Origin of the sequence: Solwaraspora sp. WMMD1047 (assembly GCF_029626155.1) — a bacterium.
In the GTDB taxonomy this organism is placed as follows: domain Bacteria; phylum Actinomycetota; class Actinomycetes; order Mycobacteriales; family Micromonosporaceae; genus WMMD1047.
This window is the reverse complement of the sequence record NZ_JARUBL010000001.1, coordinates 4,516,853-4,572,213: the sequence shown is the minus strand read 5'-3', so window position 1 is coordinate 4,572,213 and position 55,361 is coordinate 4,516,853. Positions and strand designations below refer to the sequence as shown.

Sequence of the window (55,361 nt, the reverse complement as noted above, 5' to 3'; positions counted from 1 at the left end):
GCCGCCACCAGGTCGTCCTTGGTGGGGAACAACCGGTAGACCGTCGCCTTGCCCAGGCCGGTCTCGCGTACCAGTTCGTCCATCCCGACCTCGTGGACTCCGCGGGCGTAGAACAGCCTCGCCGCGGTGTCCAGGACGATCCGTTGCCGCTCGGCCCGCTCCCGTCGAGGCGCGCGCTGCGCCTGCTGATGCGCCATCATGCTGACATGATACGGACCGGTCCGTTACGCTGCCTCCACAACCCCGACCGAAGGAGCGCACGGTGGACAAGACGGTGGTACTGGTGACCGGAGCCGCGCGCGGTCTCGGTCGCGAGGTCGCACGGCAGTTGGCCGATACGGGCCGCCACGTCGTCATCGGCGCGCGTGACCCTGAGCAGGCCAAGCGGGCCGCGGCCGAACTCGGCGAGAACGTGACCGCGCTGCCCGTCGGACTCGACATCGGCAGCGACGACAGTGTCCGGACCGCCGCCGCGGCACTGTCCGCCGAACCGGGCCGGTTGGACGCCCTGGTGAACAACGCGGCGGCCTTCGTCGACTGGACCGAGGTCGTCAGCCGGGCCGACCTCGCGGCAGCCAACGAGGTGATGCAGACAAACCTGTTCGGCACCTGGCGTCTCATTCAGGCGCTGCTGCCGCTGCTGCGACAGAGCCCCGCGCCGCGCATCGTCAACGTCAGCAGCGGCGCCGGCAGCCACGACGATCAGGCCTTCGGCCTCCGCGTACGCGGCGGAGCGGCCGCCAGCTACGGCATCAGCAAGGCGGCTCTCAACGCCCTCACCAGCACTCTCGCCGCCGAACTGGCCGGCACCCCCGTCCTGGTGAACTCGGTCTGCCCCGGCCTGACCGCCACCTGGCCCGGCGCCGAGACCATGGGCGCGCGACCGATCCCCGACGGCGCCCGCGGCATCGTCTGGGCCGCCACCCTGCCCGACGACGGACCCACCGGCGGCTTCTTCCGGGACACCAAGCCGCTGCCCTGGTAGACGCAGCCCGGAACCTAGTGACCCCGGCCCTGGCGGAGGTGGCACGACAGCAGGTGCCGGAACTCGTGCGGGTGCTCGAGGGCCGGTACGTGCCCGCACCGGCCGAGCACGTGCAGCCGGACGTCGGCCAGGTGTCCGAGCAGGGGCAGGGCCGCCGTCCCGAGTGGGGTGACCCGGTCCTGGGCGCCGTGGACGAGCAGCACGGGCGCGCGCACCGCCGCCAGCGTCCGCGCCGAGAGGGTGAGGTCGTCGGCCCACCGTGCCCTGGGTGGTGGGAACACCGATGCGAAGGTGGCCGCGCCCGCGCGCATCGCGGTCGCCCGGGCGTCGACGGCCGAATCGGTCACGAGCGTCTGGTCGTGGACGAGGCGGCTCAGCATGTCCCGGGCCCCGAGCGGATCGGCGGGGGCGGCCCAGATCGCGTCGAGATCGGGGGACAGCGGCGCTCCGGGGGCGCCCATCGTCGAGACCGCGACGACCCGGGTGACCTGCTGGGGGCGGGCGGCGGCCAACGCCAGCGCCACGGCGCCGCCCATGGAGTGACCAACCACGGCATAGTCCTCGATGCCGAGAGCGTCCATCAGGCCCGCGGCCTGCTCCGTCCACAGCCGGAGCCCACCCCTGGTGCCGGCCGGGAGCGGCGTGCCGCCGAACCCCGCCTGATCAGGCGCCACCAGGTGCCAGGACCCGCCGAGCGCCCGCGCCGTCGTCGCCCAGGCGCCGGACCCGGTCGTGCCGGGTCCGGAGCCGTGCAGCATGAGCACCGTTGGCCCGGTGCCGCTCTCCAGCACCTGGACGGGGGAGTTGCCGACCGTGACGGTCCGCAGCGCCGTCACCCGGGCAGGCCAGGGGCGCTCATGCCGGGTCGACGGACTTCGAGAAGAGCTCCATCATCGCCCGGCCGAACTGTGGCATGTCGGGCCAGCCCCGGCAGGAGACGAGGTTGCCGTCCACGACGTCGGGTGCGTCGATGACCGTGGCGCCCGCGTTCTCCATGTCGCCGGTGATGGGGGGGAAGCACGCCGTCTTGCGGCCCTTCAGCAGCCCGTACACCGCTGGCACCTGCGCGCCGTGGCACACCAGCGCGATGGGGAGGTTGCGCGCGAAGAAGTGCTCGGTGATGCGCCTGACGTCGCTGTCGACCCGGATCCATTCCGGGGCGCGTCCGCCGGGGATGATGAGGGCGTCATAGCGCTCGACGTCGACCTCGGCCCAGGGCACGTCGACCGGCAGCTTCCGGCCGTTCTTCTCCACGTAGGCGTCGGAGTTGGGGTCGAACTCGTGGATCACCAGTTGCACGTCACGCGTCGTCCGCGACGAGACGTCGACGTCCCAGCCGCCCTCCTGCACGCGGTAGTAGGGATACATGGTGTCGAGTTCCTCGGCGGCGTCGCCGGTCAGGAGCAGCGCTCTGGGCACCTGCTTCTCCTCGCATCTGGGGACGGGTGAGGTAGATCCAATCCGATCCGATCCGGTTTGAGCTAGCATTCCCTGGGCCCGCCCGCCCGTCAAGCCTCCACCGCCGTTGCGCCCGCGTCCTTGACCTCGTCGAACAATCGTCGGAACCGCTCGCCGGAGCGCAGGATGTGCCGGCGCATCGCGTAGGCGGCGGCGTCGGGGTCACGGGCGGCGATCGCGGCCACGATGTCCTCGTGCTCGGCCATGGCCAGGTGCGTGACCTGCGTGTCGTGGTGCAGCCGGAAGAGGTGCACGTGGCTGTGCAGGCGCGCGAGCGCTTCCCGGATGACCTGGTTCTCGGCGCTCAGCGCGACGAGATCGTGGAAGGCGGCGTCGCGTAGCCCGAAGGCGCCGTAGGCCATCGGCCCGTTGCCACCCTCCAGTTCGGCCATCTCCGCCAGCATCTGCCGCAGCCCGGCCACCTGCTGCAAGGAGGCCCGTTCGGCGGATCTGCGGGCCGCTGCCGGCTCGAGGAGCAGGCGGACCTCAAGCATGTCCTCGAAGCGATGCCGGGTGATTTGGGGGGGAATGCGGTAGCCGGCATGCGGTACCCGCACGACCAGGCCCTCGGCCTCCATTCGGTTCAGCGCGTCCCGGATCGGCGTCTGCGAGACCCCCAGCTCTCGCGCCAGGACGTCGATCGTGACGCGGGAGCCAGGCTCGATCCGTAGCGACATCAGCTGTCCGAGCAGGGTGTCGTAGACCTCGTCGGCAAGCCGGCCGCCGGATCTCCCCGGCGGCACGCCGCCCGGGACGGCCCGGCGGCCCCGCGCGATCATCGCTTCGTCGTCCATCGTGACGTGAGGTCCCTTCTTGCGCCTTCGTCAATCTGTTGACAGCAGTCACGGCGCTGCGGCATGCTGACGCCCCAAGCGGATCGTATAGGAAAAGTTTCCGGCCACTCGCCAACCTGCGCCATCGCCGGACCGCCACCCATCGCTCTACTTCGATCATCGGCAGCTCCCGTGGGTATCCGCGACGTCCCGCGAGACCCCGGCACCACGCCTGAACAACCCAGCAACTGTTCGACGAAGCGCATAGCGAGGTTCTAGAAGTCCCTACCCAGAAAGCAGGCACTAGATGCGGCATACAAAGCAAATGAGACAAACCTCCCTTCCTTGGCGAAAGATGCAGCTGGCGACGGCGGCCATGCTGCTGCTGGCCACCACCGTGACGGCGTGCGGCGACGACCAGACCGACGGCGGCAGTGCGGGCGCCCCTAAGGCGCCGGCGACCATCCCGGAGCTCACCACGGACCCGCTGACCCTCAGCTTCATCTGGTTCGAGTGGCCCCCCGCCCAGGCGCTGGAGGCCTTCGCCAACGCGGAGTACACCAAGGAGCGACCGAACGCGACCATCAAGGTCAACACCGTGCCGAACGCGAACTGGCACGACGCGATGTTCACCCAGTTCGCGGCCCGCAAGACCGACTTCGACATCGCGATCCTGGACTCGCAACACATCGGCGAGGCCGTGACGAACGGCAACATCCTCGACATCACCGACTTCGTCAAGAACAACATCGACGTCAACGCCTACAACCCCTACCTGCTGGCGGCCTACGGCCAGTTCCCGCAGGCCGAGACCGGCAAGCGCGACGAGAACGCCAGCCTGTACGGACTGCCGCTGCTCGGCGACACCTGGACGATGATCTACCGTAAGGACCTGATCGGCGATCAGCCACCGCAGACCTGGGACGAGATGATCTCAGCCGCCGAGAAGTGCCAGGCGGACAACCCCGGGGTCAGCGGGCTTGCGTTCCACCAGGCCAACGGCTCGGACGCCGCGGCCGTCACCTACAACACGGTGAACGGCGTCTACGGCGGCAACCTCTGGGACCCCAAGTCGCGCAAGATCGAGGGCGTCCTCAACGACGCGGCGGGCCAGGAGGCGATGGACGTCCTGGTCAACAGGATGAAGCCGCTGACCGCCAAGGGCTCCGGCAACTGGTTCATCGACGAGGTGAACGCGGCGGTCGCCCAGGGCAAGGCATGCATCGCGTTCAACTGGATCGCCGCCAGCGGCGGCCTGCTCGACCCGAAGCAGTCCACGCTCGGCGGCACCCGGGAGCAGATTCTCGACAAGCTGGGTTTCGCCACCCTGCCGAGCCAGAAGACCAACCTGGTCCCGCTCGGCGGGATGGGGATGCACGTGTCGGCCTACTCCGCCGAGGCGAACCAGGCGGAGGCGCTGAACTTCATGAAGTGGTTCCAGCGGGCTGACATCCAGAAGAAGTGGGCCGCCGCCGGTGGCGTGCCGTCGCGTACGGACGCCCTGCAGTCACCCGAGTTCCTCAACGCCGGGCCGTTCAACCAGGTGTACGCCGACTCGGTTCCGCGGATGCGGGACATGTGGAACGTGCCCGAGTACGCGCGCCTCGTCGACATCGAGAACACGAACGTGAACGCGGCTCTCAACGGTGCGAAGAGCCCGACGGACGCGCTCAACGACATCGCCAGGGAGCAGCAGAGCGTGCTCGACTCGAGCGGCCGCAAGGGCGGCGGCGGACTGTGAGCGATCCCGCCCCGCTGGCGACGGACCACCCCGGGCAGGTGGCGTCCCCGGCGCCACCCGCCCCGGGTCGGTCCGGCCGGCTGAGCGACCGCGGGCTCGCGGTGGCCTTCATCTCGCCCGCGCTGCTGTTGTTGCTGGCGATGTCGGTGTTCCCGTTGCTCTGGGCGTTGTACCTGTCCTTCACCGACTACCAGGCCACCCGCGGGGGACCCGCCAACTTCGTCGGGTTCGGCAACTACACCGCCATCCTGACGTCCGCGCAGGTCCACCAGCGGGCCCTGACAACGTTGATCTACGTGGTCGGCGCGGTCGGCCTGCAGACCGTGCTCGGGTTCGCCATCGCCTACCTGATCTCCCGGCGCACGCACGGGCGCGGGCTGCTCACCACGCTGTTCCTGGTGCCGATGATGCTGTCACCGGTCGTGGTCGGGCTGTTCTGGCGGTTCATGCTGGACGCGCAGTTCGGCGTGATCAACAGCATGCTCGGCTCAGTCGGTCTGGGGCAGGTGGAGTGGCTCACCCGGCAGCGCACGGCGTTGATCTCCCTGATCGTGGTCGACACCTGGCAGTGGACGCCGTTCATCATGCTCATCGCGCTCGCGGGCCTCACCGCGGTTCCCAAGTACCTGTACGAGGCCGCCGCGATCGACCGGGCGTCCGAGTGGTTCCGGTTCCGCACCATCACTCTTCCGCTGGTCTGGCCGCTGCTCCTCATCGCCGTGCTGTTCCGGTCCATCGAGGCGTTCCGGCTGTTCGACCTCGTCTACATCCTCACCAGCGGAGGCCCGGGGGTCTCCACCGAGACGTTGTCGTTCCACGTCTACAAGGTCGCGTTCCTGGGCTTCAACACCGGAACCGCCTCGGCGTACGGAATCCTCATGGTCCTCGTCGTCATCGTCCTCACCCAGCTGTACCTGCGCTACCTGAACAAGCTGAAGGAGGACTGATGGCCGTCTCCGTCAATGATGCCGTCTCCACCGGTCCGGTCCAGGACCACCCGCCCCCTGCGCGGCGCCCCAGCGGCCGGGGCCGCGCCGTGCTGGAGGTCGCGCTGCTGACCGTACTGGCCGTGGTGATGCTCTTTCCGGTGCTGTGGATGATCGAGACCTCGATCAAGGAGAACCGCGACGTCTACGCGATCCCGGCCAAGTTCCTCGACTTCCAGGTCACCCTGGACCATTACCGGGACGTCTTCGTCGCCTCCGATGGTGGTCGTTCCGCCCTCTCCGTCGCCTTCCTCAACTCCGTCGTGGTCGCCGGCGTCTCCACGGTGCTGGCGACCGTGCTGGGGGTACCGGCGGCCTGGGCCTACTCCCGCTTCGCCGTGAAAGCCAAGAAGGACCAGCTGTTCTTCATCCTGTCCACCCGCTTCATGCCGCCCGTGGTGGTCGTGGTCCCGATCTTTCTCATGTACCGGCAGGTCGGACTCATCGACAGCAAGCTCGGCCTGATCCTCATCTACACCGCGTTCAACGTGCCGTTCACGATCTGGATGATGAAGGGCTTCGTCGACGAGGTGCCCGCGGAGTACGAGGAAGCCGCCATGCTCGACGGCTACACCCGGCTACAGGCGTTCTGGCGCTACACCCTGCCGCTGCTCGTGCCCGGCATCGCCGCGACGGCGGTCTTCGCACTCATCTTCTCGTGGAACGAGTTCGTCTTCGCCATCTTCCTCACCTCCAGCGACGAGGTGCGGACGGCCCCACCCGCCATCGCCGGTCTGATCGGCGGCACCACTGTGGACTGGGGTCTGGTGGCCGCCGCCTCCGTGGTGTTCGCCCTCCCGGTGCTCGTCTTCGCCTACCTGGTACGCAAGCATCTCGTCGCCGGTGTGACGCTCGGGGCGGTGCGCCGCTGATGGCGGGCATCGAGGTGACAGCGCTGCACAAGCGCTACCCGGACGGGACGGTCGCGGTCGATCATGTGGACCTGTCGATCGGCGACGGCGAACTGTTCGTGATGCTCGGCCCGTCGGGCTGCGGCAAGACGACCACCCTGCGGGCCATCGCCGGCCTGGAGAGGCAGACCACGGGCGACATCCGGATCGGCAACACGCTTGTCAACGACCTGTCGCCGGCCGACCGCGACATCGCCATGGTGTTCCAGTTCTACGCCCTCTACCCGCATCTGAGAACCCGTGACAACCTGGCGTTCCCCCTGCGGGCCGAGGGACTGCCCAAGGCCGAGGTGCGCCAGCGGGTCGACGAGGCCGCCCGGCTGATGCGGCTCGGCCCGCTCCTGGACCGGCGACCGCGCCGGCTCTCCGGCGGGGAGCAGCAGCGCGTCGCGCTCGCCCGGGCCCTGGTGCGACGACCGCGCGCATTTCTCATGGACGAGCCGCTCACCAACCTGGACGCGGAGCTGCGGGCGGACATGCGTACGGAGATCAAGCACCTGCAGGGCGAGCTGGGGACGACGATGGTCTACGTCACCCACGACCAGGTCGAGGCGATGTCGCTCGGTCACCGGATCGCCATCCTCAACCAGGGCCGGGTCGAGCAGATCGGCACGCCGCTGGAGGTCTACGAACGTCCGGCGAGTCTCTTCTGCGCCGCGTTCATCGGCTCCCCGCCGATGAACCTGATCGAGGTCGAGGTGGCCGACGGGAAGCTGCGTGGTCGGGGCGGGTTGGCCCTGCCGCCACCGCCGGGCCTGCTGCGCGACCGTTCCCTGGTCGCGGGCGTCCGACCGGAGGCGCTGGAAGTCACCGCACCAGGGGCGGAACGCTCGGTCCCGGCCCGCGTGGTCTCGGTGGAGTGGTTGGGCGACGAGATCATCTACGTGGTCGACCACGGTGGCGAGCGCGAGGTGCGGGTCCGGATGCCACCGACCGGCCGGTTCGCCGCTGACGCGCCGGTCGGACTGCGGCACACCGGTGGGACCCCGGCGGTCTACGACCTGCGCACGGAGGAGTTGGTGGCCTGATGGGAACCGTGTCAGTGCAGGGGCTGCGCAAGTCCTTCGGCAAGGTCCAGGCCCTCGACGGGGTGACCCTGGACGTGCCGGACGGCTCGTTCTTCGTCGTGCTCGGACCTTCCGGCGCGGGCAAGACGACGACGCTGCGGGCGATCGCCGGCCTGGAGAAGCTCGACGCCGGGTCGGTGCGGTTGGACGGCAGGGACGCGACCGGTGCCGCCCCGGCCGCGCGTGACCTGGCCATGGTCTTCCAGAACTACGCCCTCTACCCGCGACGCACGGCGTACGAGAACATCGCCTCGCCGCTGCGGGCCCGCCGCTGTTCCCCGAGCGAGATCGCCGCCGCCGTCGAGCAGATGTCGAGCCTGCTGCACATCGAACGGCTGCTGCAGCGCCGTCCCGCGCAGCTGTCCGGCGGTGAGATGCAGCGGGTCGCCCTGGCCCGGGCGCTGGTCCGTCGCCCGCGCGCATTCCTCATGGACGAGCCGCTGACGAACCTCGACCTCAAGCTCCGCGTCGAGATGCGCACCGAGCTCACCCGCATCCACCGCAGCCTCGGCGCGACCTTCGTGTACGTGACGAACGACCAGGTCGAGGCCCTCTCCATGGCCGACCAGGTGGCCGTCCTCAAGGAGGGGAAGGTGCAGCAGGTCGGAACGCCGACCGAGGTGTACGAGCGGCCGGCCAACCGGTGGGTGGCGGGATTCGTCGGCAGCCCGCCGATCAGCGTCCTCGCCTGCCGCGCCGAGGGGGATCGTCTGGTCGGTGCGGAAGGCTGGACGCTGCCGCGCCCCCGCTGGGCCACCGCGCCGGAGGGTCGTCCGCTGCTGCTGGGTCTGCGGGCGGAGGACCTCTCCGTCGAGCAGCGGGGGAACGCGTCGTTGTCGGGAGAGTTGTACGGGCTTGAGCCGCTCGGTGACCGCACGGTGGTCGACGTCCGGGTGGGGACGGAGATCCTCAAGGTCAAGGCCCGACCCACCGTCACCGGTACCCCGGGTGAACGGCTGCTTGTCACGGTCAACCTGGACCGTGCGCACCTGTTCGACGCGGAGACCGGGGTGTCGCTGTCCGAGGCCGGGCGGTAACCGCGCCGGGCGGCGACGGCACCATGCGACCACACGTGACGATCGAGGCCAGCACAGCACAGGAGCCGACGCAATGAGTGACCCGATGAACGTCCTGGCCCCGGAGCACCGGCGGCTCCGGATCGGTGCCGACTGGCGTGATGCCGCGAGCGGGGCCACCTTCGCCGTCGAGGACCCGGCCACCGGCAGGACCATCGCGGAGGTGGCGGACGCCGACGTCGCGGACGGGCTCGCCGCGCTGGACGCCGCGAGCGAGGCAATGGCGCAGTGGGCGGCGACCCCGCCGCGGAGACGGTCGGAGTTGTTGACCGCGACGTACCGGGAACTTACCGCGCGATCCGAGGGACTCGCCCGGCTGATCACGCTGGAGATGGGCAAGCCGCTCGCCGAGGCTCGGGCGGAGGTGGCCTACGGCGCCGAGTTCTTCCGTTGGTTCGCCGAGGAGGCGGTGCGGATCGAGGGGCGCTACAGCACCGCTCCCGCAGGTGGATACCGCATCCTCACCGTGCCGAAGCCGGTCGGGCCGTGCGTCTTCGTGACGCCCTGGAACTTCCCGCTGGCCATGGGCGCCCGCAAGATCGCTCCCGCGCTGGCGGCGGGCTGCACGACGATCACCAAGCCAGCCGCGCAGACACCGCTCAGCATGCTGTTCCTGGCCCGCACCATGGCGGAGGTCGGCGTTCCCCCGGGCGTGGTCAACGTGGTGACCACCAGACGGGCCGGCAAGGTGGTCTCAGCGCTGCTGGCCGACAGCCGGACCCGCAAGCTCTCGTTCACCGGGTCCACCGAGGTCGGGCGGGTGCTGCTCCGACAGGCTGCGGACAACGTGCTGCGCACCTCCATGGAGCTGGGCGGCAACGCGGCCCTGATCGTGTGTGCCGACGCCGACCTGGACGTCGCGCTCGACGGCGCCATGGTGGCCAAGATGCGCAACATCGGCGAGTCCTGCATCGCCGCCAACCGGATCTATGTCGAGGAGCCGGTACGCGAGGAGTTCACGGCGCGCTTCGCCGAGCGGATGGGCGCGCTCTCGGTGGGCCACGGTCTCGACGACGGCGTGGACGTCGGGGCATTGATCGACGAGGCCTCGGTCGCCAAGCTCGACGAGCTGGTCACCGACGCGGTCGGTCGCGGCGCCCGGGTCCTGGTGGGCGGGGAGCGTCCGGACCGGCCGGGCCACTTCTACCCGCCCACCGTCCTCGTCGACGTACCCGACGACGCCCGGATGCTGGCGGCGGAGATCTTCGGCCCGGTGGCGCCGATCATCCCGTTCACCTCCGACGACGAGGTGATCGCGCAGGCCAACGACACCGAGCACGGCCTGGTCGGGTACGTCTTCACCCGAGACCTGCAGCGGGCGCTCCGATTCGTCGAAGGGCTGGATACCGGCATGGTCGGCATCAACCGTGGGCTGATCTCGGACCCGTCAGCTCCGTTCGGTGGCGTGAAGCAGTCCGGGATCGGCCGGGAGGGGTCGCACGAGGGCATCCTCGAGTACCTCGACCTCACCTACGCGGCGATCGACCTACCGTGACCGGCCTGCTGCCCCGGGCGCCCGCCGAGGGCGCTCCCGCCGACGTTTCGGAGAGGCACGGAGATGCTTGAGACCGTTCGCGGACCACGCCAGCTGATAGTGGGCGAAGGGGTGGCGCAGAACATTCCACGAGTGGTGGCCGAAAGTGGCTCGCGGGTCCTCGTGGTGACCGACCAGGTGCTGCTGGGGCAGCCGGGCGTGGCCGGGATCGTGGCTGCCGTGCGGGAGCGGACCGAGGTCGTCCAGGTGTTCGCCGACGCGACCCCGGACGTGCCGCTTTCCGATGTCGCCCTGGCCGTCTCGGCCGCCGCGGAGGTGGACGCCGACGTGATCCTCGCCATCGGGGGCGGCACGGTGATCGACCTCGCCAAGATCGTCGGCGTCATCCGGCGCCACGGTGGGACGCCGCGCGACTTCTACGGCGAGTCGAGAGTGCCCGGACCGACGATTCCCCTCGTCGCGGTCCCGACCACCTCCGGCACCGGCTCCGAGCTCACCCCCGTCTCGGTGTTGACCGACCCGGACCGGGCGCTGAAGGTGGGGGTTTCCAGCGTCCACATCGTGCCCGACTTCGCGATCGTCGATCCCGAACTCACCTACACCTGCCCGGCGACCGTCACCGCGCACTCCGGCATCGACGCGTTCTGCCACGCGGTGGAGAGCTACACCGCGCGACCCCGGCCGCACGGACCGCGCGACCCGGTGGAGCAGGTCTTCCTCGGCCGTAACCCGATCACCGACCGGTACGCGCTCCTGGCCGCCGAACGGATCGCCGGTAGCCTGCGTCGTGCGGTCACCGACGGCGGCGACACCGACGCGCGGGCGGACATGTCCTACGGGTCCATGCTCGCCGGGCTCGCGTTCTCCCACGCGGGCAACGCGGCCCCGCACGCTCTCCAGTACCCCATCGGCGCGGCCACCCACACGCCGCACGGCCTGGGCGTCGGGCTGCTGCTGCCCTACGCGCTGGACGCGGCCAGGGATGCCATCGGGGACCGGTTGGCCATCCTCGCCCGGGTGTGTGGGCTGGACGTGGCCGATGCCTCCGACGCCGAGGCCGCGGAGACGTTCCTCACCTGGCTCGACGGGCTCCTTGCCGACATCGGCATTCCGCCCACCCTGGCGGACATCGGCGTGGTGCGCGCCGACCTCCCGCGCTTCGCTGAGCTGGCCAGTGGCGTCACCCGCCTGATCCAGAACCATCCGGGCCCGACCGACACCGCCAGCCTGACCGCGATCCTCGAAGCCGCCTGGGCCGGGGACCGCACCCGAAGCTGACAGCCGTTCATGTACAGGGTGGTCGAGCGGGGCGGGCATCGATCTCCCGCTACCACCGGCATGATCGACGTGCGCTGACCTACCGGAGGCACTGCGCGTGACACTAGCCTGTGGCCAAGGCGGCCACACCGTCCGGCTGCCGATACTGTCGAACGCCAGGGAGGCTCCATGGTCAACGCCGACGGCACGCCCGACCTCGTCGGCGCGGTGAACGTCCATACTGCGCTGTTCAACGCGTGTGTCCGCAGCGGAGACTGGACACCGTTCGTCGCCACGTTCACGCAGGACGCCCGCATGCTCGTGACGAACGCGCCGGGTGGGCCGCTGGTGGGCCGCGAGGCGATCGCCGGCGTGTACGCGGCCCGGCCGCCGCGGGAAGCCATGCGGTTGGTCGAGATCGAACCGGTCGACACCGATACGGTGCGGGTGCGATTCGACTGGGAGTCGGGACGGGCCGGGAGCATGGTGGTCCGTTGGCGCGGCGACCTGGTCCAGGACGTGGAGCTGACGCTGTGACGGGCGACGGCGCTGGCGCCGAGGGGTCGGATCGCCCGGCGCGGCCGGTGGCGATCGTGACCGGCGGGTCCCGTGGGATCGGCCGCGCCGTCGTGCTCCGGCTCGCCGCCGACGGGTACGACGTGAGCTTCGCCTATCAGGCCAACGCCGCCGCCGCCGAGCAGGTGTGCCGGGAGGCGATGTCATTCGGCGGGCGAGTCGTGCACCATCAGGTGGACGTCCGTGACTTCGATGGGGTGAAGAAGTTCTTCGCCGTCTCGGAGGAGCAGTTGGGTCCGGTCGACGCCGTGGTCACCTGCGCCGGGATAGTGCGGGACAATCCGTTGGTCCTGATGACCCTGGATCAGTGGCGGGAGGTACGCGACGTCAATCTGGACGGCACGTACCATGCCTGCCGGGCGGCGGTCTTCTCGATGATGAAGCGCCGGGCGGGCAGCGTCGTGGTGATGTCGTCCGTGGTCGGGGTGCGCGGCAACGCCACTCAGGCGAACTACGCCGCCACCAAGGCCGGGATCATCGGTCTGGCGAAATCGCTGGCCAAGGAGGTCGGGGGGTACGGCATCCGGGTCAACGCGGTGGCGCCGGGCATGATCGACACCGACATGACCGGCGGGCTGTCCGAGGCGGTGCGGGACCGGATGTTGACTCAGATCCCGCTGCGTCGGATGGGAACCCCGGAGGATGTCGGCGACGTCGTGGCGTTCCTCCTCTCCGACCGGGCTCGATACATCACCGGGCAGGTGCTCGGCGTGGACGGCGGGATGGTGCTGTGAGCGCCGCCGTTCCGGCGAGCGGCTACCCGCAGCCGCCGGCGTGGCCCTGGTCGGCCGCTGGGCCGAGGCCCGCCCCGTCGAGCGGCGCGGGTGGCCGGTCCGGTGTGGTGGCTCGACCGGTCTGATGGGCTTGGCCGGGCGGCTCGCCGCGCACCTCCGCCACGAAGTCGGGCAACCGGTCGACGCCCCAGTATTTCTGTCGGCCCTTGATGAAGAAGGGCACGCCGAAGACACCGTCGTTGTCGATTGCCTGCAGGGCGCGCAGCCCCTCCTGGCGTACCCGGGGATCGTCGACGGCGGTGGAGAGCGCGACCGGGTCGAGGCCGAGGTCCGCGGCGATGTCGGCGACGACGGCGGGGTCGGTGATGTCGCGACCCCGCTCCCAGCGGGCCGCGTACGCGCTGGCGATGAAGCGTTGGCCGGCACCGTGTCGGTGAGCCTCCAAATAGGCGAGGTGGCAGACCTCCCAGCATGGCTTGCGGTCCACCGGCCAGACGATGGTCAGCCCTCGGGCACGAGCGAGCCGGCGCACGTCCGCGAGTATGTAGCGGGCCTTGGCTCGCGACATGTCCACGTAGGGAAACGACCCGTCCGCCTCGGCGAGCAGCCGCTGGGACTCCTCGTCGGGCTCCCAGAACGGTCGCCACTCGACCCGGCGGACCACGTCCGGGTAGTGGGTCATCAGGTCCTGGTAGGCCAGCCACGAGTAGGGGCTGCGTAGGGAGAAGTAGAACCGTGCGTCGCTCATCCTGGCTCCCGTCCGGCGGTCGGCCCCAGCTCGCTCGCTGGGCGCAGGGCGATGATGATCCGGCCCACCCGCAGGACCTGCCGGCCGTCGACCGTCGACTCGCCCTCCAACACCGCGGCGTCGGACACGATCTTCTGGGCCAGCACCCGGTGCCGCAGGACGTCACCCGGCCACACGGGCGCCACCAGTTCTAGATCGGCGATGGCGGCGAACAGGGTGACCTGACCGGTGAGCACGTCGGGATTGGGACGACCGAGGACGGTCAGCACGCCGGCCGCCTGACACCAGGACTCGATAAGCAGGGACGCCGGGTACGCGTGGTCGGTGGCGCCCTCGGGCAGGCCGGCGTAGCAGGGCTCGTTGGCGGTGACGGCCTTGCTGGCGACAAGCCACTCGCCGGGTTGGACGTCGTGCACCTGGTCGACGAGCAGCATCGGGTACCGGTGCGGCAGCAGCGCCCGGATGTCAGCGATGTTCACGGTCGTCCCGCTCCCGATAGCGCAGGCGGATGTCGGCGGCGTTCAGCGGCTGGTCGACGCCGGGCCGTCGGACCGTCAGTCGCGCCGTGCCGGTCCGGTCGGCGATGGTCAGACGGACGGTGATCTCGTCGCCGGGGAAGACCGGGGAGTGGAATCGCACCCGCTCGACCGACGCGAGTGTCATGCCGGGCGGTAGGGCGAGTAGCGCGGCCTGGTGGGCGCACTCGATGAGACAGACGCCCGGGAAGATGGCGAATCCGGGAAAGTGTCCAGATAGTACTAGCTCGTTGTCATCGACCAGATACGTCGCGGTCAGTCCGTCGGAATGTCGTTCGCGAACCTGAACCCGTTTGCCAAGTGGAGTGGCGAGGGCGGTGAGGTCTGTCATCACGTCGCCTTCGGCCACCGGTAATCGCCTCCTCGATCGGGGGCCACTCTACCGCAGCGGAAGCCAAATATCGAAGCTCACCGTGTTAGCATGACGCGGATCCAGGATTCGAGATGTCGTGCTCCACACTGGTGCGATAATCCCTGTTAGGTGGGTGGGCGGATGGGGAACCAGGCGGCGGCGCCGCGGGCATCGCGGTTGTTGGATGTGCTTTCCGTGGTCACGGTGGTTCCGGTGGCGCTGACGGTGGCGCAGATGGTACGTGCCGCCTGGCGGACCTATCACCCGAAACGACGGCCGGTGCGGCAGACGCCCGAGAAGTTCGGGATGTCCGCCGAACGATTCACCGTCGCGGGCGCCGACGACGTGCGGCTGGCATGCGTGTTCATTCCGGCACCGGCGGGCGGCGACGTGGTCGTGGTGCTGGGTCACGGTCTGGGCGCGAACAGCGGAATGGTCATGCCGCTGGCGAAGGTCCTGCACGACGCCGGCTACCACATCCTGGCCTTCGACATGCGCAACCATGGCGAAAGCGCGGACGACGGGCTGCTGCGTGGCCAGTCGCCGCGGTACGCCATCGACCACCACCGGGTGGTGGCCGCGGTCCGGGACCGGCCGGGTCTCGGCGATGTCAAAGTCGCCTGCCTGGGCTTCTCCATGTCGGCCTGGACCTCGCTGGAGGCCGCCCGGCTGGAGCCGGACCTGGTCCGCGCGGTGATCTGCGACAGCGGGCCGACGCTGGAGATCGAGGGCACTCTTCGGCGGATGTTCGACGCCACCGCCGCGCGGCTGCCGCGCTTCATGCGGGGGCCGATGATGTCGGCGATAGCCCGAGCCAGTTTCGTCCGCGCCGCGGTGTTCTTCCTCAAGCCCGCACCGTGGCCGCAGGAACTCGGAGACCACTCGATCCGACTGCTCTTCATCGCCGGCGAGGCCGATCCGGTCGCTCGGCCCGCGGACATCAAGGCGCAACTGGCCTGCTACCCGAAGGCCGAGGTGTGGTTCGTGCCCGCTGCCGGGCACACCCAGTCGTACGTCCGGGCCGCCGACGAGTACGGTTCGCGGGTTCTCGCGCTGCTGGCCGAGACGTTCCGTCCGGCGGCTCGGTGACCCGACGGCCATGCGTTCGTACCTCTTCATCGAAACCCGGGGCGCGCACGAGAGCCCGGACGTGTTGAACCTGTTCGAACTCGGTGGAACGCTACGCGAGTCCGGCCATGAGGTGACGATCTTCCTGACCCAGAACGCGGTGCTGGCGCTCGGCCGATCCGATCCGCTGGCGGACCTGATCGCCCGCGGGGTCGGGGTGTGGGCCGACGACTATTCGATCGCGGCCCGCGGTCTGGATCCCGATCGGCGTCCACCCGGGGTCCGACTCGGTGGGGCGGCGGATCTGGTGCGCCTGCTGATGGCCCCGGACGCCGTGCCGGTCTGGCACTGAGATGGGCCGGTCGCTGTTCCTCGGGCTGATCGGCGCCCCGTACGAGTCTGACCTGCTGACCACCACGGTGCGGGTCGCCGAGGAGGCGGTTCGGCAGGATCATCGGGTGACCATGTGGACGTGTGGTTTCGCGACCTCACTCACCATGTCGAGCGTCGGTCCCGACAAGCCGCGCAACGCGCTGGCCTGGGACGGTGACTTCCCCTCCCCGGCCGCACTCGCCACCCACCTGATCACCTGGGCTGACGGCAGGCTCTCCTGGTTGGTGTGCCGCTACTGCGCCGAGGAGCGCGGCGCGATGGACCAGATCCCCGTCGTGCGAATCAGACCGCCGTACGAGTTCTCGCAGCGGGCCAACGCCGCCGATGTCTGCCTGGTTCTGGGTACGAAGTGAACGGGTCCGCCAGGACAACCCTGGCCATCGTCGAGCGGTCCCACCGGGGCACTGTGGAGCAACAGTACGCGCATGTGCTCTGGTTGATTCACGGCCTGCACCGGCAGTCGCCGATGACGCTCCTCCTGCGTTCCGGCGCCGCGGTGTACGCCCTGGCCGCACCGGAGGTCGAGCCGGTCGTCCTCGGCGGACGAGCCTGGGGCGTCTTTCCCGACTACCGGGCGGCGCTGACTCGGCTGCGCAGCGACGGCGGTGAGATCTTCGTGTCGGAGTCCTCGTTGGACGCCCTCGGCCTGACCGGCAATCCGCTGTTGCCAGACATTGCCGTCGTCCCGGACAATCAGATCGCCGACCTCGTCGTGCGCTCTGACCGGATATGGTTTCTTTGAGGGTTGATGGTGGTCTCGAACGCGACGTGCGACGGCTAGTACGGCGCTACCGCGTCCGGTAAAGTCAAGGCCGTATATGTGCCGGCCCTCCTATTCGTGCCGGCCCAGGAGGTCATCCCTTTCCGCAACCTGACGGAGGAGTCGGAGTATGTCGACGAGCGTAAAGACCCTCGATCCCGAAGAGCTGCGCCGATTTGTCGCTGACGTGCTTGACGTGGACACCGAAAGCGTTACCGACGACGCGCACTTCGTCGCGGAGCTGGGCGTGGATTCGCTGAAGGCGCTCGAGGTGCTGGTCGCGCTGGAGCGCAAGTACGAGATCAAGATCTCCGAGGAAGAGGTCAAGGACATGACCACGTTCTCCGAGGTCCGGGAACTGGTCGAGGGCAAGCTCGCGGCCTAGCGGGCGGAGACAGCGGCGGTCGAGCGGGGGCGACCGTATCCGGTGCCCCCGCGCGACGTTCGATGCCCGACCCATGTCCTTGGCGGGCGCGCGGTGCCGGCGCAGGTCAGAATTCGACCGGCAGCGCGATCAGCCCCCGGTTGCTGGCCGACGGCATGAACCGGAGCTTGGCGTCGGTCAACCGCAGGTTGGGCGCACTGTCGAGTAGCGCTCCGAACGCCGCCTGCGACTGCATGCGCCCCACCGCGGCGGCGACGCAGTAGTGCAGCCCGTGCCCGAAGCCGAAGTGCCTCGGGTTCGGGCGCGTGACATCGAGCCGCTCGGCGTCCGGGTGCCATGCCGGGTCGCGGTTGGCCGAGGCGAGACAGAGCCGGACGAGTTGGCCCCGGCGCAGCGGCACCCCGAACAGTTCCATGTCCTCGGTGGCAACCCTGTCGTTCATCTGTGCCGGGGCGTCGTAGCGGTGCAGTTCCTCCACCGCTCCCGCCAGGAGCGTCGGGTCGGCCCGCAGCAGGGCGAGCTGGTCGGGATTGCGCAGCAGGGCGAGGGCACCGAGCGCGATGAGACCGGTGCCGGTCGGGTGGGCGGCCTGGTAGAGGAAGACCACGCTGTCCAGCAGCTCCTCCTCGCTGAGCCGGACGCCGTTCGCCTCGGCGGTGGCCAGCCCGCTGAGCACGTCGTCCCCGGGCGCCTGTGCCCGCTGCGCGGCCAGCGGCCGCAGATAATCCGACATGCCCTGCACGGCCTCCTGGCCGGCCCGCAGAACCTTGCTGGTCAGCAGCGGCTCGGTGGTCGCCGCGAGGGCCCGCGACCAGGCCACGAACTGGTCCCAGTCGGCGCGGGGCAGGCCGAGCAGGTGATTGATCACGTAGACGGGCAGCTTGTCGGCGAACTGACCGACCAGGTCCATCCCACCCGCGGCGACCCCGTCGGCCAGCAGTTCGGCGATCAGCTTTTCGCTGACGGGCCGGGCCGATGCCATCAGGTCGGCGGTGAACACCTGATCGTGCACCTCACGCAGCGCGGTGTGCCTGGGCGGATCGATCATGACCAGCCAGTTCGCCATCATGCGTTCCAACGGGCCATCCGCACTGCCCCGCCGCCAGTCGGTGAAACCGTCCCATTGTCGGGTATCGCGAGAAAGGGCGGGATGTTCGTATGCGGCGAGTACCTCCCGGTATCCGGTAAGCAGTAGAAAGCCGAACTTCGTCAGGTGTACCGGATTTTCCGCCCGTAGCTCTGCGTAGTGCGGATAGGGATCAGCAAAGTACCCTGGCGTCAGCGGGTTGTACGTGATCGACCCCATTTCGTGGGTTCCTCCTCAGCTCGCTTTCCAGCGCGGGTCACCCAATCTATACTTGCCGATCAGGCGTACGGAATCCAGCGCTCGCGGCGGGGGGACCATGGATCGGATACTGGTGACCGGCGTCGGTGTCGTCTCGTGCCTGGGCGGCACTGTGGACAGTTACTGGTCCGGCCTGCTCGGCGCCGACAGCACCCCGGCCCCGGTTGCCGACCCGCTGGCCAACATGGACAATCGACTGCTCTACGGGATCGACGGATTCCCCGAGCCGATGACGCCCTCCGTTGCCGGTCGTCCCGGGCGTACCTCGACCTTCGCCCTGGCCGCGGCCAGGGCGGCGATGTCCGACGCCGGGTTCGAGGGAGCCGGCCCGATCGAGGCGGGCGTCAGCGTGGGCACCGGCGTCGGCGACGTGAGTCTGTTCGAGTCCGTGCCGGCCGGCGCCGCCGTGCCGACGGGCGTGGACGCGTTTCCGTTCAAGGTCTCCTCGGTGCTCGCCGCCGAACTGGGACTCACCGGGCCGGTGACGAGTGTGAGCACCGCCTGCTCGGCCTCCGGATACAGCGTCAGCCTGGCCGCAGACATGATTCGCGACGGCGAGGCCGACGTGGTGCTCACCGGCGGCGCCGACGGATACACCCGGGTCGGCGTCGCCTGCTTCAACCGGATGGGTGCCCTGGACCCCGTCCGTTGTCGACCCTTCGACGCCAGCCGGCAGGGCACGGTGTTCGGCGAGGGCGCCGCCATCCTGGTGCTGGAGTCCGAGGCGCACGCCCGTCGCCGTGGCCACACCCGGGCCTACGCCACCGTCGAGGGAGCCGGTTGGAGCTGCGACGCCCACCACCCGACCGCGCCGGACGGCAGGGCCGTGCAGATCGTCCGCGCCATGCGGGACGCGCTCGACGAGGCCGGCATCGACCCCGACGAGATCGGCTGCGTGATCCCGCACGGCACCGGCACCCCGCTCAACGACGTGGTGGAGAGCCGGGCGCTGGAAACGGTGCTCGGCCCGGCCCGGCAAACCGTGCCGATCTACAGCCTCAAGGCACTGCTCGGGCACACCGGCGGCGCGGCCGCCGGGTTCGCGTTGCTCACGGCGGCGTTGATCGTCGAGCGCGGGGTGGTGCCGCCCAACATCCCGCTCGACCGGCCCGATCCGGACTGCGCCCTGTCGCTGCCGGCCGGTGCGCCGCTTCCGGCGCGCGTCGAGCACGCTCTGGTCAACGCGTACGCGTTCGGCGGAAACAACATCTCGGTCCTGCTGGGACGACCGTGATGACCGGCGTGGTGATCACCGGCACCGGACTGGTCTGTCCCGCCGCGTCCGGAGTGCGCGAACTGCTCGCCGCCGGGCCGACCGGGCCAGAGTCGGACCCGAACTGGTTCGATCCGGTGCCGCACCTGGGCCGCCGTGGCTGGAAGTACCTGACCCCCGCCACCCGGTTCCTGCTCGCCGCGGCCGGACTCACGCTCGCCGACGCGATCTGGGATCCGGCCCTGCTGCCCGGCGAATCGATGGGCGTCGTGGTGGGCACCAACTTCGCGGCGAACCCGGTCGTCGGACGGCTGGACGACGTGGTCCGGACGGATGGCGCGCAGTGGCTCAGCCCGGCGGAGGCGCCGAACTTCTCGGTGAACATCCCCGCGAGTCACATCTCGATGAAGTACGGGATGCGGGCGTTCAACCTCACCCTCACCGACCCGATGGTGGCCGGACTCGCCGCCGTCCTCACCCTGGCCGCGGCCATCCGTCGCGGCCGGGCCAGGCTCGGTCTGGCCGGTGCCACCGAGGAACGCCCGGCCGCCGGCCCGACCGGCGAGGGCGCGTGCTGCCTGGCCGTCGAGTCGGCCGACCACGCCCGGGACCGAGGCGCGCCGGCCCGGGCTGAGGTGACCGGCGGGTTCTGCCGGTTCCTGCCGCCCGGGGCGGACCCGCAGCTCCTCGGCGGCCCGGTCGACGCGCTGCTCGCCGACGCGGCCGACCCGCTGCCGTACGCGGTCACCGGCGACGACGAGGTGAGCCGGCGGGTTGGCGACTTCGTCGCGGCGAGGTCCGGCGTCCCGCTGGTCCAGCGGCGCTACCTCGGCGCGGCCGGGCAGTACGCCACCGCCTCGCCGCTGCTGCAGACCGTCGGCCTGCTCGCCGAGTACGGCCAGGGCCTGGTGGTGGCGGCCAGCCCACACGGACATGTCGCCGCCCTGCGGCTCGCACCGCCCGACCCGCAACCGACAAGCTGAGGGGTGACGTAGGTGGAGAACAGCCTCGCCGGAACCTGGAGCCTGATCCTGGGCGCGTCCGCCGGCATGGGCCGAAGTTGTGCTCTCGCCCTGGCGGAGGCCGGATCCAACATCGTGGGTGTCCATTTCGACACCGCCTCCCGGCAGTCGGCGGTCGACGAGTTGATCGACCAGATCAGGGCGCACGGGGTGCAGGCACACTTCTTCAACGACAACGCCGCCAGTGACACCGTGCGCGCCCGGGTCGTCGAGGAGATGGTCAAGCTGGTCGGCCCGGACGGCGTCCGGGTGATGCTGCACTCGCTGGCATTCGGTTCCCTCGTGCGGTTCCTGCCTGAGCCCGGTGGCTCCGGCCCGGTCGTCAGCCGGAAACAGATGACCATGACCCTCGATGTGATGGCACACAGCCTCGTGTACTGGTTCCAGGATCTGCTCACGGCTGGTCTGTTGCCCAGCGGCTCGAAGGTGTTCGCGATGACCAGCGCGGGGACCGCCCGCATCTCGGCGACCTACGGGCCGGTGTCGGCGGCGAAGAGCGCCCTGGAATCCCACGTCCGCCAGCTCGCCGTCGAGGCGGCACCGTACGGCATCGCGGTGAACGCGATCCGGGCCGGCATCACCCTCACGGAGTCGTTCCTGCGCATCCCAGAGAGCACCGAGCTGGGCGAACGGGCCCGGCAGGGCAACCCACATGGCCGACTCACCACCCCCGACGATGTGGCCGAGGCGCTGGTCCTGCTGGCACGGGCACGCCCGTCCTGGCTGACCGGCAACGTGATCGGGGTCGACGGCGGAGAGATCCTGACCGTGTGACGCGACGGGCCGGTCAGGAGTGGCGGCTGGCCGGCATCAGTCCGGTTCGCACGAGCAGACCGGCGACGTTGGTCAGGGACGAGAACTCCTCCGGATGGACGCTGCCGGCCAGCACGCCGAAGAACCGGCTCCGGGCCTCCTCATCGGCCTCCAGAGCCCGCAGGACCAGGGTCTTGAGCCGGTCCAACGGCTCGTACCTGGCCTGCTCGATGGTGTACCGGAACAGCGGCTCGGCCAACTCGTTGCGTCGACGTTCGTAGGAGCCGAGCGCGTCCTGCTCCGCTCGCTCGCCGGCGAGCACCTGGTCCAGCGCGTCGGTCAGCAGCTCCACATCCCGGAACGCGTCGGAGATGCCGAGCGCGGTCACCGGATCCTTGTGATAGCCGGCGTCACCCACCAACGCCCACCCCGGGCCGTAGGGCTTGCGGAAGAAGTTCGGTGCGTGATGGGAGCCGATGATGCGGGCCACCCGACGCGCACCGCGGACCCGTTCGGCGAACTCCGGCGAGGCGTGTCGGTAGATGGTGTCGAAGTAGTTGCCCTCGACGTCGCTCCGATAGGTCCGCCACTCGTCGTGCGACCACCCGCAGAGCACGACGGTGAGCCCGTCATGGGTCGGGATCGCCGGCACGCACCTTCCCGGCCGCCAGTGGATCAGCAGCCGATCCATCGGCAGGTTCTCGAAGTAGGTCAGGAACGTCGTCGTCAACGACGGGATGGTGTGGTATTCGGCCGCCCCGACGGTGCGCGCCACGAACGAGCGCATCCCGTCGGCACCCACCACGTACCGGGCGGTGACGGGCACCGGGCGGCCCCCTTCGCGGCGGAGTCGGACGCCCGTCACCCGGTCACCGTCGACGAGTAGGTCGGTGACGCCGACGGCCTCCTCGAACTCCACTCCCGCCTCGATCGCCGCGGTGAGCAGCAACTGGTCGAGTACGATGCGGCGCGGGCAGACGCCGAACTGGATCCCCTCGTACGGCGGGGGGGTACCGGTCAGTCTGATCTCGCCCCAGTCGGAGGCGAGCAGGCTGACCGGCGGACATCCCGTGGCGAGCAGCCGCGGCAACAGGCCCCACCGGGCCAGCCGGGCCACCCCGTACGCGTGGATGAAGTGCGACGACATCACGTCGCTGGGGAACCGCATCCGGTCGACGAGCAGTACCCGGTATCCCCGGCGGGCGAGCAGCATCGCGGTGGGGGAGCCGGCCACCCGAGCGCCGACCACGACGACGTCGTAGTCGGTCGGGCGGCCGGCCGCCGGAGCCCCGGCCATCTCAACCGCCGCTGATCGCGGGGAGGATCAGCACCTCGTCCGCCTCGGACACGGGCGTGTCCAGGCCGGCGCCGTGTCGGACGTCCTCGCCGTTGACGTACAGGTTGACGTATCCCCGGAGCCGGCCATCGACACCGACGATGCGGTCGGTGGCGCCCGGGATCTGCTTCTCGATCTCGCCGAGCACCACCCGCATGGTCGCCGATGGAGGTATGTCGAGATCGACCATCCCGGACCTGCCGCGTTGGCTCAGTGACGCCGGCACACGCACCTTCATGGCTACTCCCTCGACCGGTCGAGACGTCAGTCGGACCAGAACTTGTTGACGAAGATGTCGTCGTACACCCAGATCCGCGATTCGATGACCTTGTTGTTCTCCGGGTTGAACTTGAAGACCTGCACGCCGGGCATCTCGAGGACCATGCCCTTGCGCTCACCGCGCCAGGTGGCCAGGACCACGGCGGTGTCGCCGTCTGCCATGATCTTGTGAGTGTCCGCCCGGAAGGTGCCGTTGGTGACTTCGGCGCTCCGGCGCATCCACTCCTTCACTCCTTCCAGCCCGACGATCCGGCCGGAAAGTGGGTGGTCACCGGGCGTGTACCACTCAACGTTCTCGTCGATGCCCTCGTCGAGTCGCTCCAGGTGGGCCGCGTAGAACCGTGCGTGGCCAAGTCGGAGCAGTCTGACCATCGGGCTGGCTTCGGCGTTCATGCTGGCTACCCCTTTCGAATCTGCACCACTGACATGGGCCATCAGAAGGCCCAGAACTCGTCCGACGCGGGCTGGTCCTCCATGAACAGCTCGCGTTCGACGACCTTCCCGTCCTCCGGACGGAGCTTCCACACGTTGATCACCTTCTGGTCGAGGCGCCGGTCGTGTCGCCGCGCCTGAACCCGCATCATGCAGAACACCGCCCGTTCGGTGGCGGCGATCTCCAGGACCTCGGCGCTGAAGGTGCCACCCGTCTCGACCTGCACCCGCCGGAAGAACTCCAGCACGTTGTCGATACCGACGATGTCGGCCGCCAGTGGGTTCTTGTGCGGCACCTTCCACACCACATCCTCGGCCAGCATGTGTCGCATCAGCTCGACCTTGCCGGCGTGGAACAATTCGATCGCCAGCTTGGCGGCGTCCAGATTCATCGTCGTACCCGCCATGACTAGCCCTTTCCCCGCAGGGCGGCGAGCGTCCTGCTGTCGAACGACACCAGCTTCCAGTCCCGGCGGTCGAGAACCTCCGCGTAGCCGTGGGTGATCCGACCGGTCGCGGTCTGCACGAGTCGGCCGTCCCGGCGCACGTAGCAGTCCATCCGGGCGGTGTAGGTGAAATCCTTGAATATCTCCTCGACGGTGAAGACCGTGTGGATCTCCTCCTCCATCAGCGCGTCCGCGAGGATCGTCACCCGGGCGTGCGGCACCACCGGAATCCACCGCTGCCCGTCGAGCATGGTGCGGATCGAGATTCCCCGCTCGGCGAGGAACACGTCCACGACCTCCTCCATCAGGCGCAGGTAGCCCGAGTGCTGCAGGGTCCGGGAGAAGTGGCAGTAGAAGTAGGGCACCCGCCACCGCCAGACGATGGCGTTGTCGTCGCCGACGAGAGCCGCGACGTCGTCGTCGACCACGTCCACGCCGCCGCGGCCGTCGGTGGCGCCGACGACGAAGGCCCGCCCGTCCGGGGAGTCCTGGTCGGCTGGGCGCACCTGGACCCGGACCGTGGCGCTGACCGCCTTGATCCGGCCGGTGGGGCGCTGGACATGGCTGGTGGTGCGGAACACCAGGGTGTCGCCCTCGCTCGGCCGGCTGACCACCTCGGTGTGCACCTCGTCGTCCATGTGCAGGGCGCTGGCGATCCGGGCGTCGCTGTCCACGATCTCCACCCCGAGACCGTGCTCCTCGTACAACTGCCGCGGCACCAGGCCGCTCTGCCGGAGGTGGTCGAGCACCGCCTCCTCGACCAGGTACATGACGTGTTTGAAACCGATCCAGGTACAGATGTTGGACCCCTCGTAGCGGGGCCGTCCCACCACCTCGGATCGCTCCCGAAGGGACAAAGGCGTCGTCATATGGCTGCTCCCTCCGCCGCCGGATCCCGCCCGGCGGGACAACCGAGCTGGTGTAGAAAGTCCACCACCAACTCGGCCACCCGGGCGGTCTCGTCGATCATCGTGAAGTGCCCGCAGTCGGGCAGGATCTCCAGCCGGGCGTTCGGCAGGGCGGTCGCCAGGCTTTCGCAGTCGTGCGGATAGGACGCCGTGTCCCGGCCGCCGCCGATCACCAGGCAGGGCACATCCACCGCCCGCAGGTCGAGGAAAGGGGTCCGGGTGAAGAGGTCGAAGAACCGCATCCATCCGTACGGCCCGATCCGCTCGCGGACCTTCGCCACCATCGCCTCGAGTAATTCGTCAGGCGGACCGCCTCGGCGGGCCCTGATACCCGAGCGGACGAGGTCGTCGAAGTCGTTGAGGTAGTGGGTGATCGTCGCCCAGTCGAACGCCAGTGGCGAGGGCCGGTAGAACGGCGACATCAGGACCAGCCCGCGACAGTTCGCGGTGCCCGCGGCGACCAGCCGATCCAGCAGCACGTTCGCGCCGAACGAGTGGGCCAGGTAGACGTCCGGTTGGGGGGCCAGGCGCAGGGCCCGGTCCAGCCAGACCTGGCTGTCCCGCTCGGTCGCCCAGCCCGAGCCGTCCGTGGCGTCCCACGGCAACCGGTAGGCCCACACCCGCACCGGGGACGGCAGCGCCTCGGCGAGCCGGGTCCAGACGCTGGTGCTGGAGCCCAGCCCGTGGATCAGGCCGACGGTGATGGCAGCCGGGCCGACCGCCTCCCGGATCACGTCGACGCTGACGGTGCCGGTCACGGTGTCCCTCGCAGGCGGAGGGTGGCGTAGTCCGCACCCCAACAGCCGCCGGCGCCGATGATGGCGTTGCCGCCGGTGTCGGCCGCGCGGGCCGCCTCGACGACGCACTGGACCACCCCGTACGCCCCGGACGCCTCGCCGATGGCGCTCCTGAGTCCGGATGTCGGCCGATCGGCCGCCGAGGAGTCGCCGTGGCCCGCGCACGGGGGTGCCCACCGCCAGCCAGCGGGTACGGACAGCGCATCCAGGTCGCGGTGCCGGGCGTATCCGTCGAGCCGGGCCAGGATCGGCGCACCACGGTCCCGAGCGGCACCGGCGCCTTCGAGAACCACCGCGGCAGCCCCGTCGAAGGCCGGCGGCGGTTCGGCGGCACCGTGCCGGCGCGCCGTCTCGGTCAGCAGCCGGACCGCCGCCTCGTCGGCCGGTTCCACCCCGATGACGAGCATCCGGTCGGCCCGACCGGCGCGGATGGCCGTCGCCGCGTGGTGCAGCGCGTCGATGCCGGAGGTGGGACCGGCCGACAGGGTGAGGTTGAGACCGCCGAGCCGGAACCAGATCGCGACCTGTGCGGACGCCACGTTGCCGGACGCGTTGGGCAGGTCCATCGGGCTGGACTCGGCGACGCCGCCGGCGTGGATCGCGCCGGCCACCCGACAGACCGTCTCGACGAGGCCCAGTTCGGTGCTCACCACCACTCCGAACCGGTCGTGCACGGGGCCGCGGACCGGCCGGCAGATCCCGTCGGCCGGCGTCACCATGCCGGCCGAGGTGAGGGCGCGGGCGGCCGCGCACAGCGCGAGCAGGGTTGCGCGATCCTTGTAACGCAGGCCACGACGCCCGAGCGTGGCGGCGGGATCGAAGGGTCCGCGCGGGACCGGAGCGCCCGCCTCCACAGCGGCGAGCAGCGCATCGACCGTGGCCCCGCCGGGGATCTCCAGACCGATGGCGGTGATCGCCACGTCGCCCTCGGGCGGCGCCGGGCGGTCGGCGGGGTCGTCGGGGGCCGCCCGGTCGACCAGCGCCACCGCGTTGACACCGCCGAAGCCGAACGCGTTCACCTGCGCAATGTTCAGCGGTGCCCGCCTGGCGGATCCGGTCACCACCGGAAAGTCTCTGATCGGCGGAATCGGTGTGGTGTGGCCCCGCGTCGGGGGCACCTGGCCGGCCCGTAGCGAGTGCACCGCGGTCACCAGGCTCATCAGCCCCGAGCCGCCGGAGGTGTGACCGATCAGCGACTTGAGCGCGGTCACCAGCGGGCGGTGGCCGCCGAAGACGTCGCGCAGCACCTCCGCCTCGGTCTGGTCGTTTAGCAGCGTTCCGGTGCCGTGCGCCAGGACCAGGTCGACGTCGACCGGGTCGACGCCGGCCCGTCGGTACCCGTCGTGAAAGGCCCGCCGCACGCCACCGGCCAGCGGCGCGGTGAGATGATGGGCGTCGCAACTGGTGCCGACGCCGCGCAGCCCGGCGAGGGCGCTCGCGCCCCGGGCCCGGGCCCGGCTCGCCGGCTCGATCACCACGGCCGCGGCGCCCTCGCCGAGGATCACCCCCTTGCGGTCGGCGTCGAACGGCCGCACCTCCGTCGGCGGTTCCCCGTTCACCCGGTCGAGCAGGCCGAACATGCTCTCGCTGAGCGCGTCGGTGCCGGCCACGACGACCGCGTCCGCCTCCTCGACGAGCAGTAGGTCGGTGCCGACCGCCAGGGCGTAGAGGCTGGCCGCGCAGGCGTTCACCAGGGTCACCGTGGGTGTCAATCCGGTGGTCGTCTCGACGGCGCCGGCAAAGTGCAACTGGCTCATCGACGCGTCGGCCTGGCCGCTGGCCCACAGCTCGACCGACCGTTGCTCGGCCAGGCCGGTCCCGATCAGGACCGGAATGCGCAGCCTGCCACGCCGGGCCGGAGTGTCCAGGCCGGCCTGGACGACGGCCTGGCGGATCGCCTCGCACAACCATCGGGTGGCCCGGCCGGGCACGTCGGTCCCGCCGTTGCGGTCGTCGCGTTCGTAGGCGTGCTGGACGCGGTACCGGGTCGGGTCGAACGCCCGCAGCGGGTGCCGGCTGGTGGCGCCCGCGCAGAACGCCGCGAACGACGACTCGGCGTCCTCGCCCAGACTGCTGACCAGGCCCATCCCGGTGATGGTCCAGGTCACGCCGGCCCGCCAGGGCTGGCGAGGACGAGGATCGCGTTGTTACCACCGAAGGCGAAGGCGTTGTTCTGCACGATCTGCAGGTCGGCGGGGCGGGCCCGGTTCGGCACGCAGTCCAGCCCGATCAGTGGATCGGTGCGTCGGTGGTTGATCGTCGGTGGAATGAACTTCCGGTCGATCGCGAGCGCGCAGCCGATGGCCGCGAGCGCGCTGGCCGCGCCCATGGTGTGTCCGATCATCGACTTGATCGACACGGTGGGCGGGGCCGACTCGCCGAACACCTCGCGGATCGCCGCAGCCTCGGTCAGGTCGTTGGCCTTGGTCCCGGTGCCGTGCGCGGAGACCAGGTCGATGTCGGCCGGCCGGACGCCCGCGTTCTGGTGCGCCCGCCGGATGCACTCGGCGATCCGCGTCTGGTCCGGCGCGACCGGATGCTTGGCGTCACAGGTCATGCCGTAGCCGAGGATCTCGGCATAGATGCGTGCGCCGCGCTCCCGCGCGTGGTCGAGCGTCTCCAGGAACAGCATCCCGGCGCCCTCACCGGTGAGGATGCCGCAGCGGTCGGCGTCGAACGGTTGACAGACCTCCGGCGCGATCGTGCCCAGCCGGTAGAAGCCGGCGAACGTCTTGCGGCACATCGCGTCGGCGCCGCCGCAGAGTGCGTACTCGGCCTCGCCCAGTCGCAGCACGTCGTAGGCGTACCCGATGGCGTAGTTCCCGGCCGCACAGGCGGTCGGCAGGGTGACCGCCTCCGCGGCGCGCAACCCGTACTCGTGGGCCACCGAGACGGACAGCCAACTTGCCGGCACCCGGGCCATCACCTGCGCGGGCAGGGTGTCCGGCCCATCTCGCACGGCCATCTCGGTCAGCAGGTCGAGATCCTGTGACTCGCCGTCGGTGGTGCCGACCGAAACCACCCCGGGCCGGTGCGCCAGGTCGGTGGGATCCACGCCGGCGTCGGCGAGGGCGAGACCAGCGGCGGCGACCGAGAACTGCGCGGCCCGGCCGATCCGGTCTGGATCGACCCGGGTGAAGCTCGGTGAGAACCCGGTGACCGGACATCCGTTGGCATGGGCGAAGCCGGTGGTGTCGAAGGCCGAGATCGGCATGACTCCACTGCGGCCGACGGCCAGGCCGGCGGCGAAGTCATCGACGCCGATGCCGATGCTGGAGACTGGACCGACCCCGGTGACCACCACCCGGACGGTCGAGGACTCGCTGCCAGTCCGTCGCGTGGTGGCCATCACGACTTCCGCGCGACCGCCTCGGCCACCACCTCGTAGATGCCCTGGAGATTCACCATTCGGGCGAGTTCCGCCTGGTCGATCTCCACTTTGAAGGTGCGTTCCAGCGCGGCGAGAATCTCGATGGCGCGCAGCGAATCGGCCTCGTGGTCCTCTTTGAAGAGGCTGGTATCGGACATCTCGGAAGGTTCGATCTCAAGGATTTCAGACACGATTTGGACGATTCGTTCTTTGTCGATGTCGGTGAGGACCGGCACGGAGCAGCACCCCCGTAGATTCATGTGCAAACAGGACATTGTCACGGTGACTCGGGTGGTCGGTCGCAGCCAAAGCGATGCAAGCGAATGTATTATGCGCAAGGCTGGCCGGCATTCTCAAGTCGACTGTTCAGCCGAGTTGACGACTTATCTCTTGTATGCGCGCACGCCGGCCGCGTGCTCCGAAGGAGGCAGATGATGACGCGACCGGGAAACGGGGCGCGGACGATCAACGGGCCGTGTGTCGTCGGCTGGTCGGTGGTCTCCCCACTGGGTATGGGTCGCGAGTCCTTTGTGGCCGGTTGGCGCTCCGGGCGGACCGGCCAATACCCACCGGACGGCGCCGCTGCGACGGTCGGGTACCCGTTGGCCGACTTCGACCCGACCCGGCTCATCGGCACGAAGGGCACCCGGACGCTGGATCGGATGACCCTGATGGTCATCGCGACGACCGCGATGGTACTCGCGGAGCACGGCCCGGCTGCGGGTGACGAGCGGAACCAGGTCGGACTGGTGCTCGGGACCAGCACCGGCAGCCTGGCCAGCATCACCAACTTCCTGCGGGACACCTTCGTGCAGGACAAGCCGTTTCATGTGGACCCGGCGGCGTTCCCCAACACGGTGATGAACGGCGCAGCCGGCCGTACCGCGATCTGGCACGGGCTTCGCGGTCCGAACAGTACGGTCTCCGGGGGACACGTCACCGGGCTGTCCGCCCTCCGGTACGCCTCCCGGATGATTCGCCGTGGCTACGCAGACACGTTGCTGGTCGGCGCGGTGGAGGAGTTGTCCGAGCCGGTGGCCTGGGCGGCTGCCCAGCTGCGCGGCGATGCGGCCGGACGCGACCCGGCGGAGTTCACCCCGATGGGGGAGGGGTGTGTCGCGTTTCTTCTGGACGACGCCACCGCCGCCGAGCGCAGCGGCCGCCGGCCGCTCGCCGAGCTCGTCGACTTCGAGTTCGGCGTGACCGATGTGGACCGCGACCGGCGGGCGCAGTCGAGGCGGCTGGCCGCTGCCATCGAGACTCTGCTGACTCGGACCGGGACCGATCCGGTGGACCTGTGGCTGGTCAGCCTGGCGGGCAGCGGCGACGGTGGGTTGGACGAGGCCGAGCGGTCCGCCGTCGACCAGGTGCTGGTTGGATCCGACCGGCCACGCCGGGTGGCCGTATCGGGGCAGGTCGGCAACACCTTCAGCGCGCTCGGCGCGTTCCAACTGGCGGCGGTCCTGGCCGAGGCTCAGCGCGCCGGAGGTGAGCCGCTCGGCCGGCCGGCACTGATCACCTCGCTCGGCGTGGACGGCGCGGTCGCCTGCGCGTTGGTGCGGGTCTGACAAGGCATCCGCGCCCAGGCCCGGCACCTCGGCGGATGGCCCGCGCCAGAAGCAACGACCCCCACCCGAACCGCTCGAAACATGAACGGTTGTGGTAGGGGTTGACGTGTCCGAGGGGGGACTTGAACCCCCACGCCCTATACGGGCACTAGCACCTCAAGCTAGCGCGTCTGCCATTCCGCCACCCGGACCTGTGCGACCACTGTACCGAACGACCGCAGCCGGGCATTCGCCCAACGGCCTCGCACGGGGCCTCACTGTACACGGCGCCGCCGGGCGACGCACATCGCCTTCCCGCCGACGGCATCCGAGTGGAGTCGGCGTCGGGCCGGCGTCTGCCATCCTTGGATGGGTGACGGTCAGCCCGCGTTCCCGGCAGGTTCGAAACCGCGTCCTCCTGGCGGCTCTCGCATTCGCTGTCGTCGGGGCGGTGACCGCCGCCACGCTGGTGCTGGCGCCGCTGCTGCGGCCGCCCGGTCCGCGCCCGCTGTTCCAGCTGCCGGTGGCGTGCGGCGAGACCTGGCAGCTGGGCACCTACCCGGGGCACGGTGACTACGACGTCGACCTGTTCCCGACCGAGGGGGAGGCGTGGGGACGGCCGGTGCTCGCCTCCTACGCCGGCACCGTCACCGTGGCGGGGATCAACGGCTCGCTGGGCGGCCGTACGCCGGCAAACCCGAACGGTCCGCGGGGTCGGGGCGGTGGTTACTGGGTGAAGATCGATCATGGTGGCCGCTGGGAGACGCAGTACCTTCATCTGCTCGAACCGCCACTGGTGCAGGCGGGTCAGCGGGTCGCCCAGGGTGACCAGCTCGGGTTGGTCGGCAGCACCGGCAACTCCGGCGCCCCGCACCTGCACTACGAGCAGCGGCGCGGCTGGGAGAAGGTCGAAGCCCACTTCGACGGTACGCCGTCGGGAATCACGGACGACGATACGGAATACATCCGGCACCGGACCAGCAACAACTGCCTGGCGGCGCGGTAGCGGTCAGTCGCCGGCTGATGCGGCGGCGTCGTCCGGGGCCAGCTCCGGAATCGGCAGCTCGACGGCGGTGGCCGCGGCGACGGTCGAGCCGCCGGCGACCGTCGAGTGGGCCGGCGCGGGGCGGTCGCCCGATGCCGGTGTCCGCGAGTACCGCCGGCCCGCTCCACCCGGACCCGGCCGGCGGCTCACCGCGCAGGTCACCAGGTGCACCGGGGGCGGCGGGGCGGCGAAGGGGCCGGTGCCCCACCGGACCCAGATCGCGATCCGGCCGGCAGCCGCCTCCGCCGAGAGCTTCTCGACGGTCCGGGCGCGGTCGGTGCGGTCGACCTCGATGACAAGCGGCGGCCCGTCGGGGCGGGCGCAGGCCACATCCACGACCGAGTGCCGTCCGGACAGCGGCGGCGGCAGCGGCAGCACACTTGCCGCCCGGCGGTAGACCCGCCAGCCCTGACCGGTTGCCCAGTCGACCGCTGACCCGATGATCAGCGCCGTCACCTCATCGGCGGAGAGGTTCGTGAAGGTCACCCGGTCGAGCTGTTCGGCGAGGGAGGCGGTCACCCGCTGCCCGTCCTCGACATCCACAACCGGCAGGGTAGCCGGGTCCGGGAGCGGTAGGCGCGGTCAGTCCGCGAACGGCAGCTCGATGGTGTGTGCGGTGTGCGCGGCCTTCGCCGTGAGGTACCGGACGTTGGCGGTGGAGACGTGCACCCCGGTGGGGACCCGCTCGGCGACCTCCACCCCGAGGTGGCTGAGCTGTTCGGCCTTGTCCGGGTTGTTGCTCAGCAGCGCCACCCGGTCGGCGCCCAGTGCCCGCAGCATCTGGGCCGCGGGGGTGTAGTCCCGTTCGTCCTCGGCGTGCCCGAGTGCGACGTTGGCCTGATAGGTGTCGAGCCCGGCGTCCTGCAGCGCGTACGCGTCCAGCTTGGCGTACAGGCCGATGCCGCGGCCCTCCTGCCGCAGGTAGAGCAGCAGCCCACCGGCGTCGGCGATCCGTTCGACCGCCTCCCGCAGCTGCGGTCCGCAGTCGCAGCGCTGGCTGCCGAAGACGTCCCCGGTCATGCACTCGCTGTGCGGCCGGACCAGCGGCGCCGCGCCACCGCGGGTGCTGCGGTCCAGCGACGCCCGCCAGTCGCCGAGCCCGAGCGCCAGATGCTCCCTGCCGTCGGTGAGGCCGTCGAAGGTGAAGACCCGGGCCGTGGCGCGGTAGCCGTCGGGAAAGCGCAGCGGCACGGTGACCTGCTGCCGGATCCTCGCCGGCGGGGCGACGCCCCGGTGTCCGTTCGTCGACGGCGCCGGTTCGTCGATTCGTGCCGCGATGACGGCCGGCGCGGTCCATGGGCGGGCGACCGACTCGGTGGCGACGGAAACTTCAGGTGACGGTTGCGACATCGACACTCCCTGTGCTTGGACGCGGTTGACCCCGACGGTGGTCGGGACCGGGCCGGTGAGCCGGGACGGGCTCGACGGCCATCGGGCGGGGATCCGGGTCACGGGCCCCGCCCGGGGCGGACCGGGTCGGTGGATGCTGGTACCGGTTCGGTGCTTCATGATGATCTAGAGTGCCTCTGTCGGGTGACGGAACGGGCGACGGAGAGCCGGGAGCGTCCGTCCCGATCGGCTTACCCGGGAATTGAGCCGATTGAACGGATCCGGGTTCCATACCGGCAGGGAGGTTCCAGCGGTGGTCGAGCGACCGTACGTCCTGCTCAGCTGCGGCATGTCGATCGACGGCTACCTGGACAACGCGACCGGGAACCGGCTGCTGCTATCCAACGACGCCGACTTCGACCGGGTCGACGCGGTCCGGGCGGACTGCGACGCGATCCTGGTCGGCGCCGAGACGGTCCGCCAGGACAATCCCCGGCTGCTGGTGCGCTCGGCTGCCCGCCGACAGGCCCGGGTGGCGCGTGGCCTGCCCCCGACGCCGGTCAAGGTGACGGTGACCGGTCGCGGAGAGCTGGACCCGGCCGCCCGGTTCTTCGTCACCGGCGAGATCGACAAGCTCGTCTACTGCGCGCGGCCCGCCCTGGCCACCACCCGGCAGCGGCTGGACCAGGTGGCCACCGTGGTCGACAGCGGCGACCCGGTGGATCTGCACCGGGTGGTGGCGGACCTGCACGAGCGGGGCGTGCGGCGGCTGATGGTCGAAGGCGGCGGGACGATCCACACGCAGTTCCTCACCGCCGGTCTCGTCGACGAGTTGCACCTGGTGATCGCTCCGTTCTTCGTTGGTGACTCCCGGGCGCCGCGCTTCGTGCGGGACGGCAGCTTCCCGTGGGGTCCGGACCGTCGCGCCCACCTGGCCGAGGTCCGGCAGATCGGCGACGTGGTCCTGCTGCGCTACGCGCTCTCCGACCGGTTCGACGACGAGGCCTGACGGACCGGGCGGTGGCCCCGGCGCCAGATCCGCAGGCTGCGTGGCGCGGCCCGGCCGCCCGCCGACGGCCCGCCGGGTGTCGGTCCGCCGAGCACCGAACCGGGACGGCGGCGCCGGACCAGGCCCGCCAGCCGCCGCCGGTCAGCCGGCCGGCGGGCGGCGCCGACCGGGGCCGCGGGCGCCGGTTCCGGTGCTGACGGCGGCGAGTCGGGCTCGCCGGCCCGCACCCCGACCCGGGCCGGCCGGCCGGTCCGGGACCGGCTGAGCCACCGGTACGCCAACACCCCGGCACCCGGCAGGCTCGCCACGAGGGCGAGCAGCCCGTACACCACCGCGACGGTCAGTCCGAGATCGGCGCTGAGTCCGGCCGCGCCGAACGACCACGCGAGCACGCCCTCCCGGGGACCCCAGCCGCCCACGTTCAGCGGCAGCGCCATCGCCAGCAGCGCCAGCAGCAACAGCGGAGCCAGCAGGGCGACCGGCGCCGCCGAACCGGCTGCGCGCGCCGCGACCAGGAAGGTCGCCAGGTGCCCCGCGAGCACCACCGCGGAGGAGAGCACGATGCCCGGCCAGTTGCCGCGCGACAGCAGCCCCTGCCGCACGTCGGTGGCGACGGTACGCAGCCCTCGGACCAACCGTGAGCCGCGCCGGCGCAGCCAGACGACCAGACCGGTCACCAGCGCCGCGGCCAGCGCGGCGGCCCCCGCCACGGCCATCCCGGCCTCGGCGAACCGACCGAGCAGCGCGGGCGAGAGCACCGGCGGCGGAATGGTCAGCAGCATCGTCAGCCCGACGGCGAGCAGCACGACCTGGCCGGCGGAGCGTTCCAGCACCACGGCCCGTACGCCTCGGCCGAGGTCGTCGACGTCACGGCCGTGCCGCACCGCCCGGTGCACGTCGCCCAGCACCCCGCCCGGCAGCGCGGCGTTCAGGAACAGCGCCCGGTAGTAGTCGGCCACGGCCCCGACCAGCGGGAGCCGCAACCCCAGCCCGCGGGCCACCAGACACCAGCGCCAGGCACTGAACACCGTGGTCAGCAGGCCGATCCCGCAGGCGAGTGCCAGGGTCTGGACGTCGATCACCCGGATCCCGTCCAGGAACGCGCTGGTGCCGAGCCGCCACAGCAGCAGCGCGAGAATGCCGAGCCCGCCGAGCATCCGCCCCCAGGCCCAAATCTTCCCCCTCACGATGCCGCACGGCCGGCCGGCGCCGGATGTAGCGCCCTAGCCCCGCGCATACGTGTCCTCCCTCGGGTGAGCCTCCGGAGACTGATACGCGGGGCGGGGGTCCTCTGGTTCATTTGAATTTCGCGAGTAGGTCACAATGCCCGACCTCGACCCGCAACTCGCCCGCCGAGGCGGCGGCCAACCGGCGCTTCAGATAGTCGTCCGCGCCGTCGGCCAGCTCCGGTTGCTGCTCGCAGGCCGCCGCCACCCAACCGCGTAGCCACTGGGCGGTCAGCGCGGCCTGGTCGGGGCCGAGCCGCCACGGGCTCGGCCGGACCAGCACCGACGCGCCCGCCCGTTCGAACGCCGCCGTGCTGGCCTCGACCGCGCCGGCGCCGAGCAGCGTGCGGTCGCCGTCCCGGCGGCTCTGATGGGCGTTGAAGGCGGCGCCCATCGGCGCGTCCAGCGGGTCGGCTGGGGTGAACTCCACCGCACCGACCACCGTCAGGGTGAACAGCGCCGGTACGCCGGCGCCCGCGCACGCCTCGGCCAGCGCCGCGACCTCCTCGGCGGTCAGCAGGTCCAGCAGCGCCGACGCGGTCACCAGCGCGGCGCCGGTGAGGTCCGCGGCGGTCAGCCGGCCGATGTCGCCCTGGCGGGTCTCGACGGTGACCGGGGCGCCGTCGGCGCCGCTGCCGACCATCCGGGTGCGGGCGTGGTCGAGCAGTTCCGGGTCGCGGTCGTACATGACCCAGTGCTGCGGCCCGGCCAGCCGGGTGGCCAGCCACCGGCCCATCGAACCGGTGCCGCAGCCCAGGTCGCGGATCAGCGGCCGGTGGTGACCGGCCAGCAGATCGGGTACCAGGTCGAGCAGCTCCCTGGACCGGGCCGCCGCGTCGGCCGGCTCGCGCAGGCCCAGCCAGGCGGGGCTGTAGGGGGAGTCGTCTGCACTCATCGGTTCCTCCGGGGTTCGTGGTCGAGCCGCTCCAGCACCTCGGCCACGGTCCGCGCCGTCGCCGGCCAACGGGGCAGCCCGTCCCGTCGGGCCGCGGCCGCGGCCCGCCACCGCCGCCTGGTATCGGGCTCGGTCAACCAGCGCCGCAGCGCGGCGCCGAGGGCGGCCGGCTCGCCGGGCGGCACCAGCATCCCGGGTACGTCGCCGTCGGCGCCGCGGCCGAGCGCCTCCGGAACACCGCCGACCCGGGTCGCCAGCACCGGGATCGCGCGAGCCAGTGCCTCGGTGACCACCATGCCGTACGTCTCGGCGTGGGAGGGCAGGATCAGCAGATCTGTGCCCGCGTACTCGGTGGCCAGGGCGGTGCCGGCCAGCGGTCCGGTGAACCGGAGCCGGTCGGCCACCCCGGCCCGGGCGGCGGAGCGGCGCAGCCGGTCGACGTGGTCCGGCGCCGCCGCGAGGGCGCCGACGAACCGGCAGTCCCAGCTCAGGTCGGTCAGCCCGGCCAGTGCCTCGACGAGGACGTCCTGGCCTTTGCGGGGGGTCACCGCGGCCACGCAGAGCAGCCGGGAGCCGGCGGTCGATCCGGGCGCCGGTGGTGCGGGCTCGACGCCCGGTACCGCCACGTGTACCCGGTCGGCGGGCAGCCCATGCTGGTCGACCAGGCGTCGGCCGGTGGCCGCGCTGGTCGCCACCACGGCGGCGGCGGCGCGCAGGGTGCGCCGTTCGAGGGCGTCGAGTTCAGCGGCCTCGCGTGGTTCGAGACCGGTCTCGTCGCCCAGCGGCAGATGCACCAGGACCGCCAGCCGCAACCGTTCGGCCGCCGGTGTCACCAGCTCCGGTACCGCGCAGCCGACCAGACCGTCGAGCAGCAGCACGGCGTCGTCGGGTACCGCCGCGAGGGTGGCCGCCAGCTCGGCGCGCCCGGCCGGTCCCGGCCGCGGCCAGGGCCCGCCGACCAGACGTTCGTCGACCCGCCAGCCGGCGGCCGCCAGCCCGCGGCTGAGCTGCCGGTCGTAGCTGTTGCCGCCGCTCGGCGCCGCCGGATCGTCGATCCCGGCCGGCACCACCAGATACACCCGCCGTCCGCCGGTCGGCGTCGGGCCGGTCACCACCGTCGCCCGCTCGCCGGCCGTCACAGGGTCCGCTCGTAGCTGGCCCAGGCAATGTGCGACTCGTGCAGGGTGACCGTGAGCCCGGCCAGGCCGCGGGCGCCCTCGCCCAGCGCGCCACTGTGCACCCGGTCGGCCAACCGGTCGGCGATCACCCTGGCCAGCGCCTCGGTGGAGGTGTTCACCCCGGCGAAGGCGGGTTCCTCGTCGAGGTTGCGGTAGTTGAGCTCGCCCAGCACCTCGGCCAGCTGGCCGCTGGCCAGACCGATGTCGACCACGATGTTGTCGGCGTCCAGCTCGACCCGGCGGAAGGTGGCGTCCACCACGAAGGTCGCGCCGTGCAGCCGCTGCGCGGGTCCGAAGACCTCGCCGTGGAAACTGTGCGCGATCATGATGTGGTCACGGACGGTGATGCTGTACAAGGTTTCATCCTTCGGGTCGGTAGGTGACCAGGTGGCACAGGGCGGCCAGGTCGCCGCTGGCGAGCCTGGCGTGCACCTGCGGCAGCTCGTCGAACTCACATTCCCCGGTGACCAACGCGTCGAACGCGGGGTCGGCGAGCAGTTCCAGGGCCAGCGCGAGCCGGTCGGCGAAGCTGCGCCCGCGGGCGTTCGGCGAGACCGTGCCGACCTGGCTGGCCCGGATCACCAGCCGGCGGGAGTGGAAGTTCTCGCCCAGCGGCACGCTGACCCGACGGTCGCCGTACCAGCTCAGCTCGACCACCGTACCCTCCGGCGCGAGCAGTTCCAGGCAACGGGCCAGTCCGGCCTCGCTGGCGCTGGCGTGGAACACCAGGTCGCAGTCGCCGGCGGCGGTCTCGGGTGCGGCGAACTCCACCCCGAGCGCGGCGGCCACCGACGCCCGGGCCGGGTCGGCGTCGACGAGTTGCACCCGGGCGCCCGGCAGCCGGGCCACCACGGCGGCCACGCAGCAGCCCACCATGCCGGCGCCGACCACCGCGATCCGGTCCCCGACCAGGGGAGCGGCGTCCCAGAGCGCGTTCACCGCCGTCTCCACGGTGCCGGCCAGCACCGCCCGGGCCGCCGGCACGGCATCGGGTACGACGGTGACCGCCGAGGCCGGCACCACGTACCGCGTCTGGTGCGGGTACAGGCAGAAGACGGTCCGGCCGAGCAGCCGCGGCGGGCCCTGTTCCACGACGCCGACGTTGAGGTAGCCGTACTTCACCGGTGCCGGGAAGTCGCCCTCCTGAAAGGGCGCCCGCATCGCCGCGTACTGGCTTGGCGGCACGCCGCCCCGGAAGACCAGCGACTCGGTGCCGCGGCTCACCCCCGAGTGCAGGGTGCGCACCAGGACCTCGTCGGGGCCGGGCCGGGCCACCGTGACCGGTCGGATCTCGCCGTGCCCGGGCGCGCGGAGCCAGTACGCACGGTCACCCAGCGTCATCGTGCCTCCTGGTTGGATGGGGGCGGTGCACCGCCGGCCGACCGGGCCGGTCGGGCCCGGTAACGATACGTGGCACCGGCTGCGCCCCGGTCCGACCTGGTCACACCGGCGGTGACAGCCGCCGGCCCGTCCCCGGGTCAGCCGCCGGCGGTCAGAGCCGCCGAACCCTCCCAGGGTCAGCCGCAGGTGGTGCCGTTGAGGGTGCCTCCGGCGGGGCTGCCGGCGGTCCCGTCGTGGCTGGCCAGGAAGCCGAACGAGACCTCCCCGCCGGCCGCGATGGCGGCGTTCCAGGCGGCGTTGGTGGCCGTGACGGTGTTGCCGCGCTGGCTGACCGTGGCGTTCCACGCCTGGCTGACCCGCTGGCCGGCCGGCAGGGTGAAGCTCAGGGTCCACCCGTTGACCGTCGCCCGGCTGGCGATGCTGACCTCGGCCACGAAGCCGTCGGACCACCGACTGCCGACCGCGAACTCGACCGCGCAGGCGGCCGTCGTGGCGGTCGGGCTGGCCGCCGGTGGCGTGGTCGGCGGCGTGGTCGGCCGGTCGGTCGGGGTCGGTCGGCTGGTCGGGGTCGGTCGGCTGGTCGGGGTCGGCCGGCTGGTCGGGGTCGGTCGCGGCGGCGGGACCACCGCGCCGGCGGGCGGCCGGCCGGTGGTCGGCGCCGGTGCGACCGGCGGACCCGTCGGCCGGTCACCGGGCGCCGGGGCGCCGGCGAAGCTCAACCCGAAGCCGTACGGGAACAGCTCGGCCCGTCCGGAGCGGGCCGCCGCCCAGGTGACCGGCAGTTTCGCGGTCGGGTTGTGGTCGCCGAAGAGCACGTCGGCCACCCCCTGGCCCTCGGTGCCGGGCAGCCAGGCGGCCAAGAGTGCGGCCCAGTCGTCGACCCGGTCCGCGACGTCCAGCGGGCGGCCGGAGACCAGCACCACCACCACCGGTACGCCGGCGGCGCGCAGCCGGTCGAGCATCCGGGCGTCGGCGCGGTCCAGGGCCGGCAGGCCGGCGTCGGCTTCGGCGTACGGCAGCTCGCCGACCACCGCGATCGCGGCCCGGTACGACCGGTCGATGCCGGCGCCGTCGCGTTGGTAGGTGATCCGGGTGCCGTCGCCGACGGCCTGCCGGATGCCGGCCAGGATGGTGGTGCCGGTGGTGACGCCGCCGCTGGCGCCCTGCCGCGTGAGGGTCATCCCGCCGGCCTGGTTGCCGAGGTCGTCGGCGCTCTTGCCGGCGACGAAGATCTTGCCGCCCGCCTTGGCCAGCGGCAGCACGTCGTCGTCGTTCTTCAGCAGCACCTGCGAGGCGCGGACCGCCTCCCGGGCCAGGTCCCGGTGGGGCTGGCTGCCCACCATGCTCAGCAGCGCCGGATCGGGCAGCGGACGCTCGAACAGGCCCAGTTCGAACTTGCGGGTCAGGATGCGGGTGTTGGCGTCGTCCAGCCGCTGCGGGGAGATCCGGCCGGCGTCCACCTCGACCTGCAGCAGGGCCAGGAACTCCCGATGGTCGGTGGCGACGGCGACCATGTCGATGCCGGAGTTGATCGCGGTGGCCACCTCGGCGCCGGTCAGGCCGGGCGAGCCGTCGATGGTGTCCAGGCCGGCGCTCTCGCTGAGGACGAAACCGGTGAAGCCCAGCTCGCCTTTGAGGAGGTCGTTGACGAGTCGCTGGTGGGCCGGGGCGCGGGCGCCGGACCAGTCGGCGAAGGTCAGCAGCACCGAACCGACGCCGTGCGAGACGGCGGCGTGCAGTGGCGGGACGTGCACGCTGCGCAGCCGGTCCTCGGTCAGTTCACCCGGCCCGACCTGATGTTTGGCGGTGGCCAGCACCGAGGTCGGCTCGCCGACGGCCGGCCCCTGCAGCCCGGCGACCATCGCCGCCATCGACGCCGGGATCTCCAGCCGCTCACCGAACGACTCGTAGCCGGCCCGCCCGCCGGCCTCGCCGGTCAGGCAGAGGCAGGGCGCGAAGGCCCAGTCGATGCCGGTGCCGGCGATCTCCTCGGCGGTGGCCCGACCGATCCGCTGGACCAGCCCCGCGTCCCGGCTGGCGCCCACGCCGATGTTGTGCGGGAAGATGGTGGCGTCGCGTACCACGCTGTGTCCGTGGGTCGCGTCGACACCGTAGATCAGCGGAATCCCGAGCGGCGTTCCGGTCGCGACGCGCTGCACCTCGGCGTACGCCTGGGCCCAGCCGGCGGCGGTGTTGTCGGCCGGCGCCCAGCCGCCGTCGGCGCGGACCGAGCCGATCCGGTACGTGCCCAGGTCGGTGGCGTCGGCCAGCGCGCCGTGGTCCACCTGGACCAGCTGCCCGACCTTCTCGGCCGGCGACATCCGGGTCAGCAGATCGGCCACCCGCTCGGGAACCGGCCGGGTGGGATCCCGGTACGGCGTCACCCCGGCGGTGGCCCGCCCGCCACCGCCGCTGGAAGGGCCGATCAGCCCGAACATCGACGCGGCCAACGTCATGGCCACCAGCAGCAGCGCGACGATCGTGACGCCGACCAGGGTGCGGCCGTACCGGTCCAGCCGCTCCACCAGGCGGTGGCGGACCGGGCCGGACCCGCCACGGGGACGGCGGGCAGGGGGACGCTGCGGGTCGGGGCTCGGGCGGGTCGGTGCGGGCATTGCTGGGCACTCCTCAGGGGGCCACCGGGAACCGCTGGTCCCCGGCGCACGACGATCTCAGGCTTGACGTCCCGACCGTTCGCAGCGTCGATCGGCAAGGCTGCCCGGACCCCGCAATCACCCCAATCTATGTGGATCATCACGATCGGGTCAAGTGCCGGTGGCCGCGGGATGCCGGTGGCAAACTCTGGGAGCCGGGTGTCCGGCCCGCGGCGGCGGCACCGACATCTTCTGTGCACGGCCCCGCAGGAGGGCCGACGAAGAGGAGCGACCGTGAAATACATGATCATGATGGCCGGCTCGCAGCGCGACTACGACCTGCTGTCCGGCAAGCCCACCGACGCCCCCAGCTGGTCACCCGAGGAGCTCGCGGCGATGCACGGATTCATGGCCAACTGGAACAACGAGCTGGTCGAGTCCGGCGAGTTCGTCGACGCCCGGGGTCTGGCCGCGCCGGTGCACACCCGCCGGATCCAGGTGCGCGACGGCGTGCCGGTGGTCACCGACGGGCCGTACCCGGAGACCCAGGAGGTGCTCGCCGGCTACACCATCGTCGAGTGCGCCAGCTTCGACCGGGCCACCGAGATCGCCGCGAAGCTGGCCCAGACCCCGTATCCGGCGCACGCCGCCGCGCTGAGCCAGCAGTGGTACGTGGACGTGCGGCCGGTCGTCGAGGGCGTCGACGAGTTGTCGGTCTGACCCGTCGTGCCGAACTCCGACGTCGAGGACCTGCTGCGCGGCTTGGCGCCGCAGGTCCTCGGCGCGGTGGTCCGCCGGTACGGCCACTTCGACGCGGCCGAGGACGCCACCCAGGAGGCGCTGATCGCGGCCGCCACCGGGTGGCCGGTCGACGGCGTACCGGACAACCCGCGGGCCTGGTTGATCACGGTCGCCGCCCGCCGGCTGACCGACCTGCTCCGGGCCGAACAGGCCCGGCGCCGACGGGAGGAGACCGTCGCCCGCCGGGTGCTGCCCGACGAGTGGCTCGCGCCGCCGGCCGACCGGCCGCCGCCCGACGCCGACGACACCCTCCTGCTGCTCTTCATGTGCTGCCATCCCGCTCTCCAGCCGGCCGCCCAGATCGCGCTCACCCTGCGCGCGGTGGGCGGCCTGACGACCGGCGAGGTGGCCCGCGCGTTTCTGGTGCCGGAGGCGACGATGGCCCGGCGGATCACCCGGGCCAAGCAACGGATCACCGACAGCGGCATCGGGTTCCGGGCGCCGCCGGCCGCCCAGTGGTCGGACCGGCTCGGCGCCGTGCTGCACGTGCTCTACCTGATCTTCAACGAGGGGTACGCCAGCACGTCCGGGCCGCGACTGCAGCGCGTCGAACTGTCGACCGAGGCCATCCGGCTGGCCCGCCTGCTGCACCGGCTGCTGCCGGCGGACGCGGAGGTGGCCGGGCTGCTCGCGTTGATGCTGCTGACCGACGCCCGCCGCGCCGCGCGCACCGGCCCGGACGGCGCGCTGATCCCGATGGCCGAGCAGGACCGGAGCCGCTGGGACGCCGACCAGATCGCCGAGGGAGTGGCCCTGATCAGCACGGCGTTGCCGCGAGGGCCGACCGGTCCGTACCAGATCCAGGCGGCCATCGCCGCGCTCCACGACGAGGCGCCGACCTGGTCCGACACCGACTGGCCGCAGATCCTGGCGCTCTACGAGGTGCTGCTGCGGTTCGCCGACAACCCGGTGGTGGCCCTGAACCACGCGGTCGCGGTGGCCATGGTCCGCGGGCCGGCGGCCGGGCTCGCCCGGCTCGACGGGCTCGGGGCGGACGGCCGGCTCGCCGCCGGGCACCGACTGGCCGCGGTCCGCGGCCACCTGCTGGAGCTCGCCGGCGACCGGGCGGCGGCGCGCGAGTGCTACCTGACGGCCGCCGGGTCGACGACCAGCCTGCCGCAGCAGCGTTATCTGTACGCCCGCGCGGCACGCTGTTCGGACAGCCATTGAGGAACGAGCCAAGCGGCATTTGCGAGCAAAGCAGGCATCCGGTCTGGACCGGGTGGCCCGAGTGGACAATAGACGCTACCTTCGGGTCGCGAGACACGGCGCATGAGCTTTCATGCGACCCAAGGGGAGGCTCCCCTGGGCGGGGGGCGTAACAGAGGAGCGGGGTGAATCCACCTTGACGGATACTCCAGGCGTTGGACAGGTACACGCCACCCAGGAGCAGCTCAATGCGATGGCGCAACGGTGCCAGGACACCGGCGAGCGGCTCGCGACGGGGATGGCACAACTGCTCGACCGCATCACGTCGTTGAGCGGTACCGGCATGGCCGGCTCGGCCAACAACGCGCTGCAGATGGTCTCGGGTGACCTCAACGAGGGTCTGACGAAGATCCTGAATGCGTTGGACGGCCTGTCCGGCAAGATCAGCGACGCTTCGACGCAGTTCGGCGTTCAGGACGAGGACGCGGCCGCGGAGATCCGGGCCGCCGCGGAGGGGACCGGCAACAGCGCCGTCATCAGCGCCCTGCGCGGCTGACGACAGCGTCCCCAACTGGTGGTTGAGACAGTCGAGAGGTGACTAAGCGATGAGCATTACCTACAACTTCGGCGCGATCGGCGACGTCGCGACCGCGATCGGCACCTACCAGGGAAACCTGGACGTCGAGCTGGGCGAGCTCTACCAGGCCTTCCAGCAGATGTTCGCCAACGACTGGTCCGGTGCCGCCGGCCAGGCGTGCGACCAGGCCCAGGCCCAGTGGAACCAGGGCGCCACCGAGATCAAGGAGGCGCTCGCCCGGCTCGGCATGAAGCTCGGCGCCTCCGCCGAGCGGATGCAGGAAGTGGACAACCGGATCTCGGCCAACTTCTGAACCAGGCCGGTCGGCATCGGCCGACGGTCCCGGCGGGAACGAACGCGTCTCTCCGCCGGGACCGTCGGCTGCCCTTCGTGGCCGCCGGGTAATACGCTGTAAGGTGCGCGTCCGAGACGGATCGGCCGGGTGCGCGGCAGTCTGATCGGGGGAGGCACAGTGGGGTTACCAGACGAGGACACCGGCGGCGGTACGCAGTCGGACTACCAGTCGTTCGGTGACAAGGTCAACGTCGAGGTCACCGACCTGGTCAGCTACTACGAAGAGATGACGATGCTCTCCGCGCAGGCGGCCGGCGCGGCCAACACCGCCATGTCGCAGATGAACATGCTGATCACCACCGGTCTGGCCACCTCCGACGACGGCGAAGCCTTCCCCGAAGGACTGCAGGCCGCCCGGTTCCTCAACCACCGGCTCAGCGACTTCCAACACTTCACCGCCGACGTCACCGAGGGCGTGCGCAACATCGGCTCGGCTGCCGCGGTGGTCGCCGAACTCTACGAGAACTCCGACTCCGAGAACGCGGCGAGCGTGAACGACATCGGCTTCGTCTTCTCCGACCCCGGCGCCCGCCCACCGGGCAATTTCCGCAACGCGGAGACCTGGTCGGAGTACGAGCAGCGGATGGCGGAGGCGACCGGCAGCAACGCCATGGCGGCGATGGGCGACGGCGTCCCGGTCAGCTACTCCTACTCGCCGGCCGCCGGCCTCACCTACTACCACTACTCCGACGGCTCCTACCGGGTGGTGCAGAGCAGGACCGAGCCGGGCGTGTCGAGCTGGACCAGCGACTCCCAGGTCCTCACCACCACGGTCTACGGCGCCAACGGCCAGGTGCTCTCCCAGGTGACCGACCGCAGCTACTCGGTCCGCGGCAGCTCGAACGTCAACACCACCACGACCAGTCGCGGTGACGACCAGAACGGCAGCACCTCGACCACCACCACGGTGGACAACCCCGACGGCACCATCACGGTGACGAACGAGACCCGCACCACCACCGACGGTCAGCAGGGCGAGCCGGTCACCAGCACCACCACCATCCAACGTGACCAGCACCGCGACAGCGGGCCGCAGGGACCCGTCGAGGACGCCGTCGAGCAGCTCGACTCGCACGGCCAGGAGCACACGGTCCGCAGCTACGGCGTCGGGTACTGAGGGGACGGGCCATGCCGGGCGAAGAGGAGTACTTCGGCTACTCGACGGCGCAGAACCAGCAGCTCATGGATAACCGGCGGCTCGCCAACCGGATGGGCGAGGACATCCGCTACTACCCCGCCCCGCCCAGCGGTGACTACATCGAGCCGACCACCAACTGGGACACCGAGGAGGGTCGGGTGCTCTCCTCGGACGAGGAGAAGCAGGCCTTCTACCAGGACAGCATCGAGAAGATCTACAAGCGGATCATGGGGCAGGACGCCACCGTGGTCCGCCAGCTAGCCGACCGCTGGTACGAGGTGAACCAGGTCCTCGACGACCTGCGCACCCGGGTCTACGACGCGGCGTCCAAGCTCAAGGACGGCAGCGGCGGCAACGGCGGGTGGACCGGCCAGGGAGCCGACGCCTTCCTGGCCCGGGGCCCCGGCGCGACGCTGCTGTCGATCGACGCCTGGGAGGATGCGGCCGTCACCAACTGGATGGGCACGCTCTCGCTCGCCGCCGTCATCGAGAACCGGCAGCGGGAGATGTCCCAGCTCTGGGATCGCTACACGCAGGGCATGGTGGACGCCAGCACGCGATACCTGGAGAACAAGGGCTACCAGTCGGTCGACGACCTGGTTCCCGGCACCCCCGGTGCCGACCAGTACGTCACGTTCATGCGGGACAACCAGCTCGCCTGGAACTGGGAGGCGCAGAAGGTCCAGTTCGGCATGGCCCGCGACTACTGGTCGGTGATGAACGAGGACTTCGCCGGCGGTCGGGCCACCGTCTACGAGGGCCCGAGCGACGCCGTCCGGCCGAACCCCGAGTTCATCGCCCGGCACAAGCTCGACGGCCTGGGCGTGCCGAACATCTCGCCACCCCGGTTGACCCCGAACATCAACCGGCCGAACATCACCGCGCCCACCGCCGCCCCGGACATCGACGCCCCCGATCTCTCGAACGCGAACCTGACCGGACCGAACATCACCGCGCCGAACGTCGTACCCGAACTCACCGCACCCGACGGCTCCGGTGCGAATCTGACCGGTCCGGACATCACCGCGCCCAACGTCACGGCGCCGCCGGTCGCCCCGCCGGTGCTGCCCCCGGTGCTGCCGAGGACACTGCCCGGCGGCCTGCCGTCCACCTCGCCCGCGCTGCGTCCCGGCGGCCTGCCGGCGCTGCCCGGCAAGGGCCTGCTGAGCAACCTGCCCACCGGCGGGACGCCCGGCGTGTTGCGTGCCGGTGTGACGCCGACCGGGGAGGGTCTGCCCCCGTCGATGCCGCAGTCCCGGGCGGGCCAGCCGCCGCCCCCGCCGCAGATCCGGCGCCGCGGACCGGCCGAGGGCGCACCCGCCGCGCCGGCCAACCCGCAGGGCAACCGGCGCGGCCCGGAGACCCAGACCCCGGCCGTCCCGACCGCCCGCACCGGCGGAAACCAGTTCGGCTCGCCGCCGGCGGCGCCGTCCTCGCCGGTGCTGCGCAACCCACGGGCGACGCCGCCCACCCCCCGGCCGGGCGGCCCCCGCCGCGGCGACCCGACCACCCACGGCCCCGGCGGAGGTTCGCGCGGTCCAGGCTCGTCGGCGTTCCGGCCGGACGCGGCGCCGCCGGTGCTCGGCCGACCGCGCCCGAAGGACACCCGCGCGATCCCGCCCATCCGGCCCGCGGTGCCGACCAGCGACCCGAACGCGCCGGCCAATCCGCTGGCCCCGCCGCCGCGGCGCACCACCCCGATCGTCGGGCGTCCCGCCCGACCGGCACCGGGCCAACGGGTGCCGACCGAATCCGCCGGCGTGTTGCGCGGGCTGCGGAAGGCCGCGTTCGGCAGCCAGCCCGGCGAGATCACCTCCCGCAAGATCGCCCCGGAGCAGCCCGAGGTCAGCAGCACGGACCGCGAATTCGAGAAGATCCGCAAGATTCTCGACAAGGAGGGCGCGTGGACCGTCGAGACCCCGGGCGGCGGCGTGTTGGACGGCGCCCGTCCGACGACTCCCGCGGCCGAGCCGAAGCCCACCCTCGGCGCGTGACCGGCCGTCCCGCCCCGCGCGCCGCCCGACCGGCCGTCCGGTTGTCAGTGGCCGTGCTCGCCGTTGCCGCGCTGCTCACGGCGGCGGCGTGCGGCGGCGGCGACCCGGCCGGCGACCCGGACTCCGGCCCGGTGCTGACCCTGCCACCGTTGCCGCCGAGCACGACCGCACCCGCCACCACCCCCGCCGACCAGGGCCCGACCTACGTGATGACCGGCTCGCTCTGCCGGCGGGCCGACCTGACCCCGATCGCCGAGATCTACCCGACGGCCGATACCCCACTGGCCGATAGCGCCCGGCTCTGCGCTGTCTCCCACTCCTCGGCACGGTCCCTGGTCGCCTTCACCCTCGACGCGGAGCTGTTTCCAGACGGGCGCTGGGCCAGGGAGTACTTCGACACCGCGCGGCGCAAGGCACGCAGCCAGCCCACCGACATCGCCGGCGCCGGAACGGCCGCCTTCTGGTTCGGCGACGAACGCGCCATGGAACTCAACAGCCAGCACGGCAATCTCATGCTCCAGATCCAGATACGGGTCATCCGGGACGCCGACAAGCTGCCCGACGACACCCCGGAACGGCTCGCCCGGGTCGCGGCCGGGACATTCGCCCGCCTGGCACCATGACCGGCACCGCGCCGGCCGGACCGCCCGGAGCCAGGTACGCGCTGAGCGTCATCCACCCCGGCTCGCCGGTGCTGCGGGTCCGCTACCGGCAGGGCGTGCTGATCACCCCGCACGGCTACCCGGACTGGCCGCTCTGCGCCCGAGCGGTCCTGGAGCTGCCCCCACCGCCGCCCGGGCTGACCCGGCACGAGGTACGGGTGGTCGACGTGCTGGCCGCGAACCTGACGATGGCCCGGGCCGCCGCCGAACCCGACGGCGACCCACTCTGGCCCGCCCGCCCAGCACCGGCCGCGCCACCACCCGCGGCCGATCCGGCTGGCCCTCGGTCATTGGCCGAGCCGGCGGTGTCGACGCCGGCCGGCTGGTGCTGGGCGCACGTGGCGATGACCCGCGAGATCGCGCTGGTCCCGATCGAACTGCACGGCGCCTTCCGGCACGGTGGTGGACTCAGCACCGTGGCGGTGGCTGGCTCGGGGGTCCGATCCGACGAGCCGGCGGCGGCGGTGCCACTGGCCGGTGCCGAAGCCGTACCGGAGGAACTGCTCACCCTGCTGGAGCAGGCGCTTGGCCGGCCGCTGCCGGTGGCGTACCGGCGATTTCTGGCCGCCACGAACGGTGCCGGACCCGCGGGCCCGGCCGTGCTGCCCGGTCACGGGTTCCTCGCCGACCAGCAGCTGTTCGGGATCGCCCGCACCGACCGGCACCAGGACCTCTCCTACCTGGTCGACTGGCTACGCGACCGGCTGACCGTCGACTTCCTGCCGATCGGATACGTGCAGGGCGGGCTGCTCGCCGTGCGGATCGCCGGCGGTGACCTCGACTCGGTCTGGTACCTCGACGACGACGACCCGCGCGACCGGGACGACCTCGACGCCGACCACATCTGCGCGAACCTCCTGACCCGGTGCGCGGACAGTGTCGAGGACCTCTGCGCGCGGCTGGTCGAGCCGCCACGGACGCTGCGCGCGATGGCCCAGCACCAGGTCGACCAGGGCCAGCTCCGCGAGCTGCGCGACGACCAGATCGGCGCAGGTCTGCCGGCCCGGATGAAGGCGCCCTGGCAACCACCGGACCGGGTCGGCCGGGACGCCCTCGCGGCACTCTTCGAGGCCCGATGACGGCGCCGATGAGCGAGGATTCCGGGGCGGCGCCCTGGACACCGGCGAACGAGGTGGAGCGTCGGCTGCGTGCCGCCGCCGACAACAGCGACCTGGCCGAGCTGCTGGGCATCCTGGCCGGCGTCCCGCTCTACCTACCCGGCTTCCAGGACGGCGGTGAGCCGGCGGACACCGGACGGCAGCGGCTACTCACCCGCGACCGCGACGGCGTGCCGTACCTGCCGGTGTTCACCTCGCCCGAGGGCCTGCACCGGACCGTCACCGCCGACGGCTGGCGGGCGACCAGCCTCGCGGAGCTGGCCCGGACCACCCCGGCCGGGTGGGGGCTGGCGGTCAACCCGGTGACCCCGATCGGGGTGCTGGTGGCACCGGACGACCTCGCGGCACTGCTGCCGGACGCGACCGAACTGGCCGGCTTCACCCCCGCCACCGAACTGGAGCGGCTGCTGCGCGACGCGCTCGCCGCGCTCGACGGTGAGGTGCTGCTCGACCTGCTGGTGACGGCGCGGGTGACCGTCCCGACCCAGGCGGTGGATGTGGACGGGGTGGCGACCATCCCGGTGTTCACCTCGCCGCAGCGGTACGCCGACTTCTTCGCCGGGCGCGGCCTGGACCTGCCGACGGTCACCCTCGACCTGGTCGAGGTGCTGCGGCAGTGGCCCGACGCCGGCTTCCGGCTCGTCGTGAACCCGGCCTCGCCGATCGCGATATCGCTGCCCGGCCACCGGGTGCCGGGGCTGCTGGCGCACGCCGCCGCACTGGCCGCCCGACAGACCGGACCCGACGCCGACCCGGCGGACGGAGCCGATCCCGATCCGGCGACCCGGTCCGACGCGGCCGGCGTACCCGTGGATCCGACCCGGGACCCGGCGCGGCCGGCGGCGGACCCGCCACCGGTGCCCCCGCCCATCCCGCAACAGCGGGCCGGCGGGGTGGCTGATCTGCTCCGCGGGGGCGAGGGCTGAACCCCGCACCGCGCCACCGTCATCTATTGTCGAAACCAGAGGACGCCTGGTCGGCGCCCTCGCGGCCCCGGGGGGAGGCGAGGAGATGGAACGTCCGCAGTGGTCGGCGATCCACGGCGTGCTCGACGGGCTGAAACGCACCCTCGACGACGCCGCCCAGACCCGCCAGCAGGTCATGGAGATCACCGGTACGGCCTGGTCGGACGACCGCCTGGTCAAGGCGGTGGTCGGCCCGCGCGGCCAGCTCATCGAACTGGAGATCGACCCCCGCGTCTACCGCAACCCCAACTCGAAGGCGCTCTCCGCGACGATCCTGGCCACCGTCCGGGCGGCCGTCGAGGACGCCAACCAGAAGACCCGCGAGATCATGGAGCGGGTGCTGCCGAAGACCGACGGGCTGCTCGGCAAGACCGACTTCGACGTGATGCTGGAGCACCACGACGCCGACCTGCCGCAGGCACTGCGCAAGAAGGACGAGGAGGGACATGGGTACGTTTCTTAACGTCGACGGCGACCCCAACGAGGTCGCCGGCACCGGCGCGGTCCTGCGCTCGATCGCCGAGTCGTTCAAGACCGAGACCCAGGCGGTGCTCTGTGAGATCAACGCCGTGCACGCCGAGCGGCCCTGGGGCTCCGACCAGTACGGCAACGCCTTCGAGACGACCTATTACGCCGTCCCCGACGGTGCCGAGGAGTCGTTGCCGGACCTGGTGGAGACCGGCATGAACCGGGCCGGCGAGGGACTGTCCCGGGTGGGTGACGGCACCATCCTGGCGATGACCGAGTTCCAGGGCACCGACATCGACAACGCCACCAGGATCAACGAGACGAACATCTAGTGGGCACCTGAATGGGCGACACCGTCGAGATCTACCTGCGGCACCCGGGTCCGGGCCAGCTCCTGGCCCACCGGGTCGCCGAGGCGCTGGACCTGATCCGGTACTTCGACTCCGGCGAGGACTACGTGCTGCCGGTCGACGCCCACGCGCTCATCGGCGCCGACGGCTGGGGGCAGTTGACTCTGGCCGCTACCGACCTGGACGACGCGGAATCGGCGTACGCGGCGTACGACTTCGAGCTGTCGCTCGACTACCGCGGGCCCCGCGAGCAGCTCGGCCGGGCGATATTCGACCGGCTCACCGGACTCGACCTGCCCATGGTGTACGGCGACTACCTCCGGGTCTTCGCCGACTTCCAGCCCGGCCAGGGAGTGCGGGAGTTCCCGGCGCAGACCCCGGCCGGCGCGACGGGCCGGGATGTCTGGGCGGATCGGGGACCGATCGACGTCCGGCCTACGTCCGCAGCTCCCACGGCGGGTGGACGGGTGGTCGTCTTCGCCACCGGGAGCCTGCTGCAGATCGTGCCGATGGCGGACCGGGGCGGGCGGTGGGACTGGTCGGGGCCGGTCGCCGCGTTGTTGCGTACCGTCAGTGACCGACACCTGGGTCTGCTGTTGACCGCCGCATTGCACCCATCGACCAGCTCCAGCCACGTCGGGGGAGCGGTCCTGGTCTCCGCGGCCTCCGGTGCCCGGCTCTCCACGGTGGAACTGTTTCAGGGCCGAAGTTGTGTGGAGATCCGGTCCGAGAGCGGACAACTGGTCGTGGCGGCGCGCGGCCCGGGCGTCGCGGACACGCCCGGGGCGCTGATCGTCGAGTTGACCGGGCATCGGCCGGCCGACATGCCGCCGGAGGCGCTCGGCGAAATGGTGCGTCATCTGCTGGATCAACTGGCCGCTCGGCTGGAGACGGCCGGCCGCGAATAGCATGACCAGCGGCCGGCTGACCGCCGGCGGCGGACTCCAGACGACGCCACCAGTAGGTGGCCGGGACGAGGGGGGAGGGACGTTGGACGGTGACCGGCTGATGGCGGCGTTCGAACGCCACATCCTGCACCCTCAGCACGAGGATATCCGCAGCCGGCGGGACCATCCCGAGGGCATGACCATCGAGACGAACTGGGGCTCGTACTACTTCAGGACGCAGGATTGGCTGATCGCACAGGAAGCCTGGGTCGCTGATGCGGTCCGAGTGGTCCTCAGTTCCTATTCCGAGTGCGTGCCGGCGCCGACCTACGGTCTGATCGTGCCGACCGAGGGCGAGGTGGTCCCCATCAACTCCACTGCCGCCGCACACGAACTGGGACGCCGGTTGGGGGAGAGTCTGGACCCACTCGCCTACGCCGAACTGCTGGCCGAGTTCTATTCGGTCCCCGACATTGAAGGGCCCGTAGTCGATGCCGTTGCCGTCAGCGAATTCACCAAGTCAGGTTGGCTGGTTCGTGACGTCGACCAGATTCTCGCCGAATTTCCGTTCCTCGACCCGGCGACCCTGTACCCACCAGCCGTTCGTCAGTCAGCGGACCGGGTAGAGATGAGCTTTACGTCATGCCATTATCACCAGGCGTTCTTGGGTTCCGCGGATGTCCTCGAATGGACCGTCAGCGGATCGCCCGATGGCGACGTCCGCTGGCAGCGCGGCTACGCTGCCAGGTGCGTCAGCCGGCCGGCGGTGGTGTTCCGTGCACGGTGACCGGTTGGTTGCGGCGCTCGAACGTTACGTCTTGAGGTCTCCCCACGAACGCATCAGTGCAAGACGGGACTGGCCGGACGGCATCACCGTAGGGACGAACTGGGGCTGGTACGACATCGAGCCGGTTGGCTGGTTGATCGCTCGGGAGTCCTGGGTCGACGAAGCGGTGCGGGTCATCCGGAGCACTCCGATCGAGGACGTCATGCTGGAGTCGTACGGCCTGGTTCTTAACCGCGACGGCAGCGTGCTCTACGTCAATGACCTGGCAGCGATGCGGGATCTCGGCCGCCGGCTCGGCGGCGACCTGAACCCGCTTGCCTACGCCGAGTTGCTGGCCGAGTTCTATTCCGGTGCGAAGATCGATGGGCCGATCGTCTCCGCGCCCACGGTAAGCGAACGAACTCCATCCGGCTGGCTGGTTTGCGACGTCGCAGCTACCTTGGCCAACCACCCGCAACTCGCTCCGGTTGAACCCAAACCACCGCGAGTGACTGATGAACTTAGCTTCGATTCCTGTCACTACTACTTCAACCCGGCCGGCATCGGATCAGCAATCGACGTGCGTCGGTGGCTTGTGAGTGGTGCTGAGGACGAGGGAGTTTCCTGGCGCCGAGAGCGCCTGGCGGGGAGGGTGTCGGGTGGACGTTGATCGGCTGGCGGCGGCCTTCGAGCGCCACATTCTGAACCCTCGCGAGCAGATTCGCGGTCGACGGAGCTGGTCCGACGGCATGACCCTCCAGACGAACCTGGGATGGTACGACTTCGAGCCGGCGGACTGGCTAGTGGCCAGGGAGTTGTGGGTTGAAGAAGCGGTAAGGGTCGTTCTGAGTTCCCCGATCGACCACGTGCCGGTACCGACATATGGTCTGATTGTCCCGACCAAGGGCGAGGTGTTGTTCGTCAACAAGGTCGATGTAGCACGGGAGCTGGGACTTCGGCTGGGAAAGGAGCCGGATCCTCTCGCCTACGCTGAGCTGCTGGCCGAATTCTACTCGGTTCCCGATATCGACGGCCCTGTCGTTTACGCTCCCGCGGTTAGTGAGAGCACCAGATCCGGCTGGCTGGTCCGAGAGGTAAGTCAGATTCTCGAAAAGTTTCCCTTTCTCGATCCGGCCCTGATGGAACCCCCGTCTGTCCACACAACCACCGACCATGTCGAGTTGACCTTCAGCTCCTGTCACTATCATGAGGCATTTCGAGGGTCCGTCGACGTACTTCGATGGAAGGTGTTCCGCGGTCCGGCTGGCGAAGTGCGGTGGGTCCGGGACTATGTCGCAAAGTGCGTGAGCCGACCATGAGCGACATGGGTGCCGATGCGGTTGGGCGACGGTGGCGGCTCGGCTACGCGGCCGGGTGCGTCAGCCGGGTGGGCGCCGGAGGTGCGCGGTGAACGGTGACCGGATGGTTGCGGCGCTGGAGCGCTACATCTTGAACGCTCCCGACGAACGCATCACCGCGCGGCGGGACTGGCCGGACAGCATGACCGTCCGCACCAACTGGGGTTCCTACGGGTTCCAACACTCCGACTGGTTGATTGCCCAGGAGAGCTGGGTCGATGAGGCCGTCTGGGTTGTGATGCGCACCCCGGTCGAGGACGTCATGCTCGAGACGTACGGGATGCTCGAATGCTGTGACGGGACCGTCCTTTGTGTGAACGACCTGGCCACCATGCGCGACCTCGGCCGCCGGCTCGTCGATGACCTGAATCCGATGGCGTACGCCGAACTGTTGGGCGAGTTCTACTCCGGACCCAGGATTGATGGGCCCGTCGTCTCCGCGCCCACCGTCAGTGAGCTGGCGCGGTCCGGTTGGTTCATCGACGACGTTGCCAGTGCTGTGGCCGCGCATCCACAACTCGGCGCGATCGCACTCGAACCGCCCCGGCTGAGCCGTGCGGGCGGCCGGGTCGAACTCGGATTCGACTCATGCCACTACTACCTGGACCACTTCGGCGTTGGCGCAGCAATTGACGTCCTGCGGTGGAAGGTCACCGTCGATGAGAGTAGGGAGGTCTCCTGGCGCCGTGAGTACGTGGCACAGCGGGTGACCAGGAAGTAGAAGTCGTCACAAGCGCGGCCGGTCCGATTGCCGGCTGCGATGAGGGTGCTGAGGGGAGGTTGACGTGGCGGACAATGCCGTCGGCGATGGCGCTGACTATGCACTTGAGCAGATACGACAGTGCATGATCCAGATCAACGAGTGGATCCCCGTCCTCGGCGACTTCCTCGAAATGATCACCCAGTGGCCGGAGGCCCGCCACGACCGGCTGTTCGACCTCTCCGACTCCTACCTGCACGCCGCTGAGCTCTACCAGGCGCATCTGGAGGAGCTGCAGGACTACTTCGGCGACTTCGACGCGTGGCAGGGCGACGGCTCGGCCCAGGTCGCGCGCGCCCACTTCCAGGCGTACTTCGACGAGATCGCCGGGATGGGCGAACTGCTCGGCGCGGTCCAGCAGACCGTGCACGTCAAGGCCCTCGAGATCGAGACCATGAAGTGGATGGCCGTCGTCACGCTGGTGATGATGGCGATCGCGCTGATCCAGGCCATCATCACCATCTGGACCGGCATCGGCGGGTTGGCCGGACTGGCCGCCATCGTCACCGCCCGGCAGAGCATCGTCGCGTTGGCCCGGCAACTCGTCACCCGGCTCTGGCAGGAGACGGTCCGGGCCGGGGTCCGGCAGTTCACCCAGAATCTGGCCCGCAACGTCGGCCGGGCGGCGCTGCGCGGCGGCCTGATGTA

General features: G+C 70.9%; 62 protein-coding genes, 1 tRNA gene and 1 pseudogene (2 of these 64 running past the window's edge). 38 read left to right on the top strand and 26 right to left on the bottom strand.

The features are described from left to right. On the bottom strand, positions 1–200 hold the start of the coding sequence (locus tag O7627_RS20815; RefSeq protein ID WP_278095174.1) for a TetR/AcrR family transcriptional regulator. It extends 433 nt beyond the left edge of the window; 200 of the gene's 633 nt are visible here — the first part of the coding sequence; its start codon is at positions 198–200; its stop codon lies off the left edge, out of view. 62 nt (positions 201–262) lie between these two features. On the opposite strand from O7627_RS20815, the gene O7627_RS20810 reads away from it, so the two are divergent. Beyond that, positions 263–985: an SDR family NAD(P)-dependent oxidoreductase gene (locus O7627_RS20810; RefSeq protein ID WP_278095173.1), complete on the top strand. Its 723-nt coding sequence runs from the start codon at positions 263–265 to the stop codon at positions 983–985. 14 nt (positions 986–999) lie between these two features. Here O7627_RS20810 and O7627_RS20805 read toward each other — a convergent pair whose 3' ends face one another. The 3 genes from O7627_RS20805 to O7627_RS20795 all read right to left on the bottom strand — a co-directional run bounded on the left by O7627_RS20805 (position 1,000) and on the right by O7627_RS20795 (position 3,237). After that, entirely contained in the window at positions 1,000–1,821 is an 822-nt protein-coding gene (locus O7627_RS20805; RefSeq protein WP_278095172.1) for an alpha/beta fold hydrolase, read from the bottom strand. Between the two features lie 19 nt (positions 1,822–1,840). After that, positions 1,841–2,404, bottom strand: coding sequence for a DJ-1/PfpI family protein (locus O7627_RS20800; protein ID WP_278095171.1), 564 nt, complete (start codon positions 2,402–2,404; stop codon positions 1,841–1,843). 89 nt (positions 2,405–2,493) lie between these two features. Further along, on the bottom strand, positions 2,494–3,237 hold the full coding sequence (locus tag O7627_RS20795) for a GntR family transcriptional regulator (protein ID WP_278095170.1): 744 nt from the start codon (positions 3,235–3,237) through the stop codon (positions 2,494–2,496). Between the two features lie 334 nt (positions 3,238–3,571). Between O7627_RS20795 and O7627_RS20790 the strand changes: the two genes are divergently transcribed. The 9 genes from O7627_RS20790 (at position 3,572) to fabG (ending at position 13,059) form a co-directional block, all read left to right on the top strand. After that, positions 3,572–4,957 carry an extracellular solute-binding protein gene (locus O7627_RS20790; RefSeq protein WP_278095169.1) on the top strand — a complete coding sequence of 462 codons (1,386 nt, stop codon included), beginning with the start codon at positions 3,572–3,574 and terminating at the stop codon, positions 4,955–4,957. After that, on the top strand, positions 4,954–5,904 hold the full coding sequence (locus O7627_RS20785; RefSeq protein ID WP_278095168.1) for a sugar ABC transporter permease: 951 nt from the start codon (positions 4,954–4,956) through the stop codon (positions 5,902–5,904). Before O7627_RS20790 ends, O7627_RS20785 begins: the two co-directional genes overlap by 4 nt. Further along, entirely contained in the window at positions 5,904–6,815 is a 912-nt protein-coding gene (locus O7627_RS20780; RefSeq protein WP_278095167.1) for a carbohydrate ABC transporter permease, read from the top strand. The genes O7627_RS20785 and O7627_RS20780 overlap by 1 nt, the downstream gene beginning before the upstream one ends. After that, on the top strand, positions 6,815–7,882 hold the full coding sequence (locus O7627_RS20775; RefSeq protein ID WP_278095166.1) for an ATP-binding cassette domain-containing protein: 1,068 nt from the start codon (positions 6,815–6,817) through the stop codon (positions 7,880–7,882). The genes O7627_RS20780 and O7627_RS20775 overlap by 1 nt, the downstream gene beginning before the upstream one ends. Then, positions 7,882–8,958: an ABC transporter ATP-binding protein gene (locus O7627_RS20770; protein WP_278095165.1), complete on the top strand. Its 1,077-nt coding sequence runs from the start codon at positions 7,882–7,884 to the stop codon at positions 8,956–8,958. Before O7627_RS20775 ends, O7627_RS20770 begins: the two co-directional genes overlap by 1 nt. 73 nt (positions 8,959–9,031) lie before the next feature. Further along, complete coding sequence (locus tag O7627_RS20765; RefSeq protein ID WP_278095164.1) at positions 9,032–10,492, top strand: NAD-dependent succinate-semialdehyde dehydrogenase; 1,461 nt, start codon at positions 9,032–9,034, stop codon at positions 10,490–10,492. 63 nt (positions 10,493–10,555) lie between these two features. Beyond that, positions 10,556–11,770 (top strand): iron-containing alcohol dehydrogenase, encoded by a 1,215-nt coding sequence (locus O7627_RS20760; RefSeq protein WP_278095163.1) that lies wholly within the window; start codon positions 10,556–10,558, stop codon positions 11,768–11,770. Between the two features lie 168 nt (positions 11,771–11,938). Then, on the top strand, positions 11,939–12,286 hold the full coding sequence (locus O7627_RS20755; protein ID WP_278095162.1) for a nuclear transport factor 2 family protein: 348 nt from the start codon (positions 11,939–11,941) through the stop codon (positions 12,284–12,286). Further along, positions 12,283–13,059: a 3-oxoacyl-[acyl-carrier-protein] reductase gene (gene fabG, locus O7627_RS20750; protein ID WP_278095161.1), complete on the top strand. Its 777-nt coding sequence runs from the start codon at positions 12,283–12,285 to the stop codon at positions 13,057–13,059. Before O7627_RS20755 ends, fabG begins: the two co-directional genes overlap by 4 nt. Before the next feature lie 22 nt (positions 13,060–13,081). On the opposite strand, the gene O7627_RS20745 is transcribed toward fabG, so the two are convergent. From O7627_RS20745 to O7627_RS20735, 3 genes are read right to left on the bottom strand one after another with little or no spacing between them, the layout of a single operon-like run. Beyond that, positions 13,082–13,807, bottom strand: coding sequence for a DsbA family protein (locus O7627_RS20745; RefSeq protein ID WP_278095160.1), 726 nt, complete (start codon positions 13,805–13,807; stop codon positions 13,082–13,084). Next, complete coding sequence (locus O7627_RS20740) at positions 13,804–14,286, bottom strand: beta-hydroxyacyl-ACP dehydratase (RefSeq protein ID WP_278095159.1); 483 nt, start codon at positions 14,284–14,286, stop codon at positions 13,804–13,806. The genes O7627_RS20745 and O7627_RS20740 overlap by 4 nt, the downstream gene beginning before the upstream one ends. Next, positions 14,273–14,674, bottom strand: coding sequence for a hypothetical protein (locus tag O7627_RS20735; RefSeq protein WP_278095158.1), 402 nt, complete (start codon positions 14,672–14,674; stop codon positions 14,273–14,275). The genes O7627_RS20740 and O7627_RS20735 overlap by 14 nt, the downstream gene beginning before the upstream one ends. 234 nt (positions 14,675–14,908) lie before the next feature. On the opposite strand from O7627_RS20735, the gene O7627_RS20730 reads away from it, so the two are divergent. The 5 genes from O7627_RS20730 (at position 14,909) to O7627_RS20710 (ending at position 17,301) form a co-directional block, all read left to right on the top strand. Continuing rightward, positions 14,909–15,784 carry an alpha/beta fold hydrolase gene (locus O7627_RS20730; protein ID WP_278095157.1) on the top strand — a complete coding sequence of 292 codons (876 nt, stop codon included), beginning with the start codon at positions 14,909–14,911 and terminating at the stop codon, positions 15,782–15,784. 10 nt (positions 15,785–15,794) lie between these two features. After that, complete coding sequence (locus O7627_RS20725; protein ID WP_278095156.1) at positions 15,795–16,115, top strand: DsrE family protein; 321 nt, start codon at positions 15,795–15,797, stop codon at positions 16,113–16,115. Position 16,116: 1 nt separating this feature from the next. Beyond that, complete coding sequence (locus O7627_RS20720; protein WP_278095155.1) at positions 16,117–16,509, top strand: hypothetical protein; 393 nt, start codon at positions 16,117–16,119, stop codon at positions 16,507–16,509. Between the two features lie 53 nt (positions 16,510–16,562). Then, complete coding sequence (locus O7627_RS20715; RefSeq protein WP_278095154.1) at positions 16,563–16,898, top strand: hypothetical protein; 336 nt, start codon at positions 16,563–16,565, stop codon at positions 16,896–16,898. Positions 16,899–17,046: 148 nt separating this feature from the next. Further along, positions 17,047–17,301 carry an acyl carrier protein gene (locus tag O7627_RS20710; protein ID WP_278095153.1) on the top strand — a complete coding sequence of 85 codons (255 nt, stop codon included), beginning with the start codon at positions 17,047–17,049 and terminating at the stop codon, positions 17,299–17,301. Positions 17,302–17,407: 106 nt separating this feature from the next. Here O7627_RS20710 and O7627_RS20705 read toward each other — a convergent pair whose 3' ends face one another. After that, entirely contained in the window at positions 17,408–18,370 is a 963-nt protein-coding gene (locus tag O7627_RS20705; protein ID WP_278098356.1) for a cytochrome P450, read from the bottom strand. 349 nt (positions 18,371–18,719) lie between these two features. Between O7627_RS20705 and O7627_RS20700 the strand changes: the two genes are divergently transcribed. The 3 genes from O7627_RS20700 to O7627_RS20690 are packed head-to-tail and all read left to right on the top strand — an operon-like array spanning position 18,720 to position 21,655. Next, positions 18,720–19,880: a beta-ketoacyl-[acyl-carrier-protein] synthase family protein gene (locus O7627_RS20700; protein ID WP_278095152.1), complete on the top strand. Its 1,161-nt coding sequence runs from the start codon at positions 18,720–18,722 to the stop codon at positions 19,878–19,880. Then, a complete protein-coding gene (locus O7627_RS20695) occupies positions 19,880–20,842 on the top strand; it encodes a beta-ketoacyl synthase N-terminal-like domain-containing protein (protein ID WP_278095151.1) in 963 nt (320 codons plus the stop codon). The genes O7627_RS20700 and O7627_RS20695 overlap by 1 nt, the downstream gene beginning before the upstream one ends. Positions 20,843–20,854: 12 nt before the next feature. After that, on the top strand, positions 20,855–21,655 hold the full coding sequence (locus O7627_RS20690) for an SDR family oxidoreductase (RefSeq protein ID WP_278095150.1): 801 nt from the start codon (positions 20,855–20,857) through the stop codon (positions 21,653–21,655). Positions 21,656–21,668: 13 nt separating this feature from the next. Here O7627_RS20690 and O7627_RS20685 read toward each other — a convergent pair whose 3' ends face one another. Genes O7627_RS20685 through O7627_RS20645 form a run of 9 tightly spaced genes read right to left on the bottom strand, consistent with a single transcriptional unit; the run spans position 21,669 to position 29,438 of the window. Continuing rightward, entirely contained in the window at positions 21,669–22,931 is a 1,263-nt protein-coding gene (locus O7627_RS20685; protein ID WP_278095149.1) for an NAD(P)/FAD-dependent oxidoreductase, read from the bottom strand. A 1-nt stretch (position 22,932) separates the two neighbouring features. Next, positions 22,933–23,208 carry a ubiquitin-like small modifier protein 1 gene (locus O7627_RS20680; RefSeq protein ID WP_278095148.1) on the bottom strand — a complete coding sequence of 92 codons (276 nt, stop codon included), beginning with the start codon at positions 23,206–23,208 and terminating at the stop codon, positions 22,933–22,935. A gap of 26 nt (positions 23,209–23,234) precedes the next feature. Next, a complete protein-coding gene (locus O7627_RS20675) occupies positions 23,235–23,642 on the bottom strand; it encodes a nuclear transport factor 2 family protein (protein WP_278095147.1) in 408 nt (135 codons plus the stop codon). A 41-nt stretch (positions 23,643–23,683) separates the two neighbouring features. Next, positions 23,684–24,088, bottom strand: coding sequence for a nuclear transport factor 2 family protein (locus tag O7627_RS20670; RefSeq protein ID WP_278095146.1), 405 nt, complete (start codon positions 24,086–24,088; stop codon positions 23,684–23,686). A 2-nt stretch (positions 24,089–24,090) separates the two neighbouring features. After that, positions 24,091–24,996, bottom strand: coding sequence for a thioesterase family protein (locus tag O7627_RS20665; protein WP_278095145.1), 906 nt, complete (start codon positions 24,994–24,996; stop codon positions 24,091–24,093). After that, complete coding sequence (locus O7627_RS20660; protein ID WP_278095144.1) at positions 24,993–25,793, bottom strand: alpha/beta hydrolase; 801 nt, start codon at positions 25,791–25,793, stop codon at positions 24,993–24,995. The genes O7627_RS20665 and O7627_RS20660 overlap by 4 nt, the downstream gene beginning before the upstream one ends. After that, positions 25,790–27,940, bottom strand: coding sequence for a beta-ketoacyl synthase N-terminal-like domain-containing protein (locus O7627_RS20655; protein WP_278095143.1), 2,151 nt, complete (start codon positions 27,938–27,940; stop codon positions 25,790–25,792). The genes O7627_RS20660 and O7627_RS20655 overlap by 4 nt, the downstream gene beginning before the upstream one ends. Continuing rightward, positions 27,937–29,181 carry a beta-ketoacyl-[acyl-carrier-protein] synthase family protein gene (locus tag O7627_RS20650; protein ID WP_278095142.1) on the bottom strand — a complete coding sequence of 415 codons (1,245 nt, stop codon included), beginning with the start codon at positions 29,179–29,181 and terminating at the stop codon, positions 27,937–27,939. Before O7627_RS20650 ends, O7627_RS20655 begins: the two co-directional genes overlap by 4 nt. After that, positions 29,181–29,438 carry an acyl carrier protein gene (locus O7627_RS20645; RefSeq protein ID WP_278095141.1) on the bottom strand — a complete coding sequence of 86 codons (258 nt, stop codon included), beginning with the start codon at positions 29,436–29,438 and terminating at the stop codon, positions 29,181–29,183. Before O7627_RS20645 ends, O7627_RS20650 begins: the two co-directional genes overlap by 1 nt. A gap of 198 nt (positions 29,439–29,636) precedes the next feature. Here O7627_RS20645 and O7627_RS20640 point away from each other — a divergent pair, with 198 nt between their 5' ends. After that, positions 29,637–30,770, top strand: coding sequence for a beta-ketoacyl synthase N-terminal-like domain-containing protein (locus O7627_RS20640; protein WP_278095140.1), 1,134 nt, complete (start codon positions 29,637–29,639; stop codon positions 30,768–30,770). Between the two features lie 107 nt (positions 30,771–30,877). Here the strand turns inward: O7627_RS20640 and O7627_RS20635 are convergent. Next, a tRNA-Leu gene (locus tag O7627_RS20635) sits at positions 30,878–30,961 on the bottom strand. Between the two features lie 206 nt (positions 30,962–31,167). On the opposite strand from O7627_RS20635, the gene O7627_RS20630 reads away from it, so the two are divergent. Continuing rightward, a complete protein-coding gene (locus tag O7627_RS20630; RefSeq protein ID WP_278098355.1) occupies positions 31,168–31,755 on the top strand; it encodes a M23 family metallopeptidase in 588 nt (195 codons plus the stop codon). Between the two features lie 3 nt (positions 31,756–31,758). Here the strand turns inward: O7627_RS20630 and O7627_RS20625 are convergent, their stop codons facing one another. Both O7627_RS20625 and ribA read right to left on the bottom strand, forming a co-directional pair. Next, entirely contained in the window at positions 31,759–32,337 is a 579-nt protein-coding gene (locus tag O7627_RS20625; RefSeq protein ID WP_278095139.1) for a hypothetical protein, read from the bottom strand. Between the two features lie 39 nt (positions 32,338–32,376). Then, on the bottom strand, positions 32,377–33,144 hold the full coding sequence (gene ribA, locus O7627_RS20620) for a GTP cyclohydrolase II (protein WP_278095138.1): 768 nt from the start codon (positions 33,142–33,144) through the stop codon (positions 32,377–32,379). Positions 33,145–33,436: 292 nt separating this feature from the next. On the opposite strand from ribA, the gene O7627_RS20615 reads away from it, so the two are divergent. After that, positions 33,437–34,132: a dihydrofolate reductase family protein gene (locus tag O7627_RS20615; protein ID WP_278095137.1), complete on the top strand. Its 696-nt coding sequence runs from the start codon at positions 33,437–33,439 to the stop codon at positions 34,130–34,132. A gap of 269 nt (positions 34,133–34,401) precedes the next feature. On the opposite strand, the pseudogene O7627_RS20610 reads toward O7627_RS20615, so the two are convergent. From O7627_RS20610 to O7627_RS20585, 6 genes and pseudogenes are all read right to left on the bottom strand, one after another. Then, positions 34,402–35,289 (bottom strand): annotated as a pseudogene (locus O7627_RS20610) (lysylphosphatidylglycerol synthase transmembrane domain-containing protein); the annotation flags it as partial. A gap of 139 nt (positions 35,290–35,428) precedes the next feature. Next, the gene (locus O7627_RS20605) at positions 35,429–36,253 is read right to left on the bottom strand and encodes a class I SAM-dependent methyltransferase (protein ID WP_278095136.1); all 825 of its coding nucleotides are present in this window, start codon (positions 36,251–36,253) and stop codon (positions 35,429–35,431) included. Further along, positions 36,250–37,392, bottom strand: coding sequence for a glycosyltransferase family 4 protein (locus O7627_RS20600; RefSeq protein WP_278095135.1), 1,143 nt, complete (start codon positions 37,390–37,392; stop codon positions 36,250–36,252). The genes O7627_RS20605 and O7627_RS20600 overlap by 4 nt, the downstream gene beginning before the upstream one ends. Then, on the bottom strand, positions 37,389–37,787 hold the full coding sequence (locus tag O7627_RS20595) for a 6-carboxytetrahydropterin synthase (protein ID WP_278095134.1): 399 nt from the start codon (positions 37,785–37,787) through the stop codon (positions 37,389–37,391). The genes O7627_RS20600 and O7627_RS20595 overlap by 4 nt, the downstream gene beginning before the upstream one ends. A gap of 4 nt (positions 37,788–37,791) precedes the next feature. Beyond that, positions 37,792–38,772 (bottom strand): zinc-binding alcohol dehydrogenase, encoded by a 981-nt coding sequence (locus O7627_RS20590; protein WP_278095133.1) that lies wholly within the window; start codon positions 38,770–38,772, stop codon positions 37,792–37,794. A 176-nt stretch (positions 38,773–38,948) separates the two neighbouring features. After that, positions 38,949–41,387 (bottom strand): glycoside hydrolase family 3 N-terminal domain-containing protein, encoded by a 2,439-nt coding sequence (locus tag O7627_RS20585; RefSeq protein ID WP_278095132.1) that lies wholly within the window; start codon positions 41,385–41,387, stop codon positions 38,949–38,951. 282 nt (positions 41,388–41,669) lie between these two features. Here O7627_RS20585 and O7627_RS20580 point away from each other — a divergent pair, with 282 nt between their 5' ends. From O7627_RS20580 to O7627_RS20500, 17 genes are all read left to right on the top strand, one after another. Continuing rightward, the gene (locus O7627_RS20580) at positions 41,670–42,086 is read left to right on the top strand and encodes a YciI family protein (RefSeq protein ID WP_278098354.1); all 417 of its coding nucleotides are present in this window, start codon (positions 41,670–41,672) and stop codon (positions 42,084–42,086) included. Positions 42,087–42,092: 6 nt separating this feature from the next. Then, the gene (locus O7627_RS20575) at positions 42,093–43,337 is read left to right on the top strand and encodes a DUF6596 domain-containing protein (protein ID WP_278095131.1); all 1,245 of its coding nucleotides are present in this window, start codon (positions 42,093–42,095) and stop codon (positions 43,335–43,337) included. Positions 43,338–43,512: 175 nt separating this feature from the next. After that, a complete protein-coding gene (locus tag O7627_RS20570) occupies positions 43,513–43,872 on the top strand; it encodes a WXG100 family type VII secretion target (protein ID WP_278098353.1) in 360 nt (119 codons plus the stop codon). Positions 43,873–43,921: 49 nt separating this feature from the next. Next, positions 43,922–44,206: a WXG100 family type VII secretion target gene (locus tag O7627_RS20565; RefSeq protein WP_278095130.1), complete on the top strand. Its 285-nt coding sequence runs from the start codon at positions 43,922–43,924 to the stop codon at positions 44,204–44,206. A 159-nt stretch (positions 44,207–44,365) separates the two neighbouring features. Continuing rightward, a complete protein-coding gene (locus O7627_RS20560) occupies positions 44,366–45,364 on the top strand; it encodes a hypothetical protein (protein WP_278095129.1) in 999 nt (332 codons plus the stop codon). An 11-nt stretch (positions 45,365–45,375) separates the two neighbouring features. Then, positions 45,376–47,379: a hypothetical protein gene (locus O7627_RS20555; protein ID WP_278095128.1), complete on the top strand. Its 2,004-nt coding sequence runs from the start codon at positions 45,376–45,378 to the stop codon at positions 47,377–47,379. Then, entirely contained in the window at positions 47,376–48,002 is a 627-nt protein-coding gene (locus tag O7627_RS20550) for a hypothetical protein (protein ID WP_278095127.1), read from the top strand. The genes O7627_RS20555 and O7627_RS20550 overlap by 4 nt, the downstream gene beginning before the upstream one ends. Then, positions 47,999–49,120, top strand: a complete 1,122-nt coding sequence (locus tag O7627_RS20545) for an SMI1/KNR4 family protein (RefSeq protein ID WP_278095126.1) — start codon at positions 47,999–48,001, stop codon at positions 49,118–49,120. The genes O7627_RS20550 and O7627_RS20545 overlap by 4 nt, the downstream gene beginning before the upstream one ends. Before the next feature lie 8 nt (positions 49,121–49,128). Continuing rightward, positions 49,129–50,085 carry an SseB family protein gene (locus O7627_RS20540; protein ID WP_278095125.1) on the top strand — a complete coding sequence of 319 codons (957 nt, stop codon included), beginning with the start codon at positions 49,129–49,131 and terminating at the stop codon, positions 50,083–50,085. A gap of 85 nt (positions 50,086–50,170) precedes the next feature. Beyond that, positions 50,171–50,587, top strand: a complete 417-nt coding sequence (locus O7627_RS20535; protein WP_278095124.1) for a YbaB/EbfC family nucleoid-associated protein — start codon at positions 50,171–50,173, stop codon at positions 50,585–50,587. Further along, complete coding sequence (locus O7627_RS20530) at positions 50,571–50,924, top strand: hypothetical protein (RefSeq protein WP_278095123.1); 354 nt, start codon at positions 50,571–50,573, stop codon at positions 50,922–50,924. The genes O7627_RS20535 and O7627_RS20530 overlap by 17 nt, the downstream gene beginning before the upstream one ends. Positions 50,925–50,935: 11 nt before the next feature. Next, positions 50,936–51,850 carry a hypothetical protein gene (locus O7627_RS20525; RefSeq protein WP_278095122.1) on the top strand — a complete coding sequence of 305 codons (915 nt, stop codon included), beginning with the start codon at positions 50,936–50,938 and terminating at the stop codon, positions 51,848–51,850. A gap of 82 nt (positions 51,851–51,932) precedes the next feature. Next, positions 51,933–52,616 (top strand): hypothetical protein, encoded by a 684-nt coding sequence (locus O7627_RS20520; protein ID WP_278095121.1) that lies wholly within the window; start codon positions 51,933–51,935, stop codon positions 52,614–52,616. Beyond that, positions 52,606–53,265 carry a hypothetical protein gene (locus O7627_RS20515; protein ID WP_278095120.1) on the top strand — a complete coding sequence of 220 codons (660 nt, stop codon included), beginning with the start codon at positions 52,606–52,608 and terminating at the stop codon, positions 53,263–53,265. The genes O7627_RS20520 and O7627_RS20515 overlap by 11 nt, the downstream gene beginning before the upstream one ends. Then, the gene (locus O7627_RS20510; protein WP_278095119.1) at positions 53,255–53,914 is read left to right on the top strand and encodes a hypothetical protein; all 660 of its coding nucleotides are present in this window, start codon (positions 53,255–53,257) and stop codon (positions 53,912–53,914) included. Before O7627_RS20515 ends, O7627_RS20510 begins: the two co-directional genes overlap by 11 nt. A gap of 88 nt (positions 53,915–54,002) precedes the next feature. Then, complete coding sequence (locus tag O7627_RS20505; RefSeq protein WP_278095118.1) at positions 54,003–54,674, top strand: hypothetical protein; 672 nt, start codon at positions 54,003–54,005, stop codon at positions 54,672–54,674. Positions 54,675–54,798: 124 nt separating this feature from the next. Next, a protein-coding gene (locus O7627_RS20500; RefSeq protein ID WP_278095117.1) for a toxin glutamine deamidase domain-containing protein crosses the window boundary here: on the top strand, positions 54,799–55,361 show its 5' end (the start). The gene runs 14,992 nt beyond the window's last position; only the first 563 of its 15,555 coding nucleotides appear in the window; the start codon lies at positions 54,799–54,801; its stop codon lies beyond the right edge, outside the window.

Excerpts from the sequence above, each read along its gene's own strand:
- O7627_RS20695 (WP_278095151.1), top strand. The coding sequence starts at position 19,880 with ATGACCGGCGTGGTGATCACCGGCACCGGACTGGTCTGTCCCGCCGCG.
- O7627_RS20545 (WP_278095126.1), top strand. The coding sequence starts at position 47,999 with ATGACCGGCACCGCGCCGGCCGGACCGCCCGGAGCCAGGTACGCGCTG.
- O7627_RS20565 (WP_278095130.1), top strand. The coding sequence starts at position 43,922 with ATGAGCATTACCTACAACTTCGGCGCGATCGGCGACGTCGCGACCGCG.
- O7627_RS20675 (WP_278095147.1), bottom strand. The coding sequence starts at position 23,642 with ATGAACGCCGAAGCCAGCCCGATGGTCAGACTGCTCCGACTTGGCCAC.
- O7627_RS20770 (WP_278095165.1), top strand. The coding sequence starts at position 7,882 with ATGGGAACCGTGTCAGTGCAGGGGCTGCGCAAGTCCTTCGGCAAGGTC.
- O7627_RS20685 (WP_278095149.1), bottom strand. The coding sequence starts at position 22,931 with ATGGCCGGGGCTCCGGCGGCCGGCCGCCCGACCGACTACGACGTCGTC.
- O7627_RS20540 (WP_278095125.1), top strand. The coding sequence starts at position 49,129 with ATGAGCGAGGATTCCGGGGCGGCGCCCTGGACACCGGCGAACGAGGTG.
- O7627_RS20760 (WP_278095163.1), top strand. The coding sequence starts at position 10,556 with ATGCTTGAGACCGTTCGCGGACCACGCCAGCTGATAGTGGGCGAAGGG.
- O7627_RS20780 (WP_278095167.1), top strand. The coding sequence starts at position 5,904 with ATGGCCGTCTCCGTCAATGATGCCGTCTCCACCGGTCCGGTCCAGGAC.
- O7627_RS20605 (WP_278095136.1), bottom strand. The coding sequence starts at position 36,253 with ATGAGTGCAGACGACTCCCCCTACAGCCCCGCCTGGCTGGGCCTGCGC.
- O7627_RS20745 (WP_278095160.1), bottom strand. The coding sequence starts at position 13,807 with ATGAGCGACGCACGGTTCTACTTCTCCCTACGCAGCCCCTACTCGTGG.
- O7627_RS20525 (WP_278095122.1), top strand. The coding sequence starts at position 50,936 with ATGGGCGACACCGTCGAGATCTACCTGCGGCACCCGGGTCCGGGCCAG.
- O7627_RS20710 (WP_278095153.1), top strand. The coding sequence starts at position 17,047 with ATGTCGACGAGCGTAAAGACCCTCGATCCCGAAGAGCTGCGCCGATTT.
- O7627_RS20580 (WP_278098354.1), top strand. The coding sequence starts at position 41,670 with ATGATCATGATGGCCGGCTCGCAGCGCGACTACGACCTGCTGTCCGGC.
- O7627_RS20705 (WP_278098356.1), bottom strand. The coding sequence starts at position 18,370 with ATGATGGCGAACTGGCTGGTCATGATCGATCCGCCCAGGCACACCGCG.
- O7627_RS20590 (WP_278095133.1), bottom strand. The coding sequence starts at position 38,772 with ATGACGCTGGGTGACCGTGCGTACTGGCTCCGCGCGCCCGGGCACGGC.
- O7627_RS20755 (WP_278095162.1), top strand. The coding sequence starts at position 11,939 with ATGGTCAACGCCGACGGCACGCCCGACCTCGTCGGCGCGGTGAACGTC.
- O7627_RS20720 (WP_278095155.1), top strand. The coding sequence starts at position 16,117 with ATGGGCCGGTCGCTGTTCCTCGGGCTGATCGGCGCCCCGTACGAGTCT.
- O7627_RS20530 (WP_278095123.1), top strand. The coding sequence starts at position 50,571 with ATGGGTACGTTTCTTAACGTCGACGGCGACCCCAACGAGGTCGCCGGC.
- O7627_RS20680 (WP_278095148.1), bottom strand. The coding sequence starts at position 23,208 with ATGAAGGTGCGTGTGCCGGCGTCACTGAGCCAACGCGGCAGGTCCGGG.
- O7627_RS20640 (WP_278095140.1), top strand. The coding sequence starts at position 29,637 with ATGACGCGACCGGGAAACGGGGCGCGGACGATCAACGGGCCGTGTGTC.
- O7627_RS20775 (WP_278095166.1), top strand. The coding sequence starts at position 6,815 with ATGGCGGGCATCGAGGTGACAGCGCTGCACAAGCGCTACCCGGACGGG.
- O7627_RS20670 (WP_278095146.1), bottom strand. The coding sequence starts at position 24,088 with ATGGCGGGTACGACGATGAATCTGGACGCCGCCAAGCTGGCGATCGAA.
- O7627_RS20585 (WP_278095132.1), bottom strand. The coding sequence starts at position 41,387 with ATGCCCGCACCGACCCGCCCGAGCCCCGACCCGCAGCGTCCCCCTGCC.
- O7627_RS20765 (WP_278095164.1), top strand. The coding sequence starts at position 9,032 with ATGAGTGACCCGATGAACGTCCTGGCCCCGGAGCACCGGCGGCTCCGG.
- ribA (WP_278095138.1), bottom strand. The coding sequence starts at position 33,144 with ATGTCGCAACCGTCACCTGAAGTTTCCGTCGCCACCGAGTCGGTCGCC.
- O7627_RS20735 (WP_278095158.1), bottom strand. The coding sequence starts at position 14,674 with ATGACAGACCTCACCGCCCTCGCCACTCCACTTGGCAAACGGGTTCAG.
- O7627_RS20665 (WP_278095145.1), bottom strand. The coding sequence starts at position 24,996 with ATGACGACGCCTTTGTCCCTTCGGGAGCGATCCGAGGTGGTGGGACGG.
- O7627_RS20790 (WP_278095169.1), top strand. The coding sequence starts at position 3,572 with ATGCAGCTGGCGACGGCGGCCATGCTGCTGCTGGCCACCACCGTGACG.
- O7627_RS20650 (WP_278095142.1), bottom strand. The coding sequence starts at position 29,181 with ATGGCCACCACGCGACGGACTGGCAGCGAGTCCTCGACCGTCCGGGTG.
- O7627_RS20725 (WP_278095156.1), top strand. The coding sequence starts at position 15,795 with ATGCGTTCGTACCTCTTCATCGAAACCCGGGGCGCGCACGAGAGCCCG.
- O7627_RS20555 (WP_278095128.1), top strand. The coding sequence starts at position 45,376 with ATGCCGGGCGAAGAGGAGTACTTCGGCTACTCGACGGCGCAGAACCAG.
- O7627_RS20795 (WP_278095170.1), bottom strand. The coding sequence starts at position 3,237 with ATGGACGACGAAGCGATGATCGCGCGGGGCCGCCGGGCCGTCCCGGGC.
- O7627_RS20535 (WP_278095124.1), top strand. The coding sequence starts at position 50,171 with ATGGAACGTCCGCAGTGGTCGGCGATCCACGGCGTGCTCGACGGGCTG.